Genomic DNA, 44270 nt, shown 5'->3' with positions numbered 1-44270 from the left:
GCCGGACATATGGATGCAGCGATCCGATCACCTCAAAAGCTCTTGTGCCACGGGGGCCGTCCACATATGGGTCCCGGCCTTCGCCGGGACGACGCGGAACGAGATGCTCTATATTGGCGCCTGACCCCGAATCAGGCCGCTCATGCGCGTTTTCAGCGTTCCCCTCTCCGTTCCGTTCCTGCGTACCGTCATCGCCGCGCTGGTGGACGGTCGCCTGGTCACGGGATTCGACGCGCGCGATAATCCCGAAAAGCTGGCTGACGCGACGCTTTATCTGCCGACGCGGCGTGCGGGCCGGCTTGCGCGAGAGATCTTCCTCGACGTCCTGGATACGGATGCCGCTGTGCTGCCGCGCATCATTGCGCTTGGCGACATCGACGAAGATGAACTCGCTTTCGCGGAAGAGGCGGAACAATTCAGCGGCGCAGCGCCGCTGGAGATTCCGCCCAAGCTTGGCGAACTCGAGCGGCGGCTGACATTGGCGAGACTGGTGGCAGCCTGGGCCAAGAGCCCGGTCACCGCGCCGCAGGTGGTCGGCGGCCCCGCATCGACGCTGCAGCTTGCCGGCGATCTCGCGCGCCTGATGGACGACATGGTGACGCGCGGCGTCGAGTGGAGCGCGCTCGATAAGCTGGTCCCCGATCAGCTCGACCAATATTGGCAACATTCGCTGGATTTCCTGCGGATCGCGCGCCAGGCCTGGCCAGCCCATCTCGCCGAGGTCGGCCGCATCGAGCCGGCGGCGCGGCGCGACCTCTTGATCGCGGCCGAACCCGCGCGACTGACTGCGCAATCTAATGGCCCCGTGATCGCGGCGGGCTCAACCGGTTCGATGCCGACGACGGCCAAGTTTCTCCACGCGGTAGCCAAGCTGCCGCACGGCGCGGTCGTGCTGCCCGGACTCGATACCGATCTTGATGAGGAGTCCTGGGACACGATCGGCGGCATGCGCGACGCCAAGGGCAAATTCACCACGCCGCCGGCGTCGAATCATCCGCAATTCGCCATGCACGCGCTGCTCGACCGTTTCGGCATCAAGCGTGACGAGGTCGAGGTTCTGGGCGAGCCGGCGCCACACGGGCGCGAAATGCTGATGTCGGAAACGATGCGGCCATCCACCGCCACGGCGCAATGGCATGATCGGCTCGAACAGCCCGAAATCGCCGAGAAGATTTCCGCCGGCATGAACAGCATTGCCGTGGTGGAGGCGCCGAACCCGGAGATGGAAGCGCTCGCCATTGCGATTGCGATGCGCGAGGCGCGGCATCTCAACAAATCAGCCGCACTGGTGACGCCAGACCGTGCTTTGGCGCGGCGGGTGATGGCGGCGCTGACGCGCTGGAATCTCGAATTCGACGATTCCGGCGGTGAAGCGCTGATGGACACGCCATCGGGCATTTTCGCCCGCCTCACCGCGGAAGCCGCGACCAAGGGGCTGGAGCCGCCGACACTGCTCGCGCTCTTGAAACATCCGCTGTTTCGGCTCGATGCCGCGCCCGGCGCACACCGGCGCGCAACCGAAGTATTGGAGCTGGCGCTCTTGCGGGGAACGCGGCCGCAAGCAGGCAGCGAAGGCCTTGCCCGCGACTTCGAACGTTTCCGCAGCGAACTCGGCAAGCTCCACCGCGGCGAGACTTCATCGCTGCATCCTCTGGAGCGGCGGACCCGGCTCCGCGACGTCGAGCTCGACCAGGCGCAGTCGCTGATATCGAAGCTGAGGGCCGCGCTTGCACCGCTCGAAAGTCTCAGCGCGTCCAAGCCTTACGATTTCGCCGAGCTGGCGCTGCGTCATCGCGAGGCTCTCACCGCATTGTCCTGTGATCAGCACGGCATCGCCGTCGCCTTCGAGGAGCAAGCAGGCTCCGTGCTCGCATCCGCATTCGATGATCTCGTCGGCGCAAGAAAGCTGAGCGGGGTGATGGTCCCGCTCGGCGACTACCCTGACGTATTCCAGACCGCGTTCGCCGACCGCATGGTGCGCCGCCCGGAATCGCCGCGCGCGCAACTGCACATCTTCGGTCAGCTCGAAGCGCGACTGACAGAGACCGATCGCGTGATTCTCGGCGGGCTGGTCGAAGGCGTCTGGCCGCCGGCGCCGCGGATTGATCCCTGGCTCAGCCGGCCGATGCGGCACGAGCTCGGCCTCGACCTGCCGGAACGGCGTATCGGCCTTTCCGCGCATGACTTCGCGCAACTGCTCGGCACTGATGATGTGATCCTCAGCCACTCGGCCAAGGTCGGTGGCGCGCCGGCGGTGGCCTCGCGCTTCCTGCACCGGTGTGAGGCGGTCGCAGGCGAGGCGCGCTGGAAGAGCGCGAAAGCACTAGGCGAGAAATACGTCCATTACGCCGCCGAGCTCGACCGGCCGGACAAGGTCGAGCCGATCGCGCAGCCCGCGCCAAAGCCGCCGCTCGCGACAAGGCCTCTGAAGATGTCGGTGACCGCGATCGAGGACTGGCTGCGCGATCCCTACACGATCTACGCAAGATATATCCTCAGGCTCGACCCGCTCGATCCCGTCGACATGCCGCTGTCGGCGGCCGATCGCGGCTCGGCAATCCACGCAGCGCTCGGCGAATTCACGCAAGTCTTCGCCGCAGAGCTGCCGGACGATCCGCTTCGGGCGCTGCGCGAGATCGGCGGCAAGCATTTTGCGCCGCTGATGGAGCGGCCGGAAGCGCGGGCGCTGTGGTGGCCGCGCTTCCAGCGCATCGCAACGTGGTTTGCCGAATGGGAGACTGCGCGGCGCGGCGGTATCGCGGCCATCACCGCCGAGATCCGTGGCGAGATCGGCATCCCCCTCGATCATGCGCGCACCTTCACGCTTTCGGCGCGCGCCGACCGGATCGAGCGTGACCGCGACGGTTCGTTCGCGATCCTCGACTACAAGACCGGACAGCCGCCGACGGGAAAACAGGTGCGCATGGGACTGTCGCCGCAGCTCACGCTGGAAGCTGCGATCCTGCGCGAGGGCGGCTTCGAGGGAATTCCGGCGGGCGCATCCGTCGGCGAGCTCACCTATGTCAGGCTGAGCGGCAACAACCCGCCGGGTGAGCAGCGGACGCTGGAATTGAAGATCAGGCCGGGCGATACGCCGCAATCGCCCGACGATGCCGCCGACCACGCTCGGCGGGAATTGGAAAAACTGATCCGCCAGTTCGAGGACGAGAACCAGGCCTACACCTCGCTGAATCTCTCGATGTGGGCCAATCGCTACGGCACCTATGACGACCTCGCCCGCATCAAGGAATGGTCCGCGGCCGGCGGCCTGGGATTGGAGGAATGGTGAAAGCGCCCCGCCCCATTCCCGACGCCGTACGCGCCACGCAGGCGCGCGCGTCCGATCCCAAGGCGTCCGCCTTCGTGTCCGCCAATGCCGGTTCGGGCAAGACCCATGTGCTGGTGCAGCGCGTGATCCGGCTGCTACTTGAGGGCACACCGCCCGAGAAGATCCTCTGCATCACTTTCACCAAGGCGGCCGCGGCCAACATGGCCGAGCGGGTGTTTTCCACGCTCGGCCATTGGGTCACCCTCGACGATACCGCGCTGGACACCGCGATCCGCGAAGCCGGCATCGCTTATCCCAATGCGAAGCTCCGGAGAGAAGCGCGAAAGCTGTTCGCCTGCGCGCTGGAGACGCCGGGCGGGCTGAAGGTGCAGACCATCCACGCGCTGTGCACCCGCCTGCTGCAGCAGTTCCCGTTCGAGGCCAATGTGCCGGCGCGGTTTGCCGTGCTCGACGAGCGCGACCAGAACGAGATGATGGAGCGCGCCAATCTCGCCGTGCTGCTGGAAGCCTCGCGCAATCCCGACAGCGCGACCGGGCGCGCGTTGATGGTGGCGATGGCGAACGCGGCCGACGTCACCTTCAAGGACGTGGTGCGCGAGGCCTGCCTCAGCCGCGACCATTTCATGGCCTGGACCGATGCCGCAGGCAGCGCGGAAGCAGCCGCTGGCCAGATGTCCGCAGCGCTTGGCGTCGCCGCGAATGATTCGATCGAAGATGTCGAGCGCGAGATCCTGGACGGCCCCTATCTGCCACGCGCGCGCTGGGAAGACATTGCGCTCGTCCTCGATACCGGCAACAAGTCCGACCAGGATCAGGCGGCGCGCTTGCGCGAGGCGCTTATCTTCACCGGCAGCGCGCAGGTCGACGCCTATCTCGGCGTCTTCCTGACCGACGCCGACCGCACGCCGCGCAAGTCGGTGGTGACGAAGAAATTCTTCGACAACAATCCCGCCATCGGGCGGCTGTTCGAAGCGGAAAGCCAGCGCATCCATCCCCTGATCGAACGCCGCCGCGCCGTGACGATCCGCGACCGCACCGAGGCGCTGCTGCACATCGCGACCGCGGCGGCTGCGAACTACCGGCGCGAAAAGCTCGAGCGCGGCCTGCTCGATTACGACGACCTCATCGACAAGACGCTGGAGATGCTCGACCGCGTCTCCTCAGGCTGGGTGCACTACAAGCTCGACCGCGGCGTCGATCACGTCCTGATCGACGAGGCGCAGGATACCAGCCCGAAGCAATGGGACATCGTCGCGCACATCATCTCCGAGTTCACCTCCGGCGCCGGCGCGCGCGACGGGGCGGTGCGCACGGTGTTCGCAGTCGGCGACGAGAAGCAATCGATTTTCTCGTTCCAGGGCGCGGCTCCGCATGAATTCGATTTGCGCCGGCGCGAGCTGAAGAAGAAGTTCGAGGATGCGGGGCTGAAATTCGATCCGGTCTCCTTCACCTATTCGTTCCGTTCCGGGCCGACGATCCTGCAATCGGTCGACCATGTCTTCCGCGAGCAGGAGATCTACCGCAGCATCCATGCGGTCGAGAACGGTTATCCGCTCCACAATGCGCTGGCCGATGCCGGCCCCAGCATGATCGAGCTTTGGGAGCTCGCGCAAGCCGACGACAGGCAAGACATCGAAGGCTGGCGCGCGCCGTTCGACGGCGTCTCCATCACCAGCCCGGAAGTGAAGCTGGCGAAGCGCATCCAGGCCGAGATCAGGCGGCTGGTGGAAAGCGGCACCATGACCGGCAGCCGCGGCAACCGCCGACCGCTCACCTACGGCGATGTCCTGGTGCTGGTGCGCAGGCGCGGCAACGCGTTCGACGCGGTGATCCAGGCGCTGAAGCACGCCAATATCCCGGTCGCCGGCGCCGACCGGCTGAAGCTGACCGAGCATATCGCGATCATCGACCTGATGAACCTTGCGGACGCGCTGCTGCTGCCGCAGGACGACCTGGCGCTGGCGGTGGCGCTGAAGAGCCCGCTGTTCGGCCTCGATGATGACGATCTGTTCAAGCTGGCCTGGGAGCGCAAGGGATCGCTGCGCCAGGCGCTGGCGCAGCATGCGGCGACCGACGAGCGCCTCACGGCCGCGCTGAAACGGCTCGAGCGATGCGAGCGGCGTTTGGCCGATTCGACCCCGTTCGCCTTCTATGCCTGGCTGCTTGGCGGCGACGGCGGGCGGGCGCGCATCCTGGGGCGGCTCGGCCATGAGGCCAACGACGCGCTCGACGAATTCCTCGAGCTGGCGCTCGCGCATGAGCGCAAGGCACCCAGCTCGCTGCAGGGCTTTGTGGCCTGGCTCCGCGCGGCCGACACCGAGGTGAAGCGCGACATGGAGATTTCGCGCGACGAGGTGCGCGTGATGACCGTGCATGGCGCCAAGGGGCTGGAAGCCTCCGTCGTGTTCCTGGTGGACACCACGACCTCGCCCGCGGACACGCAGCGCCTGCGGCTGATTCATCTGCCGCAGGGCAACAGCGCGCCGAACGCGCCCGGCGTCGTGGTCTGGGCCGGCCGCAAGGCCGAAGATGCAGGTCCCGTCGCCAAGGCGCGCGAGGCGATGCTGGAGGAGACGGAGGACGAATATCGCCGCCTGCTCTATGTCGCGATGACCCGCGCCGCCGATCGATTGATCGTCGGCGGCTGCATGCCCGGCAACATGAAGAAGGTGCGGACTTCCTCCTGGTATGACCTGATCGACAAGGGCCTCGCCAATTCCGGCCTCGACTTGCAGGAGATCGAGACCCCGGCGGGCCTAGTGAAGCGTTATTTCCGGCCCGAGGATACCGATCCTGCGACCGGCGTCGCGGTGTCGGGGGCGCCGCAGCCGATCGAGCTGCCGTCCTGGCTGCAGCGGCCGGCGCCGACTGAACTCGCCGCCGACAGCCGGCTGCGACCGTCCGACCCCAGCGACGACAGCCGCCGCGTCCGCAGCGGCGAGCAGCTCTTACAGCGCGCCCGCGCGATCCAGCGCGGCACGCTGGTGCACCGGCTGTTGCAGTCGCTGCCGGATATCGCACCCGAGCGCCGGCCCGGCGCGGCGCTCTCCTATCTCGAGCGCAACGCCGAGGATTGGACCGTCGAGGAGCGTGGGGCGCTGGCCGAAAGCGTGCTGGCCCTGATCGCCGATCCCCGTTTCGCAGCCGTGTTTGCCGCCGGGAGCCGGGCGGAAGTGTCCATCGTCGGCCGGCTGGATCAGCCCGGGCAATTGCCGGCGCTGGTATCCGGCCAGATCGACCGGCTGGTGGTGACGCCGGACGAAATCCTGATCGTCGACTTCAAGACCAACCACGCCCCGCCGAAAACTGCGGCCGAGGCGCCGCGGGCCTACGTCCGGCAGCTCGCGCTCTACCGGGCGGTGCTGCGCAAGCTTTATCCCGGACGCCCCGTCCGTGCCGCCCTGCTCTGGACCGAAAGTACTGAATTGATGGAGGTTTCCGCCTCCGCGCTGGACAGGGAGCTGGCATCCCATCATGCTGACGTGAGCGAGCTTGACCCGGCAGGGGTGCGTTCATAGGTTTGACGTATGATCCCGGGCGCGACTCAGTCGCGCCCTTTTCTTCCAACCGAACGAGGTACCCCATGGCCGTTGGCAAGGTTTCTGACGCCAATTTCGAAGCCGAAGTGCTCAACGCGACCGGGCCTGTCGTGGTCGATTTCTGGGCCGAATGGTGTGGCCCCTGCCGAATGATCGCGCCCGCGCTGGACGAGATCGCCGGTTCGATGGGCGACAAGGTCAAGATCGTGAAGCTCAACGTCGACGAGAGCCCGAAGACGGCTTCCAAATATGGCGTGATGTCGATCCCGACCCTGATGATCTTCAAGGGCGGCGAGATGGCCTCGCGCCAGGTCGGCGCGGCGCCGAAGGCGAAGCTGCAGCAGTGGATTTCCGCTGCGGTCTGATCCGGTAATTTCCTTGGAATAATTTTCGACAGCGGCCGGCGGATAGCCGGCCGTTTTGCTTTATTCGCACGAACGCCGTAGCCCGGAGCGAAGCACAATCCGGGGTTCTCTCCACGTGGACAGACTTTCCCGGGTTGCGCTGCGCTTCACCCGGGCTACGGGAGCTGGAGCCTTCACACCGGCGGCGTGCCGTTCACATCCAGCACATGGCCGGCGAGATAGAGTGAGCCCGTGATCAGGATGCGCGGCGACACCTCGTAGGCGAGGCTCGATAGCGCCTGCAGCGCGGCCTCCACGCTGGACGCGATCTCGACGCGCATGCCGAACGCGCGTGCCGCATCCGCCAGCCGATCGGGTGGCATGGCGCCCGGGCGGCCGGGAATCTCGACCGCGATGATGTGCCGCGTCAGGCCGGCGAAATTGGCCAGGAAGCCGGATGCATCCTTGTTCGCCATCATGCCGGCGATCACGACCAGCGGACGCGACACGCGCTCCTCGAGATCGCCGACCGCAGTGGCCGCCACGCGCCCGCCTTCGGCATTGTGTCCGCCATCGAGCCAGATCTCCGAGCCCGCCGGCGCCAGATTGACCAGCTCACCCGACGCCAGCCGCTGCATCCGCGCCGGCCATTCGGCATTGACGATGCCGGCTTCGAACGCCGCGATCCCGATCTTGAACGCGTCGACAGCACGCAGCGTCGCGATCGCAAGCCCGGCATTGTCGAACTGGTGACGACCGAACAGTCTTGGCGCCGCCAGATCCATCAGGCCGCGGTCATCCTGATAGACCAGCCGGCCGCGCTCGACCCCGATATGCCATTGCTGTCCGGCCGCATGCAGCGGCGCCCGCCGGCGCGCCGCCTGTGCCTCGACGACCGACATCGCATCAGCCGCCTGCTCGGCACAGACCACCGGCACGCCGCGTTTGATGATCGCGGCCTTCTCACCTGCGACCGCGGTCAGCGTGTCGCCGAGGAATTCGGTGTGATCCATGCTGATCGGCGCGATGACGGAGGCGAGCGGCGTCTCGACCACATTGGTCGAATCCAGCCTGCCGCCGAGACCGACCTCGAGCAGTGTGACGTCGGCCGCATGCGTGGCGAACAGGCAGAACGCCGCCGCAGTCTCGATCTCGAAGATCGTGATCGGCTGGCCGTCATTGACGCGTTCGCAATGCTCGAGCACCGAGCGCAATTCGTCGTCGTCGACCAGCACGCCGCCACCGACGCGGCCAAGGCGATAGCATTCGTTCAGTCGCACCAGATAGGGCGAGGTGAAGGCATGGACGCGCAAGCCGGCCGCTTCCAGGATCGCACGCAAATAGGCGATCGTGGAGCCCTTGCCGTTGGTGCCGGCAACATGGATCACCGGCGGCAGCTTGCGCTCGGGATGATCAAGCCGTGTGAGCAGCCCGTGCATGCGATCGAGGCTGAGGTCGATCGTCTTCGGATGCAACGCCGACAGGCGCGCAACCAACTCGCCGAGCGGCGGCGATGGTTGGGCGGCAGGTACGCTCACGCGTGCGGCGCTGCCGGCACGGTTTCCGGTGCCGAGACGATCTGGGTGGGTGCCGTGACCTCCGGCGCAGGCTTCGAGGGCACCTGCAGCGGCGGCGATTTGGTGAGCAGGCGGCACAGCCGCGCCAGCGTCGCGCGCATGTCGTGGCGATGCACGACCATGTCGATCATGCCGTGGTCGCGCAGATATTCGGCGCGCTGGAATCCTTCCGGCAGTTTCTCGCGGATGGTCTGCTCGATCACGCGCGCGCCGGCGAAGCCGATCAGCGCGCCGGGCTCGGCGATTTGCACGTCGCCCAGCATCGCATAGGAGGCGGTGACGCCGCCGGTGGTCGGATTGGTGAGTACAACGATATAGGGCTGCTTGGCCTCGCGCAGCATCTGCACGCCCACGGTCGTGCGCGGCATCTGCATCAGCGACAGGATGCCTTCCTGCATCCGCGCGCCGCCCGAGGCTGCGAACACGATGAAGGGTGACTTCTTTTCGACCGCAAGCTCGAGCCCGCGCACCATCGCTTCACCGGCGGCCATGCCGAGCGAGCCGCCCATGAAATCGAAATCCTGCACCGCGATGACGGCGCCCATGCCTTCGAGCTTGCCGTAGCCGACCTTGATCGCGTCGTTCAGCGCGGTCTTGGCTCGCGCATCCTTGATGCGATCGACATATTTGCGCTCGTCGCGGAACTTGAGTGGGTCAGGCGTCACGTCGGGCAGCGCCACGTCGAACCAGGTCTCGTTGTCGAAGATTGACTTCAGCCGCGCCACCGCGCCCATGCGCATGTGGTAGTTCGAGCCGGGAATGACGAACTGGTTGGCCTCGACGTCCTTGTAGAACACGAGCTGCCCAGAATCCGGGCACTTTATCCAAAGATTCTCCGGCGTCTCGCGCCGCAGGATGCTGCGGATCTTCGGCCGGACGACATTGGTGAGCCAGTTCATGCTTCGCTCCGAAATGCGGTCAGTTCCGCATTAGGTCAATATATGGCGGGCCGGGTAACGCCCGGCAAGCCGCGCTGCGACGACGATTGCAGCCTATTCGGCCGCTTGTTTGGCGCCCCACACGCCCTGCGCCAATGCGGCGGCAAGATCGGCCACGGCGGTCACGGTCCTGGCGGTAGCCCGCCCCTCCGCATCCAGGCTGCCGCGCAGGGCATCGACCAGCGCGGTGCCGACCACCGCACCATTGGCGCTTCGGGCGATCGCCCGCGCCGCTTCCGGGGTGCGGATGCCGAAACCGACGCAGACCGGCAGCCTGGTATGCCGCTTGATCCGCGCCACCGCTTCGCCGACCGCCTTGGTGTCCGCCGCCGCTGCGCCGGTGATGCCGGTAATCGAGACATAGTAGACGAAACCCGAGGTGTTCGCGAGCACCGCCGGCAGGCGCTTGTCGTCGGTGGTCGGCGTCGCCAGGCGGATGAAATTGAGCCCGGCCTTCATCGCCGGCAGGCACAGCTCGGTGTCCTCCTCCGGCGGCAGGTCGACGATGATCAGGCCATCGACGCCGGCGCTCTTGGCGTCGGCGAGGAACTTGTCGACGCCGTAGATGTAGATCGGATTGTAATAGCCCATCAGCACCAGCGGCGTGGCGTCATCGTCCTTGCGGAAGCCGCGCACCATTTCGAGCGTCTTCTTCAGCGTCATGCCGCCCTTGAGCGCGCGCAAGCCGGCCGCCTGGATCGACGGACCATCCGCCATCGGATCGGTGAAGGGCATGCCGATTTCGATGACATCAGCGCCGGCCTTCGGCAGCGCCTTGAGGATGTCGAGCGATGTCGCTGGGTCCGGATCGCCGGCCATCACGAAAGTGACAAAGGCGGAGCGGCCCTGCTTCGCAAGCTCGGCAAAACGTGCATCGATACGGGTGGTCACTTGTTTCGGCCCTTCAAGATGTCGCCGACCTGCGGCACGTCCTTGTCGCCGCGGCCGGAGAGGTTGACCACCATCAGGTGATCCCTGGGTCGCTTCGGTGCGAGTTCCGTCACCTTGGCGATGGCATGCGCTGGCTCCAGCGCCGGGATGATGCCTTCGAGCCGCGACAGCAATTGGAATGCTTCCAGCGCCTCTTCGTCGGTCGCCGAGAGATAGTTGACGCGGCCGGTCTCGTGCAGCCAGGCGTGCTCGGGGCCGATGCCGGGATAGTCCAAACCGGCCGAGATCGAATGCGCTTCCTGGATCTGGCCGTCTTCGTCCATCAAGAGATAGGTGCGGTTGCCGTGCAGCACGCCGGGCCGGCCACCCGCGATCGACGCCGCATGCAATTGCGTCAGGCCGTGGCCGGCGGCTTCGACGCCAAAGATCTCGATCGAGGGATCGTCGAGGAACGGATGGAACAACCCCATCGCATTGGAGCCGCCACCGATGCAGGCGACGAGCGAATCCGGCAGGCGGCCCTCGACCTCCTGCAATTGCTGGCGCGTCTCGATGCCGATGATCGACTGGAAGTCGCGCACCATCATCGGATAGGGATGCGGGCCGGCCACCGTGCCGATGCAGTAGAACGTGTTGTGCACATTGGTGACCCAGTCGCGCAGCGCATCGTTCATCGCATCCTTCAGCGTGCGCGCGCCCGACTGTACCGGGACCACCTTGGCGCCCAGCATCTCCATGCGGATCACGTTGGGCTGCTGCCGCGCGACATCGACCGCGCCCATGTAGACCACGCATTCGAGCCCGAACCGCGCGCACAGCGTCGCGGTGGCAACGCCGTGCTGGCCGGCTCCGGTCTCGGCGATGATCCGCTTCTTGCCCATGCGGCGCGCCAGCATGATCTGGCCGAGCACATTGTTGACCTTATGCGAGCCGGTGTGGTTCAGCTCCTCGCGCTTGAAGTAGATCTTTGCGCCGCCGAGATGCTCGGTCAGCCGCTCGGCGAAATAGAGCGGCGACGGCCGGCCGACATAGTGCTTCAGATGGCCGTCCATCTCCTTCTGGAAGGCCGGATCGGCCTTGGCCTCGGCATAGGCCTTTTCGAGGTCGAGGATCAGCGGCATCAGCGTTTCCGCGACGAAGCGTCCGCCGAAAATGCCGAAATGCCCGCGCTCGTCGGGACCGCTGCGGAAAGAGTTGGGCAGTGCTGGGCTCATCGAACTATCTTTGTATCGGTTAGTGGCGCCGTTCCTGCTCGCTCGCCCCGCCCTTGCGGGGGGAGGGTCGGGGTGAGGGGCTCTCTCCACAAATTCGGTGACCGCGGTGGCTCCCCCTCACCCGGATCGCTGACGCGATCCGACCTCTCCCCGTGAACGGGGAGAGGTGAAGGAAGGTCTGTGGCGCGCGCGGCGCGGATGAAGGCACGGATCAATTCGGGATCCTTGATGCCGGGCGACCGTTCGACGCCGGACGAAATATCGACGCCGCCGGCACGGGTGACACGGACGGCCTCAGTGACATTGTCGGCGTTCAGCCCGCCTGAGACCATGAAGGGCAGCTCAAGCTGGAGCTTTTCGAGCACGTGCCAATCGAACACTGCACCGAGGCCGCCTGGCCGCGTCGCGCCTTTCGGGGCGCGGGCGTCGAACAGGATGCGGTCGGCGACCGCGGCATAGCCCGCAAGCGGTGCGAGATCGGCTGCTGTCTCGACCGCAAGTACCTTCATCACTTGCAGGCCGAACCTCTGCTTGATGTCGCGCACGCGCGCCACCGTCTCCTTGCCGTGCAGTTGCAGGATGTCAGGCTGCAGCGTCTCGACGATGTTTTCGAGCGTGGCGTCATCCGCATCGACGGTGAGCGCCACCTTTACGGCGCGGCCCTTCGCCTGCCGGCCAAGCTCCCGCGCGGCCTCAAGCGCAAGATGCCGCGGCGAGGGCGGAAAGAACACAAAGCCCACCATGTCGGCACCGGCCTCGAGCGCGACGTCGAGCGTCTCGCGCGTGGACAGGCCGCAGATTTTGACGAGCAGGGACATGGTCTCTCAGGAGTGCTGCAACGGCCGAAACTGGCAGCTCCGGCACGGACGGGGCGGGTTCTACAACGTCGCGCCCTGCTTGTCTCGCCCGACGACCCCCGATGAACCGCCATTTGATGGGGCTGTGAGGCGACGCCGTTCGGCTTGCGCAGCGGCCAAGGTCGCCCGCAGATCGGCCAGTTCCACCCGGGCCTGCCGGGCGTCAGCCTCATGCTGCCGCGCCGCGCGCCGCCAGCGATGCTGCCGGAACCAGGTCGCCATGCCGCCCGCGATCACGCCCAGGATCGCCACGATAATGAGCACCAGGAATAACGGCAGCGTTATCGCCACCGTCGGAGTGGTCGAATTGAACGGATCGAATGAAACCGTCACCAGGTGACGGTTCGCAACGGCGAAGATGATGAAGAACAGGCCAAGCAGGATGACGAGCAGCGTCGTGAAGAACTTTCGCATCACCATCCCTCGCAGCGGCCGACAATCGCGTGCCGATCTATAGCAACCGGAGACGCGGATGCGCCAGCGATCTCCGCGAGATCAGGCGCTCGATTCCGGCGAGCTACCGCCGCTGCCATCGGTGTCGCGGTTCAGGCGCTCGCGCATTTCCTTGCCGGTCTTGAAGAACGGAACGCTCTTCTGATCGACCGGCACATGCGCACCGGTTCGAGGATTGCGGCCGGCCCGCGCCGGACGATGCTTCACCGAGAACGCACCGAACCCACGCAGCTCAACCCGATCGCCGCGCGCCAGCGCAGCCACGATCTCATCGAGAATCGCATTGACGATGTTCTCGACATCCCGCTGGTAGAGATGCGGGTTGTGCTCGGCGATACGCTGAACAAGTTCGGATTTGATCATCGAGAATGTGGCCCGGGACCTTGCGGATATCCATTTCCGTGAAAATGCCTTGAACTGTCAAGACGCTAAATCACTTTTGGCGCCAAGGAAGAGCCGTGACAAATGGCCCGAACCCGGCTTTTCGCGATTCCCGCAATACGGGAGTGCGGCCAAAGACCGATTGTGCGCATCTCAATTGCTCCCCGAAGGCTGCCAAAGCGCCAGCATGCCATCCATGCCGAGCCGATCGACAGCCTGGGCGAGGCCGGTCTGCTCGATGCGGCGCGCTATTGCGCTCAAACCAAATGCATCGAGCGTGGCCGAAGCCGCCGTGCGTAGGAATGTCAGATCGCCGAAGCGCGGATTGAGCTTGTAGTCGCGCACCGGCAGTTCGCTCTTGATCTTCTTCTCCTGGACCAGCCAGGCGACCGCGGCCCTCTCATCGCCGAGCTGATCGATGAGCTTCAATTCCACCGCCTGCCGGCCGGTGAAGACACGACCGTCCGCGACCTTTTCAAGCAGGGCATCATCCATGCCGCGTCGCTCCTTCACGAGGCCGCGGAACCAGGCATAGGAATCCTTCACCAGCGCATCGATCGCGGCGCGTGCTTCCGGGCTGGTCGGCTCGAAGCCGTTGGGCGCGGCTTTCAGCGGCGAGGACTTTATCTCCTCGACCTTCACGCCCACGGTTTTCAGGAGCTCGCTGACATTCGGAAACTGGAACAACACGCCGATCGAGCCGACCAGCGAGCTCTGCTGCGCGACGATGTGGTCCGCGGCAATCGCGGTGATGTAACCGCCGGACGCCGCCAATCCCTCGACCACCACGACCAACGGCTTCTTCGCCTTCAGCCGCGTCAGCGCGTCGTAAAGCTGCTCGGAACCGGCGGTGGTGCCGCCCGGCGAATTGATATGGACGATGACGGCCGCGGCTTGCGACTTCTCCAGCCGCTCCAGCGCCTCGACACGATCCTGGTCGCTGCGGATCAGGCCCTCGATATTGATGCGCGCGATCGATCCCGCTGTCGTCAGCGAGCCGCGCCCACCCGCTACGATCACGCCGACGCCGACAAGGGCCGCGATCGCAACCACCGCTGCCGCGACGCGCCAGAAGGTCAGCTTGCGGCGAATCCGGCGACGATCGACGATCACGTCTGAATCAAGCGACATCGAAAATCTCCAAAAGAGCTCAGCGCGTTCTTGCAATCACAGGATGACGGAGAGGTTATCAAAATACATCAATTGCGGTGCAATATGAAGAAAGCAAGGCTGGCATAGAGTTACAAGCGTAGCACGGATGGAATACGCCGAGATACGCAGCCGTAGCCCGGCGTGTTCCATCCGGGCTACGGATAGGCCCCAAACAAAAAAGCCCCGGCCGAAGCCGGGGCTTGATGATGTGACGAAGAAAGCAAGTGCTCACTTCTCGTTGGCACGATTCTTGAGCGCGGTGCCGAGAATGTCACCGAGCGTCGCGCCCGAATCCGAGGAGCCATACTGTGCGATGGCTTCCTTCTCTTCGGCCACTTCCAGCGCCTTGATCGAGACCTGCACCTTGCGGGCCTTCTTGTCGAACTGGATCACCCGCGCATCGACCTTCTCGCCGACGGCGAAACGTTCGGCGCGCTGATCGTTGCGGTCGCGGGCGAGTTCCGAGCGCTTGATGAAGGTGGTGAAGTCGGTGCCGGAGATCTTCACTTCGACGCCGCTCTCCTTCACTTCGAGCACTTCGCAGGTCACGACCGCGCCCTTCTTGACGTCGCCCGGCTCGGCGAAGGGATCGCCCTCGAGCTGCTTGACGCCGAGCGAGATGCGCTCCTTCTCGACATCGACGTCGAGCACGACGGCCTTCACCAGGTCGCCCTTCTTGAAGTTGTCGATCACCTGCTCGCCCGGAAGCTTCCAGTCGAGATCGGACAGGTGCACCATGCCGTCGACGTCGCCTTCGAGACCCAGGAACAGGCCGAACTCGGTCTTGTTCTTGACCTCGCCTTCGACCACCGAACCGACCGGATGCTTCTCGACGAAGACTTCCCAGGGGTTGCGCATGGTCTGCTTGAGGCCGAGCGAGATGCGGCGCTTGACCGAATCGACTTCCAGCACCTGCACCTCGACTTCCTGCGAGGTGGAGACGATCTTGCCGGGATGCATGTTCTTCTTGGTCCACGACATCTCGGAGACGTGGATCAGGCCTTCGATGCCCGGCTCGAGCTCGACGAACGCGCCGTAATCGGTGATGTTGGTGACGCGGCCGGTGAAGCGGGCGCCAAGCGGATACTTCGCCTCGATGCCCTGCCACGGATCGTCCAGGAGCTGCTTCATGCCGAGCGAGATGCGGTGCGTCTCGTGGTTGATCTTGATGATCTTGACCTTCACGGTCTGGCCGATGGAGAGCACCTCGGTCGGGTGATTGACGCGGCGCCATGCAATATCGGTGACGTGCAACAGGCCGTCGATGCCGCCGAGGTCCACGAACGCACCGTAGTCGGTGATGTTCTTGACCACGCCGTCGATCACCTGACCCTCTTCGAGGTTCTGCACCAGCTCCTGGCGCTGCTCGGCGCGGGTTTCTTCGAGCACGGTGCGGCGGGACACCACGATGTTGCCGCGGCGACGGTCCATCTTGAGGATCTGGAACGGCTGCGAGTTGTTCATCAGCGGCGCGACGTCGCGGATCGGACGGATATCGACCTGTGAACGTGGCAGGAAGGCCACGGCACCGTCGAGATCGACGGTGAAGCCGCCCTTGACCTGGTTGAAGATGACGCCGGTGACCTTCTCGTTGTTCTGGAACGCCTTCTCGAGCTTGCCCCAGCTCTCCTCACGCCGCGCCTTGTCGCGCGACAGCACCGCTTCGCCGAGCGCATTCTCGATGCGGTCGAGGAACACCTCGACCTCGTCGCCAACCTTGAGATCGCTTTCGCGGCCGGGGCCGACGAATTCGCGCAAGGCCACACGACCTTCGGTCTTCAGGCCGACATCGATGACGGCCATATCCTTTTCAATGGCAACCACCTTGCCCTTGACGACCGAGCTCTCCTGCAGATTGCCGCCGGCAAAGGATTCATCGAGCATCGCGGCGAAATCGTCGCGGGTAGGACTATAGGAAGCAGCAGTATTCGAAGCCATATGTTCTCCAGATGCGGGTGTCTTGCCGGCCGTTCGGGTTAAGGGCGCACCGCGCATGTGGTGTCAGGTCCGCAAATCCTGACGACCGCTCCTTGCGCGAGGGCGCAAAAGCGGGCCGGCAGCAAGCCACATGTTCGATACGTTGATGGCGCGCATTCCGCAAAAGTGGAAAACCGGTTTTGCGAAAGAATGCACGTGACGTAGATGTCCAAGCCCGGAAACGAAAGATCGACGTCAAGCACCGATGGAGCGGGCGCTCCTCCAATATCGGCCGGGGCTCGAACCCCGCTGCCGGCCCGCTCGGGCGGCCCCGACATAGTCGATGGCGGCACGGACGCTGCTGATATAATATCCACCGCTATTTTCGGCAAGCCAGAAATGCCCGATTTGCGGGGCTCTAAGGCTGACACAAGCCTTAACAATGCCGGACTGCATTTGAACAATTGTTGACCGTGTTGCGCGAAAGGCATCTGGCAGGGCTTGTGGTGGAACCCGGGCTTAAGTGAGCCCGCGCATAGTGGGGCCCACCCAAGAGACAGGGGGAACGACCATGAAAAGCCTGATCGCCCTGGCCGTCGTTACCGCGTTCGCACTCGGCCATGCCATCGCCGCAATGCCTGGCGCGGCGGCGTCGATGCGGACCTTTTCGGCTGCACAGTCTTTCTCCGGCCTGGCTGACCAGGAATCCTCGACGCGTTAGGTAGCGTTTTCGAGCAAAGTGGGTACCGGTTCGCGTGAAGAAAACGCGTCAAACAACAATCTAGGCCAGCCCGCGCCCCGCGCGCACCGCCTCGACGATGTCGATCGCGGCGCGCACGCCGGCCTCGATATCGAGATTGGAATTGTCCAGCGTATGCGCATCGGGCGCCGGCTTCAGCGGGGCCACCGCGCGATTCTTGTCACGCTCATCGCGCTTGAGAATATCGGCCAGCACCGCTGCCTCATCGGCGTCCTCGCCGCGCGCGCGGGCCTCCAGCGTCCGCCGCCGGGCCCGCACACGCGGATCGGCGACGACAAAGATCTTCACATCGGCATTCGGGCAGATCACGGTCCCGATATCGCGGCCGTCAAGGACCACGCCAGGCGGATCGGCGGCGAACTGGCGCTGGAAATTGACCAGCGCCTCGCGCACCTTGGGTATTGCAGATACCACGGAAGCGGCATCGCCGATCCGCTGCGTCTTCAGCTCGAGATGGCCGAATTTCTCAGGGTCGAGCTCCATCGCCGCCTTGATCGCGCGCGCTTCATCGGTGAGGTCGGCGCCGGCATCGAGCAACGCCTTCGCCACCGCGCGATAGATCACCCCGGTGTCGAGATGGCGGTAGCCATAATGCGCAGCGAGCCGTTTTCCCAGCGTGCCCTTGCCGGATGCGGCCGGCCCGTCGATAGCGATGATCATGGTGCCCTATTGAGTCGTGGAGTGAGGACCGCGGGCGCGCCGCAACGGTCGCTCCTCGGTGAAGATATTGCGCGAGGCAAACTCGCCCGGGCTGCTGAAGGTGAGAAATTCGCGCATCGCGTCCGAGGCAGCCTCCGAGGTAAACCAGGGCGTCTTCAACCGACGTGCCGGATCACAAACCCAGCCAGGTACATGGCCGAGCCGACGTTGTTTGGCGAGATACTCGGCGATCGCACCGACAAGTGCGTCGAGCCTAGCGTCACCGGTTAATTTCGGCTCGCGCTCGATGGACGCATAGCGAAGCTCATCGGTGGAAGCCAGGTCGAAAGTGTCGACAAATTCCGCAAGGACGACGTCCTGGGGAGCGCCGGCCTGGATGCTCTCGACGGCATCAGCGAGGGTATTTGGGGGCATCGGCCACTCCCTCACGGCTTATGTTCTTCAGCAGAAAGCGCCGCTTTTCGGCTGAAGCGGCGCTCATGGGAAAATATCGACCCAACAGGCCGATTGCATCGTCGACCGTGGAAATGCCGACGACGTGCATCAGATTGAGGATATCGAGGCGCTCGGTTTCTCCACGAACTGGATCCAGGACACGGAACGCTTTCAGCTTCAGCGCCAGGAGATACTCCGCCGAGGGCACCGAAACGACAAGACCAGCCGACGTGGCGTCACGCGGAAATGTTCCGAATTCCAGATGATCGGCCGCTCGATCGGCGAGCGAACTCAGGTGAAATGAAACGCCGTCATTGAGCCAATCTTCCCGCCAATGATTTTCTTGAGCTATCTCGTGCACGACCGACGCCAGCCAATCGGGCAGAGGATGCTCAAGCTTCGATACATCGACGTCTTCCGTTGCGAATCGGAAATTGCTCGCAAGCATGAGCGCGGAACCTCCATAGACCGCGATCTGGAGCTTCGTTCCCGCCTGCGCCGCAGCTCGACCGATTCGGTCGAAGGCCTCGAGCAGCGCATCTCGGTCGAACGCCGTACCCATAGCGTCAGCCTCATGAAAACTCCGCGCCGAGCGAGCGCATCATCGGAATGAAATCCGGGAAACTGGTGGCGATGAAGGCGGTGTCGTCGATCGTCACCGGCCGGTCGGCGGCGAGCCCCATCACCAGGGCCGACATCGCGATGCGATGATCCATGTGGGTGGCGACCACGCCGCCGCCGGGCACATGGCCCTTGCCCTCGACGATCAAATCGTCGCCTGAAATCTCGACCTTGACGCCGTTGACACGCAGCATGTCGGCGGTGGCTTCGAGGCGATCGGATTCCTTGACGCGCAATTCCTGCAGGCCGCGCATGACGGTGGTGCCCTCGGCGTAAGCGGCCGCCACCGCCAGCACCAGATATTCGTCGATCATCGCCGGCGCGCGTTCCGGCGGCACCACGACCCCGCGCAATTTGGAAGCGCGCACGCGCAACCGCGCCATCGGCTCGCCGCCGTCCATGCGCAACTCGTCCTCCTCGATCGAGGCGCCCATCTCGCGCAGCGTCGTGAACAGCCCGGTGCGCAGCGGATTGGTCATGACGTCAGGCAGCACGATATCGGAGCCGCCAACGACCAGCGCCGCCACGACCGGGAACGACGCCGAGGAGGGATCGGCGGGAACGACGACCTCAGCGCCGTGCAGTTCGCCCTGGCCGGTCAGCGCGATCCGGCGGCCGTGGCTGCCTTCCTTGCTCGAGGTGAGCGCGGCACCAAAATGCTTCAGCATCAGCTCGGTGTGATCGCGGCTGGCTTCCTGCTCAATCACTGTGGTGACGCCCGGCGCCGCCAGTCCCGCCAGCAGCACCGCGGACTTGATCTGGGCCGAAGCGACGGGGGTCCTGTAGACGATCGGCACCGGGTTGCGGGCGCCATGCAGCGTCAGCGGCAGGCGGCCGCCTTCCCTCATCTCGCCCGCCCTGGCGCCCATCAGTTCCAAGGGATCGAGGATCCGCCGCATCGGCCGCGAGCGCAGCGAGGCATCGCCGTCAAAGGTCGCCGTGATCGGACAGCCGGCAACCGCTCCCATCACCAGCCGGCAGCCGGTGCCGGAATTGCCAAAATCGAGCGGCCCGGCGGGCTCCGCGAAGCCCCCGACGCCAACGCCCCGGACCGACCAGGCAAACGGGCCGGTACGCTCGACCTCGGCCCCCAGCGCCCGCATCGATTTGGCGGTATTGAGCACATCTTCGCCCTCGAGCAGCCCGGAAATCCGGCTTTGGCCGACCGCCAGCGCACCCAGGATCAGGGCCCGGTGGGAGATCGACTTGTCGCCGGGGACGCGGGCCTTGCCGCTCAGGGGACCGCTCGCGCGGGCCTCCAGGGGGGTCTTGGAGGGGGTCTTTTCGGGGTTCTGATGGTCGGAATGGGCCAAGATCACGTCCTCTCGCGGCGCGGCAGGTAACATATCGAACCCCCGGCGTCACCCGGGAGTAAATGCGCGCAAACCGCTATTGACAGCGGCCCCTCAACTAGCCAAGTGAAGCACCGCTTTTCAGAAAATTCCTGGGATCACCACGTGGCCAAGTCCGACCTCGGAACCAAACGCATTTGCCCGACCACGGGCAAGAAGTTCTATGATCTGAACAAGAACCCGGTTATCTCGCCTTACACCGGCGAAGTCGTGCCGATCGCCCCCGTGGCGCCGCCGCGCGCTACCCGAGGCGCCAGCGCCGCTGCGGCCACCGCCGCTGCCGATACGCCGGAGCCCGCGGAGGCCGAAGAATTGGTCTCGCTCGAGGAGGCCGATGCCGAGGAGAACACCGGCAAGGTCAAGGCGGTCGTTCCCGAATCCGAGGACGATATCGAGATCGACGAGACCCTCGAAGACGATGATGACGATGATTCCACCTTCATCGCCGACGAAGAAGAGGGCGATGAGGACGTCACCGACATCATTGGCGACGTCGGAGGCGATGAAGAGACTTGAGATCGATCCAGAACTGTGTTCTGGGTCTTTCCCCGCGAGTCGGATGCGGCTCGCGATCCCTTAAAGGGGCCATAGCTCAGCTGGGAGAGCGCTTGCATGGCATGCAAGAGGTCGGCGGTTCGATCCCGCCTGGCTCCACCACGCTTCGCCCTTCGGGCTACGCGTGGCGCAGCCGCGCGGAGCTCGAAGGGCGAAGCGTGGTGCCCGGCGAAGCCCAACGGGCGAAGACGGGCTGCCCAAAACTCCGCTGGTGCCATCTGCCGGTAGGCATCAATGTGGTACGTCTACATCATCCGCAGCACCAACTTTCCGGACCAGGAGTACATCGGTGCCACTGCGGATTTGAAACGACGCTTTCCGGAACACAATGCCGGCAGATCCGCGCACACCGCCAAGTTCAAGCCATGGCAACTGATCTGGTACTGTGCCTTCCCCGATAAGTACAAAGCGCTTGCCTTCGAGAAGTATCTAAAATCCCATTCCGGCCGCGCGTTCGCCAAGAAGCGCCTCTGATCCCCCCTCACTCCGCCACCGCCGCATTCAGCCTGTCCCGCAGCGCCACGATCTCGTTCTTCATCGCCGATAGTTCCGGGACCGAGCAGGCAGAGGCCGCCAGGACCTGTTGCGGCACCGCTCTCGCCTTCTCCTTCAGCGCCTGCCCTTGCGGCGTGAGTGCGATCAGCACCTGCCGCTCGTCTTCCTTGCTGCGTGTGCGCTTGATGAGCTGTGCGGCTTCCAGCCGCTTGAGCAGCGGCGTCAGCGTGCCGGAATCCAGGAACAGCCGCTCGCCGATATCCTTGACCGGAACTCCATCCTTCTCCCAGAGCACGAGCATCGCCAGGTATTGCGGATAGGTCAGGCCGAGCCGGTCCAATAGCGGCTTGTAGACGCGGTTGAACGCGTGCGCGGTCGAATAGATCGCAAAGCAGATTTGATTGTCGAGCCGTAGCGGCTGGTCCGCGACCGCCAACTGTTTCCGTGCCATTTCTCAGCCTCGTCAGAATCTGGGTTCATTGTGGGCCGGTGCCGCCACACATTCAATTGCGAACAATTAAATGTGAGGCCATGCGTTTTATATTGTGCGCAATCTAATTGTCTGCAATATAAACGGCGTCGAAACCATTGATGAGGGAGACACCCCATGTCCGTGAACGTGCTCTACAAGACCAGCGCCAAGGCCACTGGCGGCCGCGACGGCCATTCCGCGACGCTTGATGGTGCGCTCGACGTCAAGCTCACCACGCCGAAGGAGCTCGGCGGTGGCGGCGGCGCCGGCAACAACCCCGAACAGCTCTTTGCGGCCGGCTACGCCGCCTGCTTCATCGGCGCGATGAAGTTCGTGGCCTCGCAGGGCGGCCCGAAGGTGCCCGCCGACGCTGCGGTGACCTCGACGGTCGGCATCGGACCGCGCTCCGAAGGCGGCTTCGGCCTCGATATCGCGCTCGATGTCTCCCTGCCCGGGCTCTCGCGTGCGGATGCAGAGGCGCTGGTGGAAAAGGCCCACCAGGTGTGTCCCTATTCCAACGCCACGCGCGGCAATGTCGATGTACGCCTGAACGTGGTGTAATCCGTATGGCGGAATAGCCCGCTGATTTTTTGCGGCGGGCTATTCGCGTTGCGATCGGTGATGGCATGCCTCCACGCGCGATAAGGCATTGCCGCCGCGTTCGAAGACCGCTAGCTCTGGACAAACCCTCCATCTGTTTGACTTGAGCGAAGGTTTCCCATGAGTTCAGAAGCGGTCGCAGGCGCGATGGCCGGCCTGCGCGTGATCGATTTGACGCGCGTGCTCGGCGGTCCCTATTGCACCCAGATTCTCGCCGACCACGGCGCCGACGTGATCAAGGTCGAGCCGCCCGCCGGCGACGAAGTGCGCGACTGGGGCCCTCCCTTTCATGAGGAGGATGCGGCCTATTTCGTCGGCATCAACCGCAACAAGCGCTCGATCGGGCTCGACCTCGCCTCCGAAGGCGGCCGTGCCGTGCTGATGAAGCTGCTCGAAGGCGCCGATGTCCTGATCGAGAATTTCAAGCCGGGCACGCTCGACAAATGGGGCATCGGCAACGACGTGCTGCGCGCGAAATTCCCGCGGCTGGTGCATTGCCGGATCTCCGGCTTCGGCGCCGACGGCCCGCGCGGCGGCAATCCCGGCTATGACGCGATCATCCAGGCCATGACCGGCATGATCGCCGCCACCGGCTCGCCGGAAAGCGGCCCGATGCGAATCGGCGTGCCGCTGGTCGACATCACCACCGGGCTCTATGCGACGATCGGCATCCTGATGGCGCTGTCGGAGCGGCAGCGCTCCGGCCTCGGCCAGTTCCTCGAGACCACGCTGTACGAGACCGGCCTTGCGATCATGCATCCGCACACGGCCAACTACTTCATGCACGGCAAGCCGCCTGGTCTCACCGGCAACGAGCATCCCAACCTCGTTCCTTACGCGATCTTCCCGACCAAGACCGACAACATCTTCATCGGCGTCGGCAATGACGGCACCTTCCGCAAATTGTGTAAGGAGATCGGCAAGCCCGAACTCGGCACCGACCCGCGCTTTGCCCGCAACAAGGACCGCATCGCCAACCGCGACGCGCTGCGCGCGGAGCTTGCCGCGGTGTTCAGCCAGTATGAGGCCGAGCCGCTGTGCAACCGCCTGCTCGCCGCCGGCCTGCCGGCGGGGCCAGTGCAGAAGATCGACCAGGCGCTGACCAACCCGCACACGATCTACCGCGGCGATATCATCGAGAAGGATTGGTACAAGGGCGTCGCCTCGCCGATCCGGCTGGAACGCACCAAACCCAGCCTGCGCCGCACCCCGCCAAAGTTCAGCCAGCACGCCACTGAGGTGCTCGGCGAGTTCGGCTACTCACAAGCGGAAGTCGAGTCGCTCGTCGCCATGGGCGTGGTCTGCGGGCCCGAGCGGAAGCGCTGATCTGTTCAGATCAGCTTCGTAGCCCGGATGGAGCGCAGCGCAATCCTGGACTTTTTCGCAAGGCGCGAATTTTCCCGGATTGCGCTTCGCTCCATCCGGGCTACTTGCGGGCTGCGGCAACAAGTCACTTCAAGATTGACGTTCCAGGGGCCGCGCGTTTTTGCACCGGCTCCCGCTTCCCCGGCGCCATGATCTTCGCTTATAGGTCATTTGCACGTCATTCCGCGCTGCTAGCGCAACCGACGGAGATGGCGGCTTAACGGGAGGGGTTTTGATGGCTTTTCGACAGTTCGGCGCTGCAGCAGCAATCGCGGTCGCACTGGCATTCGGTGCTTCGCCGGCATTTGCGGTGACCGAGATCCAGTGGTGGCACGCCATGACCGGCGGCAACAACGATGTCGTGGTCAAGCTCGCCAATGACTTCAATGCATCGCAGAGCGAGTACAAGGTCGTTCCGACCTACAAGGGCGGCTATGCTGATACGATGAACGCCGGCATTGCCGCGTTCCGCGCCGGTAACGCGCCCCACATCATGCAGGTCTTCGAGGTCGGCACCGCCACCATGATGGCGGCCACCGGCGCGATCAAGCCGGTCTACAAGCTGATGCAGGAGGCCGGCGAGAAATTCGATCCGAGCAGCTACCTGCCCGCGATCACCGGCTACTACTCGACTTCGAAAGGCGAGATGCTGTCCTTCCCCTTCAACTCGTCCTCGACGGTGATGTGGGTCAATCTCGACGCCTTGAAGAAGGCTGATATCGCCGAGATTCCGAAGACCTGGCCGGACGTGTTCGACGCAGCGAAAAAACTGAAGGCCGCGGGCTACACCAATTGCGGCTTCTCCAACGCCTGGGCGACCTGGGTCAATCTCGAGCAGCTCTCGGCCTGGCACAACGTGCCGCTGGCCAGCAAGGCCAACGGGCTCGACGGCTTTGACACCGTGCTGCAGTTCAACGGACCGCTGCAGGTCAAGCATCTCGAAAATCTGATCGAGCTGCAGAAGGACAAGACCTACGACTATTCCGGCCGTACCAACACCGGCGAGGGCCGCTTCACCTCGGGCGAGTGCCCGATCTTCCTGACCTCGTCGGCGTTCTTCGGCAATGTGAAGTCGCAGGCCAAGTTCAACTGGACCAACGCGCCGATGCCCTACTATCCCGACGCCAAGGGCGCGCCGCAGAATTCGATCATCGGCGGCGCCTCGCTGTGGGTGATGGGTGGCAAGACGGCCGAGGAATACAAGGGCGTCGCCAAGTTCCTGGCCTTCCTCTCCGACACCGACCGCCAGGTCGGGATCCACAAGGCCTCCGGTTATCTTCCGATCACCAAGGCGGCCTACGAGAAAGCGAAGGCGGAAGGCTTCTACAAGGATCAGCCCTATCTCGAAACCCCGCTGAAGGAGCTCACCAACAAGGAGCCGACCGAGAACTCGCGCGGCCTGCGCCTTGGCAACATGGTGCAGCTCCGCGACATCTGGGCCGAAGAGATCGAGCAGGCGCTGGCCGGCAAGAAGACGGCCAAACAGGCGCTCGATGCCGCCGTCGAGCGCGGCAACCAGATGCTGCGGCAGTTTGAAAAAACCGCTGTACGCTGAGATCTGGCGTCGCACGCACACCACGTAGCCCGGATGGAGCGAAGCGTAATCCGGGAGAGTTTCGCCGCGGATCGACTACCCGGATTACGCTTGCGCTCCATCCGGGCTACAATTACGCGCTGAGGGGATGATCGGGCGGTCCGCATGATGCGGCCTGCCTCGCTTGGGGTGTCATGCAGAAGCAGGCGGTTTTCCAGTCCAAGCTGTTGCCTTTTGCGCTGGTCGCGCCGCAGCTCGCGATCGTCCTGATCTTCTTCTATTGGCCGGCCGCGCAGGCGGTGCTGCAATCCTTCCTGCTTCAGGATGCGTTCGGGCTCTCGACCAGTTTCGTCTGGTTCGAGAACTACCAGGACATCCTGAGCCAGCCGGATTATTGGGCGGCGATCGTCAGGACCTTCGTGTTCTCCTTCGCCATCGCGTTCTCGTCGCTGTCGTTTGCGCTGCTGCTGGCTGTCATGGCCGACAAGCCGCTGCGCGGCGGCACGCTGTATCGCACGCTCCTGATCTGGCCTTATGCCGTTGCCCCTCCGGTGGTCGGCGTGCTCTGGGTGTTCATGCTGCACCCCTCGCTCGGGATCCTGGCGCGCGGATTGCGCGACATGGGCATCGATTGGAACCCGCTGCTCGACGGCAACCAGGCCGCGCTCCTGATCATTCTCGCCGCCGCCTGGAAGCAGATTTCCTACAATTTCCTGTTCTTCCTCGCGGGCCTGCAGAGCATTCCGAAAAGCGTGCTCGAAGCGGCCGCGATTGACGGGGCACGCCCGATGCGCCGGTTCTGGACGGTGACGTTCCCGCTGCTGTCGCCGACCATCTTCTTCCTTCTGGTCATCAACATCGTCTACGCCTTCTTCGACACGTTCGGCATCATCGACACGATGACGCGCGGCGGACCGGCAAAGGCCACCGAGACGATGGTGTACAAGGTCTATGTCGACGGCCTGCTCGGCGGCAACCTCGGCAGCTCGGCAGCGCAATCGGTGATCCTGATGATCATGGTCATCGGACTGACAGCGGTGCAGTTCCGCTTCGTCGAACGCAAGGTGACCTACTGATGGTCGAGCAGGAAGGCATCCAGCGCTACGTCGCGCATGCGATCCTGTGGATCGGCATCGCAATCGTCGCGTTTCCGGTCTATCTCGCCATCGTTGCGTCCACCCAGGAAAATGCTGTTATCGCCAACGGCCAGATGTCGCTCCTGCCGGGCGGACATTTCCTTCAGACCTACTACCAGACCATTTTCGTCGGCACGAGCGGCTCGACCCGCGAGCCGGTCGGCACCATGCTGCTCAACTCGCTGGTGATGGCGCTGTTGATCGCATTCGGCAAGATCGCGATCTCGATCATCTCGGCCTATGCGATCGTCTATTTCCGCTTTCCGTTCCGGATGGCGATGTTCTGGCTAATCTTCATCACGCTGATGCTGCCGGTCGAGGTGCGGATCTATCCGACCTACAAGACCGTCGCCGACTTGCACCTGCTCGACAGCTATGCCGGTCTCGCGCTGCCGCTGATCGCATCCGCCACCGCGACGCTCCTGTTCCGCCAGTTCTTCATGACCGTGCCCGAGGAGCTGCTCGAGGCGTCGCGCATCGACGGCGCAGGGCCGTTGCGGTTCTTCTGGGATACGCTGTTGCCGCTGTCGCGCACCAACATGGCGGCGCTGTTCGTCATCCTCTTCATCCTCGGCTGGAATCAGTATCTCTGGCCGCTGTTGATCACCACGCGCGACGACATGCAGACGATCCAGATCGGCATCCGCAAGATGATCACCACCACCGATGCACTGACCGAATGGCCGGTGGTGATGGCCACCGCCGTGCTCGCGATGTTGCCGCCGGTGCTCGTGGTCGTGGTGATGCAGAAGCTGTTCGTGCGCGGACTGGTGGAGACGGAAAAGTGAGGGAGCTAGTGGCGAATAGCGAATGGCGAGTAGCGAATGGAGGCGCGCGCAAGCTGACGACCTTCGCTTTCCTATTCGCTATTCGCTACTCGCTATTCGCCCGCCTCCCCCTACTCGCTATTCGCGTCCGCGGAGCTGGACATGGCTAACGTCACCCTCCGCAACGTCCGCAAGACCTATCCGGGCGGCTTCGAAGCGATCAAGGGCATCGATTTCGAGGTCGGCGACGGCCAGTTCTGCGTGCTGGTCGGCCCGTCCGGCTGCGGCAAGTCGACGCTGCTGCGCATGGTGGCGGGGCTGGAGACCATCACCGGCGGCGAGATCGACATCGGCGGCCGCGTGGTCAACCAGGTCGAGCCCGCTGATCGCGACATCGCCATGGTGTTCCAGAACTACGCGCTCTATCCGCATATGAGCGTCTACAACAACATGGCCTACGGCCTGCGCAACCGCCGCATGCCGGAGGCGGAGATCAGGACGCGCGTCGAGGAAGCCGCGCGCATCCTCGAGCTTGCCGCGATGCTCGACCGCAAGCCGCGGCAGCTCTCCGGCGGCCAGCGACAGCGCGTCGCGATGGGGCGCGCGATCGTGCGGCAGCCGAAAGTGTTCCTGTTCGACGAGCCGCTGTCGAACCTCGACGCCAAGCTGCGCATCGCGATGCGAGTCGAGATCCGCAAATTGCAGCGCCGGCTGAACACGACCTCGATCTACGTCACCCACGATCAGCTTGAGGCGATGACGCTCGCCGATATCCTCGTCGTGATGAACGGCGGCCTGGTCGAGCAGATCGGCAATCCCCTTGAAATCTACCAGAAGCCGGCGACCACCTTCGTCGCCGCCTTCATCGGCGCGCCGCCGATGAACCTGATGCCGCTGGCTTCCGATGAACTCAGGTCGCAGCTCGCCGGCGATATCAGTGCTAGCGAGGCCGGCATTCTCGGGATCCGGCCCGAAGACTTCGTGATCGCGAACGAATCGGTCCCCGGCGGCGTCGCGCTTGGCCTCACCGTGGAGGCGATCGAGCATGTCGGCGCCGAGACCTTCGTCTACGGCACCCGCCAGCGTGAGGAACAGGGCGTGGCCGCCAACCCCGGCGAACTGCCGCCGGGCGAGGTCATCGTCCGGGTTCCCGGCGCGACCGGCCCCGCCATCGGCCAGCGGATCCGGGCGGTCGCCCCCCGCGACAAATTGCACCTGTTCACCGCCGATGGCCGGAAGCGAATCGGCTGAGGCTTGGACGCCTTCCCTCGCCGTCATTCCGGGGCCCGCGCAGCGGGAACCCGGAATCCATCGGGCTGCATACCGTGGCGGAGAAATGGATTCCCGGTTCATCGCGGAGCCTGTCATCGGGCCGCGCTTCGCGCGGACCCGGTGGCAATGCCCGGGGACGACCGCGTTTGGGCTGGCAACGAGCGGATTAGTCCTGATTCCAGAGGTGCTTGAACCCTCCGCGAATCGCCCCCATATTCGTTCATGACCGAGGGCAAGACGCCTATTCGGTTGCATGGGGCGCCGCAAGGGCCCCTCAAAGTCGCTTCGAGAGGGCTTTGGGATGTCTCGTGTTCCAACGTTGTCCAGTCCGTTCCTTTTGGGATTCGACGAAATCGAGCGTGCGCTCGATCGCGTCGTGAAAGGCGCCGACGGCTATCCTCCATACAACATCGAGCGGTGTGACCGGTCCAACGGCCAGCCCGAACGCCTGCGCATCACGCTGGCGGTGGCGGGGTTTACCCGCGACCAACTCGATGTAACGGTTGAGGAAAACCAGCTCGTGATTCGGGGCCGCCAGCAGGAGGACAAGGCTCGGCAATACATCCATCGCGGCATTGCCGCACGCCACTTCCAGCGCACTTTCGTGCTGGCGGAGGGGATGCAGGTGCTGGGCGCGGATCTGAAGAACGGGCTGTTGTCGGTCGACCTGGCCAGGCCGGAACCTGAAAGGGTCATTAAGACAATCGCGATCAATGAGCACGAATAATGGAACGAGGAGCGGACTCGACCGCTTAATCGACAAAGGAGTCGAGACCATGAGTGAAGTGAGTACGACGTTAGAACGCGATAGCGTCTCACCGGAGGCGCTGGCCCATCTGGGCGAGGGTCATATCGCCTATGTGAAGCAGGTCCGTTCCGAGGATGTACCGGATCTCTTTCCCCAGGCGCCCAAGATTGCGCCGGGACTCAAACTCTTCGCGCTCCATGCGGCCGACGGCACGCCGATGATGCTGACCGATAGCCGGGAAGCCGCGGTCGCCAACGCCTGGAGCAACGAGCTGCAGGCCGTCAGCGTCCACTGACGCCGGTCAGCCTGACGCGGGCTGGTTGAAGGCGCCACAGCGAATTCGATGCGCGGGCATGTCCTCCAACGAGGGCTGCCCGCGTGTTTTTCAAACCGCCCCCCGCATCATTTGAAGGACTCCCGGAGCTCAAGCAGCGCCGCCTTGAGCGGCGGTCGATCGTCTTTGACGGCTTTCCAGATGATTGCAGCATCAACCCGCTGGTAATCATGCCGCAGAATATTGCCGATGCCGGCGATATCCTTCCAACGCACGTCCTTGTGCTGGGCCTTCAAATCATTGCCGAGATGGCGGCTGGCTTCGGAGATAATCTCTATTCCACGTTCAACCGCAGAGCGCAGCAACCACGAGCGCTCGTAATCGCGAATCGTTTTTCCGGCCAGCGCCTTCTCGATGCCGCGGATGCTTTCGAGCATGTCGTGGATCCGCAGCAAAGGGGAGCGCGTGGGCATCTAGAAAACCCGCATCGCCTCGGCTTCGATCTGTTTTCGGATGAGCGGATGGAGTCCCTTGCGGGTGGTTAAATCGACTTCGACGCCAAGGCTCTCCTCGAGTAGCCGCTTGGCGGCCACCAAATCCAGGGCGTTAAAGCGGCCCCGAGGATCGTAGTCGATAAACAGGTCGACGTCGCTTTTCGCATTGGCTTTGTTGCGAGCCGTCGAACCAAACAGGTAGAGCGACGTCGCTCCCAGCGCCTTGATGGCGTCCGCCTGGCTTCGCAGCTTCCTCAATGCTTCAGTTCTTGTCATGCAGCAATTGTATCACGAGCGACGAAATGCCGCCAAAGCGGGTATGCGCTTCGCAGCTAGCGACTAAGCCGCGCTTGCCGGCGGCAGTGCGAGTACCGAGTAGATCGCCTGCGCGTCGCGGGAAGCACGCAGCTTCTTGGCGACGTCCTGGTCGCGTAGCAGGCGGGCGATGCGCGCCAGGGCCTTGAGGTGGTCGGCGCCGGCGCCTTCGGGGGCAAGCAGGAGGAAGATGAGGTCGACCGGCTGGCCATCCATCGCCTCGAAATCGATCGGGCGCTCCAGGCGCGCGAACAGGCCGAACAGCTTTTCCAATTTCGGCAATTTACCGTGGGGAATGGCGACGCCGTAACCGACCGCGGTGGTGCCCAGTTTCTCGCGCTGCAGCAATACCTCGAAGATCGAACGTTCGTTCTGCCCCGTAAGAGTTGCGGCCCGCGCGGCGAGCTCCTGCAGCGCCTGCTTCTTGCTGATGACTTTCAACGCCGGGAGAATCGCCTCGGGTGCGACCAGATCGGTAATCGTCATGGGGCGTTCCGAGGGTGAAGTGAACCGTCAAGTTGCGAAATAGGTTGTCAGGCGCAGGCGTCAAGAAGATGAATCGGGAAGCGGCTTTTTGGCCCAGATCCCGATCGGGCGGCTTCTACTCCAAGGCATGAGCCGTGCCAACTCCTGCCGGCCAGTTCCCTTGAGCCTATGCTTAAGGGCCGCGGACCATAGGGACGGCCAGGGGGCACGTCAATGCGGAACGGCATAACCATTATGGATTAACCATGGGGGGATCGACCCAGCCCACATTGCCGTCCGCGCGGCGGTAAATGATGTTCACACGGCCGCTACCACCGTGCTGGAAGACCAGGCAGGCTGCGCCGGTCAGGTCCAATTCCAGCACCGCCTCGCTGACCGACAGCCGCTTCAGCGAGGTGGTCGCCTCGGCGATGATCACGGGACTGTATTCGGTGAATTCCCCTTCGCCCTCCGCCGGCGCCTCGATCACATAGCTTGGCGCATCCAGGGGAACGCCGTTGAGCTCGGCAAGGGCGGCGGAGGCCGCGTAGGCCTTGCGGGCCGAGCGGTCCTTCAGCCGGCTCTTATAGCGGCGCAGGCGCTTCTCGATCATCAGGAGCGCGGCGTCGGCGCTGGCATAGGCGTCGGGGGCGTTCGAATCCGCTTCCAGCGTGATCCCGGAATCCAGGTGCAGCGCACAGTCGGTGCGGAAGCCGAAGCCGTCCTTGCTCAGCGTGATATGGCCGGAATAGTTGCCGTCGAAATACTTCTTCAGAACCTCATCGGTGCGCTCGTTCACGCGTGCGCGAAGCGCCTCGCCGATTGAGATGCTCTTTCCCGAGATTCGAAGGGTCATTGCGTGCCTCTATGCCTTATGAAACCCCCGATCGCTTCGGAGGGGTACCAAGACTAGCGCGATTTAACGCGAACGCAATTACACCGGTGCGGCATCGCGCGACCGGTCTGGAGAGGAAGCAGGTGCTGAAAGGGCGTGTCCAAGCATGCTCTGTTTGTCGCGGCGGCGCTGCACCGAGGAAGGAATTCGCATCGCTTCGCGATACTTCGCGACGGTGCGGCGGGCGATATCAATGCCCGACGCGCGCAATCGTTCCACGATCGTATCGTCAGAGAGGATCGCGGACGGCGATTCGGCGTCGATCAACTGCTTGATGTGATGACGCACGGCTTCGGCCGAATGCGCCTCGCCGCCGTCGGCGGAGGCGATCGACGCCGTGAAGAAGTACTTGAGTTCGAAAGTGCCGCGATTGGTGGCCATATATTTGTTGGCGGTCACACGCGACACCGTCGATTCGTGCATCTGGATCGCATCCGCCACGGCTTTGAGATTAAGCGGCCGCAAGTGCGCCACGCCGTAGGTGAAGAAGCCGTCCTGCTGGCGCACGATCTCGGTTGCGACCTTGAGGATCGTGCGGGCGCGCTGATCAAGGGCGCGCACCAGCCAGGTCGCGTTCTGCAGGCAATCCGTGAAGTAGGACTTGTCGCCGTCCTTCCGGATCGTCTTTGACAATTCGGCATAATAGGTCTGGTTCACCAGGACACGCGGCAACGTGTCGCTATTGAGCTCGACATGCCAGCCGCCATCAGGCCCCGGCCGCACATAAACGTCCGGCACCATGGTTTGCGTCCGCGACGAGCCGAACTTCAGGCCCGGCTTCGGATCGAGCCGGCGGATCTCGCCGATCATGTCGGTGATGTCTTCGTCGTCGACGCCGCACAGCTTCCGCAGGGATGCGATATCGCGCTTGGCGAGGAGATCGAGATGTTCGACCAGGGCCTGCATCGCCGGGTCGTAGCGATCGAGCTCGCGGAGCTGGATCGCCAGGCACTCGCTCAAGTTTCGCGCGCAGACGCCCGGGGGATCGAATTTCTGCAGCACCGAGAGCACTGCATCGACCTCGTGCTGCGGCGCACCGAGCCGCTCCGCTGCCTGGCCGAGATCCGGCGGCAGGTAGCCGGCCTCATCGACGAGGTCGATCAGATATTGCCCGATCATACGCTGGGACGGTGAGGTAAAGGCGACCGCAAGCTGCTCGGCGAGATGGTCGGCCAGCGTCAGCTCGGCGGCGACAAAGGCTTCGAGATTGTAGTCCTCATCGCTCGAGGCGCCGCCGCCCCATTCGGTATAGGAGGTCGGAGCCGCGTCTTTCGCGGCGCGTTCGGCAGCCTCCGCCGGCTCTTCGGAGAAGACGTTTTCGAGGCCGGTATCGAGCGTCTGCTCGATCTCGGCGCGGCTGCCGAGATCGCGGTTCAGCCATTCCTCCTGGCTCGGCTCGAAGCCGTCGGCGGAACTCGCCGCCTCGCCACCGGCTTCGTCGCCGTAGCTGGAACCATCAGCCTCGGAAAACTCCTGCCGCTCGGTGGCGGGCTCGCCCGCCACCGGCGGTTCCGGCCCATCGCTGGCGCGATCCAGCAATGGGTTCCGTTCCAGCTCCTCCTCCACGAAGGCCGAGAGGTCCAGATTGGACAGTTGCAGCAGCTTGATCGCCTGCATCAACTGCGGCGTCATCACCAGCGACTGCGACTGGCGGAACTCTAATCTCTGGGTCAGTGCCATGGAGGCAAGAACGGTCCAATAAAGAAGTTGGCTCGATTCTTGCTTAGCCTAGTCCAAGGCCGATGTACACGGCTTGACGGATCGGAAAAAGGGCTAGAGGCGGAATTCTTCGCCAAGGTAAAGCCGGCGGACATCCGGATTGTTCACGATCTCATCCGGGCTGCCTTCCGTCAAGATTTCCCCGGCGTAAACGATGTAGGCGCGGTCGGTCAGGCCGAGCGTTTCCCGCACATTGTGGTCGGTAATGAGCACCCCGATACCGCGATTGGTCAGGTGACGGACCAGATCCTGGATGTCCCCGACCGCGATCGGGTCGATGCCGGCGAATGGTTCGTCGAGCAGCATGTAATTGGGTCGCGTCGCCAGTGCGCGGGCGATCTCGACGCGGCGGCGCTCGCCGCCGGATAGCGCGATCGATGGTGTCTTTCGCAACCGCGTAATGTTGAATTCGTCGAGCAGCGCATCGAGTTCCGCCTCGCGCTTCTTCCTTGAAGGCTCGACCACTTCGAGCACCGCGCGGATGTTCTGCTCGACCGACAATCCGCGGAAGATCGAGGCTTCCTGCGGAAGATAGCCGATGCCGAGGCGGGCGCGCTGATACATCGGCAGTTTCGTCACATCGTGGCCATCCAGCTCGATGGCGCCGCGATCGGCCTTGATCAGCCCGGTGATCATGTAGAATACCGTGGTCTTGCCGGCGCCATTGGGGCCCAGCAGGCCGACCGCCTCGCCGCGGCGCACATAGATGCTGACGCCGCGCACGACCTGGCGGCTGCCGAAACTCTTTTCCACGCTATGCACAGCCAGATAGCCCGGGCGCCGGATCAGGCGCGGGGCGCTGGCGCCGTTGGTCTTGGCGGACGTCTTGGCGGGCTTGGCGGTGCGCGGGCGCGACCTCTCCTCCCTCGAAAGCTGGGGTTGCGGATGCGGCAGTTCCACGCCAGGCATCGGGGCGGCACGCGCCCCCGGCGGCGTATCCCGGACGGAGCTTGTCAGCATCTCGCCAAAGGAATCGTCGAGCGCGGTGATGTCCTCACGCGAACGCGCGAAGCCGGAACTGCGTTTCGCAGGGCGCCTTCGGAACATGCCGAATATGTCCACCATCCCGCTTCGCCAGCCTTTCACGGTGTCCCCGGGGACTACGCCCGCGGGCTAATCGATTAGCTCGCGAACCTTGAATGCGTGGATGCCCCTGTCCTGCGGAACCGCTCGCCCACCCCCAGGCGCGTTCCACCACCGGACGTCCACTCTCTGTTCGGAAAACCGGTTCCCATTTTTCCGGATCATCGCCTAGATACAGTCTCGCCCCGCCGGCTTCAACCTCGCCGCCTCAAGATATTCAGTAAGTTATTGATTTATTTCGACTTACTGGAAGGCGACGGGCTGCCGGGCTGCGGCGGGCAGCCCCCCTGGCTACCGCCGCCCTGCCCGCCCTGTCCTTGCTGGATCAGCGCCTGCACCCTGCCGCCGTCGGATTCCACACGCGAGACGCCGGTCGTCATGTCCACCAGCAGCCTGTCGCCGCGCAGCACGTTCTTGCACTGCGTCAGCACGACGCCGCCGAGCATGGTGATGAGATTGGCTTTGGTGTCGAAGATTGCGGTCTCCCCGGTGACGACCTGATCCTTCTGGGTGACCACGACGTTGCCTTTGGCCTCCAGCCGCTTGATCGAGGAGCTGCCACCCGGCCCCGGCTGGGCCGACTGCATCGGCGCCGATTTTGCGCTTTTGGCGTTCGATGGCGGCGGCGTGCCTTGGCCCTGTCCCGAATTCGATTCATAGAACACGACCAGCGTCTTCGACGTCATCGTGGTGTCGCCCTGTACCACCTTCACATTGCCCGAGAATGTCGCTTCCTTTTTCTTGTCGCGCATCTCGAGCGCCGCCGCCTCGATCTGGATCGGCTGGTCACGATTCTGGGTAAAGCCCTGCATGGCGTTGGGCACGCCGGAGACTGCGCTCTGCGCGCGCACCGAACCCGGCGCGATCATCGCGAGTACGAAGGCCGCCGCTGCAACACCGCGCGAAGAAAACTGCTTCATGAAGATCATTTCGTGTTGGCGGATTTGCTTGAGCCCGAGCGCGTCTTCTGCGGCGGTGGCGGTGCAGGTGCGGGCGCCGGCTCCGCTTCGGCCTGCGCCGGCGGATTATCCATGATCAAATTCATCACGACATTGCCTTCGAAGCGCACGACCTCGCCGTTGTTGTAGATCCGGAGCTTGTCGGCGGTCAGCGTGCCGTTCAGCAATTTGACGTCGACATGCTCGTCCGACGTCACCGTGCCCTTGTTGATATCGACAAAGGCTTGCGAAAGCTTGGCCTCATAGCCGGTCGACGTTTGCAGGAAGATGTCCTTGCGCAGGTCGAGGAGCTGCTGCTTGCTGTCGTAGAAGCCGGTGCGCGCATCCATGGTCATCGTGGAGCGGTCTTCCATCAGCATCTTTGCGCGCAGGGTCTGGAGCTCGACGTGATCGGGGTCGGTGAGGTCCTGGATCGCCGCCTTGGCCCAGAGCTCGTACGGGCGCTGGTCGGTGGAGAAGCCTGCGAGATGCGGCGATTCCATCGTGATCTTGGTGCCGGAGACGACCAGGTTGCCGATGTCGACCGGCAGCTTCGGCAACAACATGCGGAACGGATTGAAGACCGACACCCCGACGATCGCGAGCAATGACAGCACCACCGCCGCGGGCACCGCGATGCGCAGGATCCGCACCATCCGGCTGTGGCGCTCGGCGGCGGCAAAGCGCGCCTCGAGGCCGGCTAGATAGGCTGGGCTCTGGATCGAATTCACCGCTGCTCCAAGGGCGCGAAGTCTGGCAAAAGCTTACATCATTCTACCCGGGACCGCCGGATTGCGCAGCCGGGACGTCGCATCGCGGCCGCCGCACACTCGCGTTACGAGTGTGACCGAAACGGGGCGGACGAACGCCTTTCGGACGTCCGCGCCGGCCTCGGACAGGTTCAGGAATGCGCAAAAATGTCTTCGGCTTCCCAGCCACCGAGATCGAGCCGGGCGCGGGTGGGCAGGAATTCGAAACAGGCTTTCGCCAGTTCGGTGCGGCCCTCGCGCGCCAGCATCGCATCGAGCTTCTCGCGCAGCGCATGCAGATGCAGCACGTCGGACGCGGCATAGGCAAGCTGCGCCTCGCTTAGCGCCGGCGCGCCCCAGTCGCTCGATTGTTGCTGCTTCGACAGTTCGATATTGAGCACCTCGCGCACCAAGTCCTTCAGTCCGTGGCGGTCGGTATAGGTGCGGCTGAGGCGGGAAGCGATCTTGGTGCAGTAGACCGGCGTCGGCATCACGCCATAGGCATTGTAGAGCGCCGCAAGATCGAACCGCGCGAAGTGGAAGATCTTCAGGATGTTCGGATTGGCGAGCAGCGCCTTCAGGTTCGGCGCATCGGCTGATGCCATCGGCACCTGCACGACGTCGGCCGTACCGTCGCCATTGGACATCTGCACCACGCAGAGCCGGTCGCGATGCGGATTGAGCCCCATGGTCTCGGTGTCGATCGCAACGGCATCCTTGTAGCGGGACAGATCCGGCAAATCGCCGCGGTGCAGGCGGATGGTCATGAAAGCGTGCCTCAGGTCAAAAAAGTTCGATTCGAGGCGCGACACTAGCCTCCAAAGCGCGAGGAGGCGAGCGCTAGAACAGCCACAAACCGCAATAAAACGAGCTATTTGCCATGGTTTTGCGGAGTTCCTCGGTGCCCGCAGCCAGTACCGACGAGAGCCCGCCGGCCATCCCTTGGGGGCGTAGCCCGGGTGAAGCGCCAGCGTAACCCGGGGCCGTTCCAACCACTTGCGCAAATGTCCCGGGTTGCGCTCCGCTCCACCCGGGCTACAGACTTTCTGTAAGACGCGCGAGCCAGCCGTTTCTGTCGCCGCGCTTCACGCAGGAGGGCTGCCGGAGTAAACACTGATGGTGTGGAGGTATGCTTGTGGTCGAGGGTAGGGGGAACAGCCCTGTCGTGAACCTTGGATCGGCGGAGCAAACCCATGCAGAGCGAGGATCGACACGCCCATTGGCAAGACGTCTATAGCAAAAAGGCCGAGAACGAAGTTAGCTGGTTTCAGGAGAGCCCAGCTCCATCAATTGAATTGATCATGCAGGTCGGAGCGACGCGCGCCTCCCCTATCATAGACATCGGCGGCGGTGCTTCACGTTTGGTCGATAACCTCATCGAGAACGGCTTCGAGGATGTTACCGTGCTCGATATATCCGAAGCTTCGCTGCGGGTTGCCAGAACCCGTCTTGGGAACCGTGCTGCAAAGGTCGATTGGATCGTCGATGACGTAACGAGGTGGGAGCCGACAAGGACCTACGACATCTGGCATGATCGTGCCACGTTCCACTTCCTGACCGAGGAGAACGACCGCACTGCCTATGCGAAACGCTTGAAGCAGGCGTTGAAGGTCGGAGGTCACGCGATCATCGCCACCTTCGCGCTGGACGGACCGGAACGCTGCAGCGGATTGCCTGTCGTGCGCTACGACCCGGAGGGCCTCGGCCGGATCCTGGGCCCTGCGTTCGAGCTCACCGATCGGCGGCAGCATCGGCATGGAACGCCATGGGGCACGGAGCAGTCGTTCCAGTTCAGCATGTTTCGCAGGGCCGACATCCCCTGAACTGCCCCGCCCAGGAAACCGGCGATGAAGCGTTTGGCGGCATCTGGACTTTGGCTTACCCGCTCTGTACGGACGATCTCCTCCCGAAGAGGTCGCGACGTCGAGAGAAACGACTAGATGCCCCGAATACCTAGACCAGTCCAATCGATGAAGCTCCTGCTCGCCTGGATGATGCCGCAAGGCACGTCGTTCCAGACCTATGCGACGGGGTCGAAACTGCGCTTCATCGTCCAGTGCCGCGACGTCATCGGCCGTCATATCGCGAAATATGGCCGGTTTGAACCGCAATTGACCGACTGGATTAGCGGGTACCTGCAAAATCAACCGAAGGGCATCGTCGTCGACGTCGGCGCCAATCTCGGCTGGCATGCGGTGCATGCCGCTCAGCATGCCTCCGTCACCACCGTGGTGGCGTTTGAACCGGATGCGACCAATGCCTGGCTGCTCGATCGCAATCTCACGATCAACGATATCGACAAGGTTGTCGTCTACCCTTGCGCGGTTGGCGCCACCGTCGGGCATGCGCATTTGCACCGTTACAAAAGGTCCAACAATGGGCGCCACTCGCTGATCAAGAACTATGGCCTGGGCTCACGCGTGGTCCCGTTGACCGACGTCGATTCCGCGCTCGGAGCCCTTGGGCTGGCGCAGGACAGAATTTTGTTGATGAAGATTGATGTGGAAGGCTTTGAGCCCGCGGTTCTGGCGGGTGCGGTGAAGGCGCTCGAGCGCGCCGATGTCGTCATCACGGAATACTCTCCTCAATTGAGCCGCGACGGCGATCTGTCGGTCGAGGGGATGATCGATCGGCTGCTCGGAGCCCGATTTGTCCCCCATCAGCTCGTAGGCAAGTCGTCCAAGGCTGCCCGGGTTGAGCTCAAGGATCTGCGTCGCATCGAAGACCAGACCGATATCCTCTGGATCAAGCCAACAACGAATGGTGGCGCGGTGGCCGCATCCGCGCAGGCCGAGCCATCTGCGGGATGACGCATGCCGAGCCTGTCCCTGATCGTGATCACCAAGAACGAAGAGCACTGCATTGCGCGGTGCCTGCGTTCGGTTGATGCGGACGAGATCATCGTGGTCGACAGCGGCAGCACGGATCGAACGGTGGAGATCGCCCGCGAGAGCGGCGCACGTGTCGTGGTGACATCGGATTGGCCGGGATACGGGCCGCAGAAGAGCCGCGCGCTCGCGCTCGCGCGAGGCGACTGGGTCCTGTCGCTTGATGCCGACGAATGGATCGAGCCGGAATTTGGCGACCAGATCAGGAGCGCCGTCAACGCGGCGGACGCACCTGCCGCCTACCAGACGCTCCGGCGATCGCGTTTCTGCGGCAAGGCGCTGAGATTCGGAGGTTGGTCTTCCGACTATGTCGTTCGCCTGTTCCAGCGCGGACAGGCCCGATTTTCCGACGACCTGGTCCACGAGGGGCTGATCGTCGACGGCCCCATCAAGCGGATCGATGTCACCATCGAGCATGATTCAATCGAATCCTGGTCCGACGCCCAGGACAAGATCGACCGCTATTCCCGAGCCGCAGCCGAGCAGATGAACGCCCGCGGCCGCCGCGCAGGCCCGTTCGCTGCGCCTTTGCATGGCTTGGCCGCCTTCCTGAAGGTCTACGTTCTGCGCCTGGGCTTCCTGGACGGAGCAGCCGGCTGGGGCGTGGCACAGTACAATCGGCAATATTCCGCCGCGAAGTGGCGGCGTCTTGCGGAATATTCGGCGCAAGCCAAGCGTGGCCGTTGATTGGCAGCCATCATGCTCTAGTTGCCCGTACCAACCGTACCTCGTCTCCTCGCCGCCTTCAGGTCAGCGATTGCGTCTTCCATGATCGTTGTCGGCACGAAACTCGGCGGAAACGAACGCGGCGGAAACTCCTTGAACGTGACCATGAACTGAGAAACATCGTCCATCGCGCCGTAGATCGCACCGACGTGATTGAGGTTCCAGTCCCAGTAGGTGTTGGAGGTGATGTCCGCCCGCTCGAACGGATCCTGGAACAGATTGTAGATCTTCTGCAGGCGCAATTTCGTGAAAGGCTCGGCCCAGACCTGCATCTGTCCCGGAGCACGTTGCTCGGCATAGACATATTTGTAGTCGCCCTTTCGAAGGGCAACGAGCAGACCATCGTCGTCGGCGTAGAAGAACTTGTCGCGGGCGCTCTTGACCCCGTTGTTGTTTGCCGCGGTCCCGCTCACGTTGCGGAGGAATTGCGACTGGTCGTAGCCGTCGAGATGCACCTTGTAGTCGATACCGTTGGCGGTGTAGCCGGCTCGCAGCTTGTTGACGATATCGGGTTCTCCGGCGATCGAGCACAGTGTCGGTATCCAGTCGTTGTGGCTCATGAGCTCATTGGTGACCGTTCCGGGCTTGATCACGCCGGGCCAGCGAACCAGGCAGGGCACGCGGAACGCACCTTCCCAATTGGTGTTCTTTTCCGAACGGAACCAGGTCATGGCGCCATCCGGCCAGGTGTTCATGTGAGGTCCGTTGTCGCTGGTGTAGACAACGATGGTGTTGTTCGCGATGCCCATGTCGTCGAGCGCGCCGAGCAGCGCCCCGATCGTGTCGTCATGCTCGATCATGCCGTCGACATACTCGCTGTCGCCGTGCGTGTAGCGCCCGCGATGGCTGTCGCGCACATGCGTTCGCAGATGCATGCGTGTGGAATTGAACCAGCAGAAGAAGGGCCGCCCCGCTGATTGCTGGCGCTTCATGAAATCGATCGCCGCCGCCGAGGTCTCGTCGTCGATGGTCTCCATTCGCTTCTTGGTGAGCGCGCCGGTGTCCTCGATCGTCTGCCTGCCGATCCTTCCGAAGCGCGGATCGACGGTCGGATCGTCGCGGTCAGTTGCCCTGCACCTCAACACGCCGCGGGGTCCGAATTTGGCGCGGTAGGCAGGATCCTTCGGATAGTCGGGCAGCTCGGGCTCTTCCTCGGCGTTGAGGTGGTAGAGATTGCCGAAGAACTCGTCGAAGCCATTCACGGTCGGCAAGGTTTCGTTGCGATCGCCGACGTGATTCTTGCCAAATTGCCCGGTCGCGTAACCGAGATGCTTGAGCAGGCCGCCTGCTGAAGGATCAAGCTGGCTCATTCCCATCGGAGCCCCGGGATATCCAACCTTCGTCAGTCCGGTCCGGATTCCATGCTGCCCGGTCAGGAAGGCCGCTCGACCTGCGGTGCAGGACTGCTCGCCATAGTAATGAAGGAATCTGATCCCCTCGCGGGCGATCCGGTCGATATTGGGCGTTTCATAGCCCATGAGACCGCCGGAATAGGCGCTGATATTCGCTATGCCGATATCGTCACCGAAGATAACGAGAATGTTTGGCTTGCGGTCGCCGGGCAGTGGCGATGCGGCGGGAGCCGGCGCCGCGGACTTTTGGTCCTGGCCAAGCGCCTCGGAGGTCAGCGTCGCGGCGACCAGCGCCGTCCCGCTCAAGAGCAAGTTGCGGCGATCGAGAAACGACTGTTTCTTCTCCGAGCTCATCGTTCACTCCCATTTCTGACTACGCACCTGAAACCGACATGGCTCGTCGACGTGTCGACCGGTTCGGCATGCCGGGCGGCGGGCCGATACCGGCGGCAATAGTTCGGCGCGCACAGATGCGAGCCGCCCTTCAAGACTTTGCGGGGGATGCGGATGTTCGGTTGACCTGGATCAAAGCTCACGTGCTCCGGGCCGCCGCGCGGATTCTGCGGAACGCAGCAAGGCTTCGCGCTATCCGCTTCATGACGGGCCGACCACCAGTCGGCAGTCCATTCCCAGACATTGCCGATCATGTCGTAGACGCCGTAGCCGTTCGGCGGAAATGCCGTGACGGGCGAGGTGCGCTGGAAGCCGTCCTCGCAGATGTTCTGGACCGGGAAGTCGCCTTGCCATGTGTTGGCCATGTGCCGGCCGTCAGGCGTCAGCGTGTTGCCCCAGGCGAACTCCTCACCATCCAGACCGCCGCGCGCGGCAAGCTCCCATTCGGATTCGGTGGGAAGCTGCTTGCCTATCCATTTCGCGTAGGCGAGCACGTCCGCGTACGAAACGTGCACCAATGGATGGTCGTCCAGGTCCTTGATGTTGCTTCCAGGTCCGTACGGTCGCCGCCAGTTGGCGCCCTTCATGAACGTCCACCACTGGCTCCAGTCGCGCAGATCGTGTACGCGACGCGGCGGCGAGAACACCAGCGAGCCGGCATAGATCATCTTCGGCAGGGCGCCGGGATAGTCTTTTGGGTTCGGCGGAATCTCCGCCGTGGTGACATAGCCGGTCGCGTTGACGAATGTCTTGAATGCGCCGTTGGTCACCGGCGTGCGGTCGATCCAGAAGCCGTCCACGCTCACCCGATGGCTGGGCGCCTCTTCGGGGTAGTGATTGTCGGAACCCATTCGGAAAGTGGCGCCGGGAATCCAAATCGTGTCGCTGGCAGCGAGATCGGTCGGCCGCCCCGTGCGCTCGATACCCGACTCCGACATTCCCACTTCCCGACACAGATCAGCGACTGCCGCCGGCACGTCCCGGAAATTCAGTCCGCGCCGTCAAGGATGTATCGGTAATCTACCACAGGTGGCACGCGAGAAAAATGTCACCGCTGCTGACCTACCGCGGTGGCACAAAACACATGCTCGGCGCTGGATTGCGTACCGGTGTTGTGTGCCGCCTTCAGGCAGTTTAGTTCTGGCGCAGTAGAGCCGATTGTGATGGGGCCGCCGGGTGCGCAGGACATTCTGGGCTTACGCTATCATCTTGTGCTGCTTCGGCTCGCCCGTCGAGGCCGCCGGCATCCAGCTTCTCGACTCCGATCCCGCCCTTTCAGGCGCCATCTGGTATCCATGCGCGACCGCACCGCAGAAGGTGCCGCTCGGCACGCTTGCCGTGCCTTTTTCCGATCCGCTTGAAGGCGTGAAGGATTGCCCCATCGCGGGGACGAAGCTGCCGCTGGTCATCGTCTCGCACGGCCGTGGCGGCTGGTTCGGGCTTCACCGTGATGTCGCGGAAGCGCTGGCTGATGCCGGCTTTGTCGTCACAGCCATCAATCATCCAGGCGACAACGCCAACGACTCGTCGAAGCGAGATACGCTGGCCCTCGGGCAGACACGCCCGGAGGATATGGTTCGCCTGCTCGACTTCATGCTGAACGATTGGAAAGACAAGGCATCCATCGATCCCACCAGAATAGGCTTCTTCGGCTTTTCTTTCGGAGGCTATACCGGCCTGGCCCTGGCGGGCGCCAAGCCGGATTTCGGCAGGCTCGCACATTTTTGCACGGATAAGACAGGCCCTTGCGCGCAACTCCACAACGGCGAGACCCCGCCCAACCCGCCACATGATGCGCGCATCCGGGCTGCGGTGATTGCCGATGCACCGAGCGCAGTTTTCACGCAGGACAATTTGGCCGCGATCAAGATCCCCCTCCAGTTCTGGCGCTCGGAACGAGGAGGCGGCGGCGTGGATCCGTCGGGCACCGAGCGCGTCGTCGGCAGCCTGCCAGGCAAGCCCGAGATTCACGTGGTGCCGGCCGGCCATTACGCCTTCCTCCCACCGTGCTCACCTGAACTCGCGGCGAACCTGCCGCGCTTCTGCACCGACCCCGAAGGCTTCGACCGCTCAGCCTTTCATCGCGAATTCGATGCGAGCATTGTGCGGTTCTTTCGCGAGCATCTCGTTGGCGGTACCGAGGCTCGTTGAGTTGATCAGCAAGGACCGTAGCCCGGGTGAAGCGCCAGCCTAACCCGGGCCCGCCCGCGAACACGCGCGCAGATTCCCGGGTTTGGCCTTCCGCTTCACCCGGGCTACGGGCTCAACCGCTCCAGATCAGCGATTTCGGTCACTCGGAAGACCCGATGGCCGTCCGGGACGCCCTCATCGCCTTCATGGCGGCAACGGCACAGGCGCCATCAAGGAAGCCCAGCAGGGCGGGATCGCGCTCGCCAAGGAACGAGCTGGGGATACCAAGTACCGAGGACGGAAGCCGAGCTTCTCAAGGGAGCAGTTCTCCGCCGTATGCGACATGCTGGGCCAATCAGCAGGCATCGGTGAAATTGCAAAGGCCACTGGTCTCAGCCGACAGACGGTCTATCGCATCCAAGGACGATCGAGCATCGGCGGAAGCTGCACTAGGCCGTGTGGACAGTTACCTTATCCAGAGCAGAGTGGCGGCAATGGCGACGACGGCGAAGTAGTTTCGCGCGG

At 63.7% G+C, this 44270-nt stretch carries 42 protein-coding genes, 1 tRNA gene and 2 pseudogenes; 20 read left to right on the top strand and 25 right to left on the bottom strand.

The features are described from left to right. Window positions 1–142 precede the first annotated feature (142 nt). The 3 genes from addB to trxA all read left to right on the top strand — a co-directional run bounded on the left by addB (window position 143) and on the right by trxA (window position 7193). Window positions 143–3289 carry a double-strand break repair protein AddB gene (addB, locus tag AAFX91_RS11580; RefSeq protein WP_394566521.1) on the top strand — a complete coding sequence of 1049 codons (3147 nt, stop codon included), beginning with the start codon at window positions 143–145 and terminating at the stop codon, window positions 3287–3289. Further along, window positions 3283–6807, top strand: a complete 3525-nt coding sequence (gene addA, locus AAFX91_RS11575) for a double-strand break repair helicase AddA (RefSeq protein WP_394566520.1) — start codon at window positions 3283–3285, stop codon at window positions 6805–6807. The genes addB and addA overlap by 7 nt, the downstream gene beginning before the upstream one ends. 65 nt (window positions 6808–6872) lie before the next feature. Further along, the gene (gene trxA, locus AAFX91_RS11570; protein WP_027580982.1) at window positions 6873–7193 is read left to right on the top strand and encodes a thioredoxin; all 321 of its coding nucleotides are present in this window, start codon (window positions 6873–6875) and stop codon (window positions 7191–7193) included. Window positions 7194–7366: 173 nt separating this feature from the next. Here the strand turns inward: trxA and AAFX91_RS11565 are convergent, their stop codons facing one another. From AAFX91_RS11565 to rpsA, 9 genes and pseudogenes are all read right to left on the bottom strand, one after another. Beyond that, complete coding sequence (locus tag AAFX91_RS11565; RefSeq protein ID WP_394566519.1) at window positions 7367–8710, bottom strand: bifunctional folylpolyglutamate synthase/dihydrofolate synthase; 1344 nt, start codon at window positions 8708–8710, stop codon at window positions 7367–7369. Next, entirely contained in the window at window positions 8707–9648 is a 942-nt protein-coding gene (gene accD / locus AAFX91_RS11560) for an acetyl-CoA carboxylase, carboxyltransferase subunit beta (protein ID WP_394566518.1), read from the bottom strand. Before accD ends, AAFX91_RS11565 begins: the two co-directional genes overlap by 4 nt. Before the next feature lie 93 nt (window positions 9649–9741). Next, window positions 9742–10578, bottom strand: coding sequence for a tryptophan synthase subunit alpha (gene trpA / locus AAFX91_RS11555; RefSeq protein WP_130579852.1), 837 nt, complete (start codon window positions 10576–10578; stop codon window positions 9742–9744). Continuing rightward, a complete protein-coding gene (trpB, locus tag AAFX91_RS11550) occupies window positions 10575–11792 on the bottom strand; it encodes a tryptophan synthase subunit beta (protein ID WP_130579851.1) in 1218 nt (405 codons plus the stop codon). Before trpB ends, trpA begins: the two co-directional genes overlap by 4 nt. A gap of 179 nt (window positions 11793–11971) precedes the next feature. After that, a pseudogene (locus AAFX91_RS11545) lies at window positions 11972–12610 on the bottom strand (phosphoribosylanthranilate isomerase); the annotation flags it as partial. A gap of 60 nt (window positions 12611–12670) precedes the next feature. Beyond that, window positions 12671–13063, bottom strand: coding sequence for a lipopolysaccharide assembly LapA domain-containing protein (locus AAFX91_RS11540; RefSeq protein ID WP_130579849.1), 393 nt, complete (start codon window positions 13061–13063; stop codon window positions 12671–12673). A gap of 81 nt (window positions 13064–13144) precedes the next feature. Beyond that, a complete protein-coding gene (locus tag AAFX91_RS11535; protein ID WP_282528752.1) occupies window positions 13145–13495 on the bottom strand; it encodes an integration host factor subunit beta in 351 nt (116 codons plus the stop codon). A 141-nt stretch (window positions 13496–13636) separates the two neighbouring features. After that, a complete protein-coding gene (gene sppA / locus AAFX91_RS11530; protein ID WP_130579847.1) occupies window positions 13637–14614 on the bottom strand; it encodes a signal peptide peptidase SppA in 978 nt (325 codons plus the stop codon). A gap of 249 nt (window positions 14615–14863) precedes the next feature. Continuing rightward, window positions 14864–16573 carry a 30S ribosomal protein S1 gene (gene rpsA, locus AAFX91_RS11525; RefSeq protein ID WP_394566517.1) on the bottom strand — a complete coding sequence of 570 codons (1710 nt, stop codon included), beginning with the start codon at window positions 16571–16573 and terminating at the stop codon, window positions 14864–14866. 550 nt (window positions 16574–17123) lie between these two features. Between rpsA and AAFX91_RS11520 the strand changes: the two genes are divergently transcribed. After that, window positions 17124–17273 (top strand): hypothetical protein, encoded by a 150-nt coding sequence (locus AAFX91_RS11520; protein ID WP_394566516.1) that lies wholly within the window; start codon window positions 17124–17126, stop codon window positions 17271–17273. Between the two features lie 60 nt (window positions 17274–17333). Here the strand turns inward: AAFX91_RS11520 and cmk are convergent, their stop codons facing one another. The 4 genes from cmk to aroA are packed head-to-tail and all read right to left on the bottom strand — an operon-like array spanning window position 17334 to window position 20374. Further along, a complete protein-coding gene (gene cmk, locus AAFX91_RS11515; protein ID WP_394566515.1) occupies window positions 17334–17972 on the bottom strand; it encodes a (d)CMP kinase in 639 nt (212 codons plus the stop codon). 6 nt (window positions 17973–17978) lie between these two features. Then, the gene (locus AAFX91_RS11510; RefSeq protein WP_394566514.1) at window positions 17979–18386 is read right to left on the bottom strand and encodes a hypothetical protein; all 408 of its coding nucleotides are present in this window, start codon (window positions 18384–18386) and stop codon (window positions 17979–17981) included. Further along, a complete protein-coding gene (locus AAFX91_RS11505; RefSeq protein WP_394566513.1) occupies window positions 18364–18969 on the bottom strand; it encodes a hypothetical protein in 606 nt (201 codons plus the stop codon). Before AAFX91_RS11505 ends, AAFX91_RS11510 begins: the two co-directional genes overlap by 23 nt. A 10-nt stretch (window positions 18970–18979) precedes the next feature. Beyond that, the gene (gene aroA / locus AAFX91_RS11500; RefSeq protein WP_394566512.1) at window positions 18980–20374 is read right to left on the bottom strand and encodes a 3-phosphoshikimate 1-carboxyvinyltransferase; all 1395 of its coding nucleotides are present in this window, start codon (window positions 20372–20374) and stop codon (window positions 18980–18982) included. A 111-nt stretch (window positions 20375–20485) separates the two neighbouring features. Between aroA and AAFX91_RS11495 the strand changes: the two genes are divergently transcribed. From AAFX91_RS11495 to AAFX91_RS11485, 3 genes are all read left to right on the top strand, one after another. Then, entirely contained in the window at window positions 20486–20896 is a 411-nt protein-coding gene (locus AAFX91_RS11495) for a TIGR02300 family protein (protein ID WP_130579843.1), read from the top strand. 65 nt (window positions 20897–20961) lie between these two features. Next, window positions 20962–21037, top strand: a tRNA-Ala gene (locus AAFX91_RS11490). Window positions 21038–21169: 132 nt separating this feature from the next. Beyond that, the gene (locus AAFX91_RS11485) at window positions 21170–21409 is read left to right on the top strand and encodes a GIY-YIG nuclease family protein (protein ID WP_130583132.1); all 240 of its coding nucleotides are present in this window, start codon (window positions 21170–21172) and stop codon (window positions 21407–21409) included. Window positions 21410–21416: 7 nt separating this feature from the next. On the opposite strand, the gene AAFX91_RS11480 is transcribed toward AAFX91_RS11485, so the two are convergent. Beyond that, window positions 21417–21881, bottom strand: coding sequence for a MarR family winged helix-turn-helix transcriptional regulator (locus AAFX91_RS11480; protein WP_130583131.1), 465 nt, complete (start codon window positions 21879–21881; stop codon window positions 21417–21419). Between the two features lie 156 nt (window positions 21882–22037). On the opposite strand from AAFX91_RS11480, the gene AAFX91_RS11475 reads away from it, so the two are divergent. The 8 genes from AAFX91_RS11475 to AAFX91_RS11440 all read left to right on the top strand — a co-directional run bounded on the left by AAFX91_RS11475 (window position 22038) and on the right by AAFX91_RS11440 (window position 29619). After that, window positions 22038–22463 (top strand): organic hydroperoxide resistance protein, encoded by a 426-nt coding sequence (locus AAFX91_RS11475; RefSeq protein WP_130583130.1) that lies wholly within the window; start codon window positions 22038–22040, stop codon window positions 22461–22463. 159 nt (window positions 22464–22622) lie between these two features. Then, the gene (locus AAFX91_RS11470; RefSeq protein ID WP_394566511.1) at window positions 22623–23828 is read left to right on the top strand and encodes a CaiB/BaiF CoA transferase family protein; all 1206 of its coding nucleotides are present in this window, start codon (window positions 22623–22625) and stop codon (window positions 23826–23828) included. A 274-nt stretch (window positions 23829–24102) separates the two neighbouring features. Further along, entirely contained in the window at window positions 24103–25422 is a 1320-nt protein-coding gene (ugpB, locus tag AAFX91_RS11465; protein ID WP_394566510.1) for a sn-glycerol-3-phosphate ABC transporter substrate-binding protein UgpB, read from the top strand. A 173-nt stretch (window positions 25423–25595) separates the two neighbouring features. Further along, window positions 25596–26477: a sn-glycerol-3-phosphate ABC transporter permease UgpA gene (gene ugpA / locus AAFX91_RS11460; RefSeq protein WP_394566509.1), complete on the top strand. Its 882-nt coding sequence runs from the start codon at window positions 25596–25598 to the stop codon at window positions 26475–26477. Further along, the gene (ugpE, locus tag AAFX91_RS11455; protein WP_130583126.1) at window positions 26477–27325 is read left to right on the top strand and encodes a sn-glycerol-3-phosphate ABC transporter permease UgpE; all 849 of its coding nucleotides are present in this window, start codon (window positions 26477–26479) and stop codon (window positions 27323–27325) included. Before ugpA ends, ugpE begins: the two co-directional genes overlap by 1 nt. Window positions 27326–27466: 141 nt before the next feature. Then, window positions 27467–28555, top strand: coding sequence for a sn-glycerol-3-phosphate import ATP-binding protein UgpC (locus AAFX91_RS11450; protein ID WP_394566508.1), 1089 nt, complete (start codon window positions 27467–27469; stop codon window positions 28553–28555). Window positions 28556–28877: 322 nt separating this feature from the next. Continuing rightward, complete coding sequence (locus tag AAFX91_RS11445; RefSeq protein ID WP_130583124.1) at window positions 28878–29303, top strand: Hsp20 family protein; 426 nt, start codon at window positions 28878–28880, stop codon at window positions 29301–29303. A gap of 49 nt (window positions 29304–29352) precedes the next feature. After that, window positions 29353–29619, top strand: a complete 267-nt coding sequence (locus tag AAFX91_RS11440; protein ID WP_028164846.1) for a DUF1150 domain-containing protein — start codon at window positions 29353–29355, stop codon at window positions 29617–29619. A 107-nt stretch (window positions 29620–29726) separates the two neighbouring features. Here the strand turns inward: AAFX91_RS11440 and AAFX91_RS11435 are convergent, their stop codons facing one another. The 9 genes from AAFX91_RS11435 to AAFX91_RS11395 form a co-directional block, all read right to left on the bottom strand. Further along, on the bottom strand, window positions 29727–30035 hold the full coding sequence (locus AAFX91_RS11435; protein WP_394566507.1) for a DUF86 domain-containing protein: 309 nt from the start codon (window positions 30033–30035) through the stop codon (window positions 29727–29729). A 36-nt stretch (window positions 30036–30071) separates the two neighbouring features. Beyond that, the gene (locus AAFX91_RS11430; RefSeq protein WP_394566506.1) at window positions 30072–30368 is read right to left on the bottom strand and encodes a nucleotidyltransferase family protein; all 297 of its coding nucleotides are present in this window, start codon (window positions 30366–30368) and stop codon (window positions 30072–30074) included. Window positions 30369–30431: 63 nt separating this feature from the next. Then, window positions 30432–30893: a PTS IIA-like nitrogen regulatory protein PtsN gene (ptsN, locus tag AAFX91_RS11425; RefSeq protein WP_027581007.1), complete on the bottom strand. Its 462-nt coding sequence runs from the start codon at window positions 30891–30893 to the stop codon at window positions 30432–30434. 232 nt (window positions 30894–31125) lie between these two features. Further along, window positions 31126–31728: a ribosome hibernation-promoting factor, HPF/YfiA family gene (gene hpf, locus AAFX91_RS11420; protein ID WP_394566505.1), complete on the bottom strand. Its 603-nt coding sequence runs from the start codon at window positions 31726–31728 to the stop codon at window positions 31126–31128. Between the two features lie 78 nt (window positions 31729–31806). Continuing rightward, a complete protein-coding gene (gene rpoN / locus AAFX91_RS11415; RefSeq protein WP_394566504.1) occupies window positions 31807–33447 on the bottom strand; it encodes an RNA polymerase factor sigma-54 in 1641 nt (546 codons plus the stop codon). Between the two features lie 93 nt (window positions 33448–33540). Further along, the gene (lptB, locus tag AAFX91_RS11410) at window positions 33541–34551 is read right to left on the bottom strand and encodes an LPS export ABC transporter ATP-binding protein (RefSeq protein ID WP_394566503.1); all 1011 of its coding nucleotides are present in this window, start codon (window positions 34549–34551) and stop codon (window positions 33541–33543) included. A 251-nt stretch (window positions 34552–34802) separates the two neighbouring features. Further along, window positions 34803–35498, bottom strand: coding sequence for an LptA/OstA family protein (locus AAFX91_RS11405; RefSeq protein WP_394566502.1), 696 nt, complete (start codon window positions 35496–35498; stop codon window positions 34803–34805). After that, on the bottom strand, window positions 35495–36238 hold the full coding sequence (gene lptC / locus AAFX91_RS11400; RefSeq protein ID WP_394566501.1) for an LPS export ABC transporter periplasmic protein LptC: 744 nt from the start codon (window positions 36236–36238) through the stop codon (window positions 35495–35497). Before lptC ends, AAFX91_RS11405 begins: the two co-directional genes overlap by 4 nt. Before the next feature lie 170 nt (window positions 36239–36408). After that, window positions 36409–37023, bottom strand: a complete 615-nt coding sequence (locus AAFX91_RS11395; RefSeq protein WP_130584221.1) for a ribonuclease D — start codon at window positions 37021–37023, stop codon at window positions 36409–36411. Window positions 37024–37449: 426 nt separating this feature from the next. Here AAFX91_RS11395 and AAFX91_RS11390 point away from each other — a divergent pair, with 426 nt between their 5' ends. From AAFX91_RS11390 to AAFX91_RS11380, 3 genes are all read left to right on the top strand, one after another. Beyond that, window positions 37450–38079, top strand: a complete 630-nt coding sequence (locus AAFX91_RS11390; RefSeq protein ID WP_394566500.1) for a class I SAM-dependent methyltransferase — start codon at window positions 37450–37452, stop codon at window positions 38077–38079. 147 nt (window positions 38080–38226) lie between these two features. Next, complete coding sequence (locus tag AAFX91_RS11385; RefSeq protein ID WP_165421485.1) at window positions 38227–39066, top strand: FkbM family methyltransferase; 840 nt, start codon at window positions 38227–38229, stop codon at window positions 39064–39066. A gap of 3 nt (window positions 39067–39069) precedes the next feature. Then, complete coding sequence (locus tag AAFX91_RS11380; RefSeq protein ID WP_130583362.1) at window positions 39070–39831, top strand: glycosyltransferase family 2 protein; 762 nt, start codon at window positions 39070–39072, stop codon at window positions 39829–39831. Between the two features lie 17 nt (window positions 39832–39848). On the opposite strand, the gene AAFX91_RS11375 is transcribed toward AAFX91_RS11380, so the two are convergent. Together AAFX91_RS11375 and AAFX91_RS11370 are read right to left on the bottom strand one after the other, a co-directional pair. Further along, complete coding sequence (locus tag AAFX91_RS11375) at window positions 39849–41576, bottom strand: arylsulfatase (protein WP_394566499.1); 1728 nt, start codon at window positions 41574–41576, stop codon at window positions 39849–39851. Then, window positions 41573–42553, bottom strand: a complete 981-nt coding sequence (locus AAFX91_RS11370) for a formylglycine-generating enzyme family protein (RefSeq protein WP_394566498.1) — start codon at window positions 42551–42553, stop codon at window positions 41573–41575. Before AAFX91_RS11370 ends, AAFX91_RS11375 begins: the two co-directional genes overlap by 4 nt. Window positions 42554–42932: 379 nt before the next feature. Here AAFX91_RS11370 and AAFX91_RS11365 point away from each other — a divergent pair, with 379 nt between their 5' ends. Together AAFX91_RS11365 and AAFX91_RS11360 are read left to right on the top strand one after the other, a co-directional pair. Then, window positions 42933–43766 carry an alpha/beta fold hydrolase gene (locus AAFX91_RS11365; protein ID WP_349644931.1) on the top strand — a complete coding sequence of 278 codons (834 nt, stop codon included), beginning with the start codon at window positions 42933–42935 and terminating at the stop codon, window positions 43764–43766. 137 nt (window positions 43767–43903) lie between these two features. Further along, window positions 43904–44260 (top strand): annotated as a pseudogene (locus AAFX91_RS11360) (helix-turn-helix domain-containing protein); the annotation flags it as partial. Between the last annotated feature and the right edge of the window lie 10 nt (window positions 44261–44270).

Origin of the sequence: Bradyrhizobium sp. 31Argb (genome assembly GCF_043638955.1) — a bacterium.
Taxonomy (GTDB): Bacteria; Pseudomonadota; Alphaproteobacteria; order Rhizobiales; family Xanthobacteraceae; genus Bradyrhizobium.
The sequence above is the reverse complement of the archived record's forward strand: the minus strand, read 5'-3'. Positions and strand labels throughout refer to the sequence as shown.

Bases quoted from the DNA above. Each gene is read 5' to 3' on its own strand.
- ugpE (WP_130583126.1), top strand. From the start codon at position 26,477: ATGGTCGAGCAGGAAGGCATCCAGCGCTACGTCGCGCATGCGATCCTG.
- AAFX91_RS11520 (WP_394566516.1), top strand. From the start codon at position 17,124: ATGAAAAGCCTGATCGCCCTGGCCGTCGTTACCGCGTTCGCACTCGGC.
- AAFX91_RS11540 (WP_130579849.1), bottom strand. From the start codon at position 13,063: ATGCGAAAGTTCTTCACGACGCTGCTCGTCATCCTGCTTGGCCTGTTC.
- addB (WP_394566521.1), top strand. From the start codon at position 143: ATGCGCGTTTTCAGCGTTCCCCTCTCCGTTCCGTTCCTGCGTACCGTC.
- rpsA (WP_394566517.1), bottom strand. From the start codon at position 16,573: ATGGCTTCGAATACTGCTGCTTCCTATAGTCCTACCCGCGACGATTTC.
- AAFX91_RS11440 (WP_028164846.1), top strand. From the start codon at position 29,353: ATGAGTGAAGTGAGTACGACGTTAGAACGCGATAGCGTCTCACCGGAG.
- AAFX91_RS11445 (WP_130583124.1), top strand. From the start codon at position 28,878: ATGTCTCGTGTTCCAACGTTGTCCAGTCCGTTCCTTTTGGGATTCGAC.
- sppA (WP_130579847.1), bottom strand. From the start codon at position 14,614: ATGTCGCTTGATTCAGACGTGATCGTCGATCGTCGCCGGATTCGCCGC.
- cmk (WP_394566515.1), bottom strand. From the start codon at position 17,972: ATGATCATCGCTATCGACGGGCCGGCCGCATCCGGCAAGGGCACGCTG.
- AAFX91_RS11385 (WP_165421485.1), top strand. From the start codon at position 38,227: ATGAAGCTCCTGCTCGCCTGGATGATGCCGCAAGGCACGTCGTTCCAG.
- aroA (WP_394566512.1), bottom strand. From the start codon at position 20,374: ATGTTACCTGCCGCGCCGCGAGAGGACGTGATCTTGGCCCATTCCGAC.
- trpB (WP_130579851.1), bottom strand. From the start codon at position 11,792: ATGAGCCCAGCACTGCCCAACTCTTTCCGCAGCGGTCCCGACGAGCGC.
- AAFX91_RS11370 (WP_394566498.1), bottom strand. From the start codon at position 42,553: ATGTCGGAGTCGGGTATCGAGCGCACGGGGCGGCCGACCGATCTCGCT.
- ugpB (WP_394566510.1), top strand. From the start codon at position 24,103: ATGGCTTTTCGACAGTTCGGCGCTGCAGCAGCAATCGCGGTCGCACTG.
- AAFX91_RS11480 (WP_130583131.1), bottom strand. From the start codon at position 21,881: ATGGCACGGAAACAGTTGGCGGTCGCGGACCAGCCGCTACGGCTCGAC.
- AAFX91_RS11430 (WP_394566506.1), bottom strand. From the start codon at position 30,368: ATGACAAGAACTGAAGCATTGAGGAAGCTGCGAAGCCAGGCGGACGCC.
- AAFX91_RS11395 (WP_130584221.1), bottom strand. From the start codon at position 37,023: ATGACCATCCGCCTGCACCGCGGCGATTTGCCGGATCTGTCCCGCTAC.
- accD (WP_394566518.1), bottom strand. From the start codon at position 9,648: ATGAACTGGCTCACCAATGTCGTCCGGCCGAAGATCCGCAGCATCCTG.
- trxA (WP_027580982.1), top strand. From the start codon at position 6,873: ATGGCCGTTGGCAAGGTTTCTGACGCCAATTTCGAAGCCGAAGTGCTC.
- AAFX91_RS11505 (WP_394566513.1), bottom strand. From the start codon at position 18,969: ATGGGTACGGCGTTCGACCGAGATGCGCTGCTCGAGGCCTTCGACCGA.
- AAFX91_RS11470 (WP_394566511.1), top strand. From the start codon at position 22,623: ATGAGTTCAGAAGCGGTCGCAGGCGCGATGGCCGGCCTGCGCGTGATC.
- ptsN (WP_027581007.1), bottom strand. From the start codon at position 30,893: ATGACGATTACCGATCTGGTCGCACCCGAGGCGATTCTCCCGGCGTTG.
- hpf (WP_394566505.1), bottom strand. From the start codon at position 31,728: ATGACCCTTCGAATCTCGGGAAAGAGCATCTCAATCGGCGAGGCGCTT.
- AAFX91_RS11390 (WP_394566500.1), top strand. From the start codon at position 37,450: ATGCAGAGCGAGGATCGACACGCCCATTGGCAAGACGTCTATAGCAAA.
- AAFX91_RS11475 (WP_130583130.1), top strand. From the start codon at position 22,038: ATGTCCGTGAACGTGCTCTACAAGACCAGCGCCAAGGCCACTGGCGGC.
- AAFX91_RS11450 (WP_394566508.1), top strand. From the start codon at position 27,467: ATGGCTAACGTCACCCTCCGCAACGTCCGCAAGACCTATCCGGGCGGC.
- AAFX91_RS11380 (WP_130583362.1), top strand. From the start codon at position 39,070: ATGCCGAGCCTGTCCCTGATCGTGATCACCAAGAACGAAGAGCACTGC.
- lptB (WP_394566503.1), bottom strand. From the start codon at position 34,551: ATGGTGGACATATTCGGCATGTTCCGAAGGCGCCCTGCGAAACGCAGT.
- ugpA (WP_394566509.1), top strand. From the start codon at position 25,596: ATGCAGAAGCAGGCGGTTTTCCAGTCCAAGCTGTTGCCTTTTGCGCTG.
- AAFX91_RS11405 (WP_394566502.1), bottom strand. From the start codon at position 35,498: ATGATCTTCATGAAGCAGTTTTCTTCGCGCGGTGTTGCAGCGGCGGCC.
- AAFX91_RS11435 (WP_394566507.1), bottom strand. From the start codon at position 30,035: ATGCTCGAAAGCATCCGCGGCATCGAGAAGGCGCTGGCCGGAAAAACG.
- AAFX91_RS11485 (WP_130583132.1), top strand. From the start codon at position 21,170: ATGTGGTACGTCTACATCATCCGCAGCACCAACTTTCCGGACCAGGAG.
- addA (WP_394566520.1), top strand. From the start codon at position 3,283: ATGGTGAAAGCGCCCCGCCCCATTCCCGACGCCGTACGCGCCACGCAG.
- rpoN (WP_394566504.1), bottom strand. From the start codon at position 33,447: ATGGCACTGACCCAGAGATTAGAGTTCCGCCAGTCGCAGTCGCTGGTG.
- AAFX91_RS11375 (WP_394566499.1), bottom strand. From the start codon at position 41,576: ATGAGCTCGGAGAAGAAACAGTCGTTTCTCGATCGCCGCAACTTGCTC.
- AAFX91_RS11510 (WP_394566514.1), bottom strand. From the start codon at position 18,386: ATGCCCCCAAATACCCTCGCTGATGCCGTCGAGAGCATCCAGGCCGGC.